This is a genomic window from Actinomadura fulvescens (genome assembly GCF_039533225.1).
Lineage (GTDB): Bacteria > Actinomycetota > Actinomycetes > Streptosporangiales > Streptosporangiaceae > Spirillospora > Spirillospora fulvescens.
The window spans coordinates 57,672-112,099 of sequence record NZ_BAAATD010000021.1 but is presented as its reverse complement, the minus strand read 5'-3'; the positions used below and the strand labels follow the sequence as shown (position 1 = coordinate 112,099).

46 protein-coding genes and 1 pseudogene (1 of these 47 only partly in view) are annotated in these 54,428 nt (G+C 69.4%); 19 read left to right on the top strand and 28 right to left on the bottom strand.

The genetic code is table 11. The features are described 5' to 3' along the window. Positions 1–376: pseudogene (locus ABD333_RS44570) on the bottom strand (DNA-directed RNA polymerase subunit beta); the annotation flags it as partial. Between the two features lie 368 nt (positions 377–744). Here ABD333_RS44570 and ABD333_RS44565 point away from each other — a divergent pair. From ABD333_RS44565 to ABD333_RS44545, 5 genes are all read left to right on the top strand, one after another. Beyond that, complete coding sequence (locus ABD333_RS44565; RefSeq protein WP_344548971.1) at positions 745–1,776, top strand: polyprenyl synthetase family protein; 1,032 nt, start codon at positions 745–747, stop codon at positions 1,774–1,776. A gap of 268 nt (positions 1,777–2,044) precedes the next feature. Further along, positions 2,045–2,887 (top strand): phosphatase PAP2 family protein, encoded by an 843-nt coding sequence (locus tag ABD333_RS44560; RefSeq protein WP_344548969.1) that lies wholly within the window; start codon positions 2,045–2,047, stop codon positions 2,885–2,887. A 26-nt stretch (positions 2,888–2,913) separates the two neighbouring features. Next, positions 2,914–3,810 (top strand): SDR family NAD(P)-dependent oxidoreductase, encoded by an 897-nt coding sequence (locus ABD333_RS44555; protein WP_344548967.1) that lies wholly within the window; start codon positions 2,914–2,916, stop codon positions 3,808–3,810. Positions 3,811–3,831: 21 nt separating this feature from the next. Beyond that, positions 3,832–4,320: a nitroreductase/quinone reductase family protein gene (locus ABD333_RS44550; RefSeq protein WP_344548965.1), complete on the top strand. Its 489-nt coding sequence runs from the start codon at positions 3,832–3,834 to the stop codon at positions 4,318–4,320. Next, positions 4,310–5,605 carry a wax ester/triacylglycerol synthase domain-containing protein gene (locus ABD333_RS44545; RefSeq protein ID WP_344548963.1) on the top strand — a complete coding sequence of 432 codons (1,296 nt, stop codon included), beginning with the start codon at positions 4,310–4,312 and terminating at the stop codon, positions 5,603–5,605. The genes ABD333_RS44550 and ABD333_RS44545 overlap by 11 nt, the downstream gene beginning before the upstream one ends. Here ABD333_RS44545 and ABD333_RS44540 read toward each other — a convergent pair. Then, positions 5,594–6,907 (bottom strand): NAD(P)/FAD-dependent oxidoreductase, encoded by a 1,314-nt coding sequence (locus ABD333_RS44540; RefSeq protein WP_344548961.1) that lies wholly within the window; start codon positions 6,905–6,907, stop codon positions 5,594–5,596. The genes ABD333_RS44545 and ABD333_RS44540 overlap by 12 nt on opposite strands. Before the next feature lie 429 nt (positions 6,908–7,336). Between ABD333_RS44540 and fxsT the strand changes: the two genes are divergently transcribed. Further along, positions 7,337–9,793 carry an FxSxx-COOH system tetratricopeptide repeat protein gene (fxsT, locus tag ABD333_RS44535; RefSeq protein WP_344548959.1) on the top strand — a complete coding sequence of 819 codons (2,457 nt, stop codon included), beginning with the start codon at positions 7,337–7,339 and terminating at the stop codon, positions 9,791–9,793. A gap of 8 nt (positions 9,794–9,801) precedes the next feature. On the opposite strand, the gene ABD333_RS44530 is transcribed toward fxsT, so the two are convergent. Beyond that, a complete protein-coding gene (locus ABD333_RS44530; RefSeq protein WP_344548957.1) occupies positions 9,802–12,393 on the bottom strand; it encodes a tetratricopeptide repeat protein in 2,592 nt (863 codons plus the stop codon). Continuing rightward, positions 12,390–12,743, bottom strand: a complete 354-nt coding sequence (locus ABD333_RS44525; protein ID WP_344548955.1) for a hypothetical protein — start codon at positions 12,741–12,743, stop codon at positions 12,390–12,392. The genes ABD333_RS44530 and ABD333_RS44525 overlap by 4 nt, the downstream gene beginning before the upstream one ends. 376 nt (positions 12,744–13,119) lie before the next feature. Here ABD333_RS44525 and ABD333_RS44520 point away from each other — a divergent pair, with 376 nt between their 5' ends. Further along, positions 13,120–13,533: an STAS domain-containing protein gene (locus ABD333_RS44520; protein WP_344548953.1), complete on the top strand. Its 414-nt coding sequence runs from the start codon at positions 13,120–13,122 to the stop codon at positions 13,531–13,533. A gap of 13 nt (positions 13,534–13,546) precedes the next feature. Here the strand turns inward: ABD333_RS44520 and ABD333_RS44515 are convergent, their stop codons facing one another. The 4 genes from ABD333_RS44515 to ABD333_RS44500 form a co-directional block, all read right to left on the bottom strand. Next, positions 13,547–13,942 carry a hypothetical protein gene (locus tag ABD333_RS44515; protein WP_344548951.1) on the bottom strand — a complete coding sequence of 132 codons (396 nt, stop codon included), beginning with the start codon at positions 13,940–13,942 and terminating at the stop codon, positions 13,547–13,549. Positions 13,943–14,031: 89 nt separating this feature from the next. Then, entirely contained in the window at positions 14,032–14,421 is a 390-nt protein-coding gene (locus ABD333_RS44510; protein ID WP_344548949.1) for an STAS domain-containing protein, read from the bottom strand. 52 nt (positions 14,422–14,473) lie between these two features. After that, positions 14,474–15,022, bottom strand: a complete 549-nt coding sequence (locus tag ABD333_RS44505; RefSeq protein WP_344548947.1) for a DUF5994 family protein — start codon at positions 15,020–15,022, stop codon at positions 14,474–14,476. Positions 15,023–15,101: 79 nt separating this feature from the next. Next, entirely contained in the window at positions 15,102–15,374 is a 273-nt protein-coding gene (locus ABD333_RS44500) for a hypothetical protein (protein ID WP_344548945.1), read from the bottom strand. A gap of 132 nt (positions 15,375–15,506) precedes the next feature. On the opposite strand from ABD333_RS44500, the gene ABD333_RS44495 reads away from it, so the two are divergent. Both ABD333_RS44495 and ABD333_RS44490 read left to right on the top strand, forming a co-directional pair. After that, positions 15,507–16,511, top strand: coding sequence for a tyrosine-type recombinase/integrase (locus ABD333_RS44495; RefSeq protein WP_344548943.1), 1,005 nt, complete (start codon positions 15,507–15,509; stop codon positions 16,509–16,511). 197 nt (positions 16,512–16,708) lie between these two features. After that, the gene (locus ABD333_RS44490; RefSeq protein ID WP_344548941.1) at positions 16,709–17,149 is read left to right on the top strand and encodes a nuclear transport factor 2 family protein; all 441 of its coding nucleotides are present in this window, start codon (positions 16,709–16,711) and stop codon (positions 17,147–17,149) included. A 171-nt stretch (positions 17,150–17,320) separates the two neighbouring features. On the opposite strand, the gene ABD333_RS44485 is transcribed toward ABD333_RS44490, so the two are convergent. After that, the gene (locus ABD333_RS44485; protein ID WP_344548939.1) at positions 17,321–17,794 is read right to left on the bottom strand and encodes an NUDIX hydrolase; all 474 of its coding nucleotides are present in this window, start codon (positions 17,792–17,794) and stop codon (positions 17,321–17,323) included. A gap of 146 nt (positions 17,795–17,940) precedes the next feature. Between ABD333_RS44485 and ABD333_RS44480 the strand changes: the two genes are divergently transcribed. The 4 genes from ABD333_RS44480 (at position 17,941) to ABD333_RS44465 (ending at position 20,420) form a co-directional block, all read left to right on the top strand. Next, on the top strand, positions 17,941–19,167 hold the full coding sequence (locus tag ABD333_RS44480; RefSeq protein ID WP_344548937.1) for a helix-turn-helix domain-containing protein: 1,227 nt from the start codon (positions 17,941–17,943) through the stop codon (positions 19,165–19,167). A gap of 79 nt (positions 19,168–19,246) precedes the next feature. Next, complete coding sequence (locus ABD333_RS44475) at positions 19,247–19,462, top strand: hypothetical protein (protein WP_344548935.1); 216 nt, start codon at positions 19,247–19,249, stop codon at positions 19,460–19,462. A gap of 55 nt (positions 19,463–19,517) precedes the next feature. Then, positions 19,518–19,808 carry a hypothetical protein gene (locus tag ABD333_RS44470; RefSeq protein WP_344548933.1) on the top strand — a complete coding sequence of 97 codons (291 nt, stop codon included), beginning with the start codon at positions 19,518–19,520 and terminating at the stop codon, positions 19,806–19,808. 234 nt (positions 19,809–20,042) lie between these two features. Further along, the gene (locus ABD333_RS44465; RefSeq protein WP_344548931.1) at positions 20,043–20,420 is read left to right on the top strand and encodes a hypothetical protein; all 378 of its coding nucleotides are present in this window, start codon (positions 20,043–20,045) and stop codon (positions 20,418–20,420) included. A 111-nt stretch (positions 20,421–20,531) separates the two neighbouring features. Here the strand turns inward: ABD333_RS44465 and ABD333_RS44460 are convergent, their stop codons facing one another. From ABD333_RS44460 to ABD333_RS44435, 6 genes are all read right to left on the bottom strand, one after another. After that, positions 20,532–20,963, bottom strand: coding sequence for a hypothetical protein (locus tag ABD333_RS44460; protein ID WP_344548929.1), 432 nt, complete (start codon positions 20,961–20,963; stop codon positions 20,532–20,534). Between the two features lie 247 nt (positions 20,964–21,210). Continuing rightward, positions 21,211–28,845: an SDR family NAD(P)-dependent oxidoreductase gene (locus ABD333_RS44455; protein WP_344548927.1), complete on the bottom strand. Its 7,635-nt coding sequence runs from the start codon at positions 28,843–28,845 to the stop codon at positions 21,211–21,213. Between the two features lie 238 nt (positions 28,846–29,083). Next, positions 29,084–30,010 carry an endonuclease/exonuclease/phosphatase family protein gene (locus ABD333_RS44450; protein ID WP_344548925.1) on the bottom strand — a complete coding sequence of 309 codons (927 nt, stop codon included), beginning with the start codon at positions 30,008–30,010 and terminating at the stop codon, positions 29,084–29,086. A gap of 63 nt (positions 30,011–30,073) precedes the next feature. After that, the gene (locus tag ABD333_RS44445) at positions 30,074–30,304 is read right to left on the bottom strand and encodes a nitroreductase/quinone reductase family protein (protein WP_344548923.1); all 231 of its coding nucleotides are present in this window, start codon (positions 30,302–30,304) and stop codon (positions 30,074–30,076) included. A gap of 201 nt (positions 30,305–30,505) precedes the next feature. Continuing rightward, positions 30,506–31,855 (bottom strand): alpha-lytic protease prodomain-containing protein, encoded by a 1,350-nt coding sequence (locus tag ABD333_RS44440; protein WP_344548921.1) that lies wholly within the window; start codon positions 31,853–31,855, stop codon positions 30,506–30,508. A 174-nt stretch (positions 31,856–32,029) separates the two neighbouring features. Further along, positions 32,030–35,047: a glycosyl hydrolase family 18 protein gene (locus tag ABD333_RS44435; protein WP_344548919.1), complete on the bottom strand. Its 3,018-nt coding sequence runs from the start codon at positions 35,045–35,047 to the stop codon at positions 32,030–32,032. Between the two features lie 310 nt (positions 35,048–35,357). Between ABD333_RS44435 and ABD333_RS44430 the strand changes: the two genes are divergently transcribed. Further along, positions 35,358–36,287: a hypothetical protein gene (locus ABD333_RS44430; protein ID WP_344548916.1), complete on the top strand. Its 930-nt coding sequence runs from the start codon at positions 35,358–35,360 to the stop codon at positions 36,285–36,287. 7 nt (positions 36,288–36,294) lie between these two features. On the opposite strand, the gene ABD333_RS44425 is transcribed toward ABD333_RS44430, so the two are convergent. The 3 genes from ABD333_RS44425 to ABD333_RS44415 are packed head-to-tail and all read right to left on the bottom strand — an operon-like array spanning position 36,295 to position 38,233. Beyond that, the gene (locus ABD333_RS44425) at positions 36,295–37,542 is read right to left on the bottom strand and encodes an RNA polymerase sigma factor (protein ID WP_344548915.1); all 1,248 of its coding nucleotides are present in this window, start codon (positions 37,540–37,542) and stop codon (positions 36,295–36,297) included. After that, positions 37,539–37,859, bottom strand: coding sequence for a YciI family protein (locus ABD333_RS44420; protein ID WP_344548913.1), 321 nt, complete (start codon positions 37,857–37,859; stop codon positions 37,539–37,541). The genes ABD333_RS44425 and ABD333_RS44420 overlap by 4 nt, the downstream gene beginning before the upstream one ends. Positions 37,860–37,864: 5 nt before the next feature. Next, positions 37,865–38,233, bottom strand: coding sequence for a YciI family protein (locus ABD333_RS44415; protein WP_344548911.1), 369 nt, complete (start codon positions 38,231–38,233; stop codon positions 37,865–37,867). 194 nt (positions 38,234–38,427) lie between these two features. Here ABD333_RS44415 and ABD333_RS44410 point away from each other — a divergent pair, with 194 nt between their 5' ends. After that, a complete protein-coding gene (locus ABD333_RS44410) occupies positions 38,428–38,682 on the top strand; it encodes a hypothetical protein (protein WP_344548909.1) in 255 nt (84 codons plus the stop codon). A 253-nt stretch (positions 38,683–38,935) separates the two neighbouring features. Then, a complete protein-coding gene (locus tag ABD333_RS44405) occupies positions 38,936–39,835 on the top strand; it encodes a DMT family transporter (protein ID WP_344548907.1) in 900 nt (299 codons plus the stop codon). Positions 39,836–39,920: 85 nt separating this feature from the next. Here the strand turns inward: ABD333_RS44405 and ABD333_RS44400 are convergent, their stop codons facing one another. The 8 genes from ABD333_RS44400 to ABD333_RS44365 form a co-directional block, all read right to left on the bottom strand. Further along, positions 39,921–41,045, bottom strand: a complete 1,125-nt coding sequence (locus tag ABD333_RS44400; RefSeq protein WP_344548905.1) for a hypothetical protein — start codon at positions 41,043–41,045, stop codon at positions 39,921–39,923. A 13-nt stretch (positions 41,046–41,058) separates the two neighbouring features. Further along, positions 41,059–42,015 carry a methyltransferase domain-containing protein gene (locus ABD333_RS44395; RefSeq protein WP_344548903.1) on the bottom strand — a complete coding sequence of 319 codons (957 nt, stop codon included), beginning with the start codon at positions 42,013–42,015 and terminating at the stop codon, positions 41,059–41,061. A 29-nt stretch (positions 42,016–42,044) separates the two neighbouring features. Beyond that, positions 42,045–43,001, bottom strand: a complete 957-nt coding sequence (locus ABD333_RS44390; RefSeq protein WP_344548901.1) for an ornithine carbamoyltransferase — start codon at positions 42,999–43,001, stop codon at positions 42,045–42,047. 49 nt (positions 43,002–43,050) lie between these two features. Then, on the bottom strand, positions 43,051–43,932 hold the full coding sequence (locus tag ABD333_RS44385; protein ID WP_344548899.1) for a diiron oxygenase: 882 nt from the start codon (positions 43,930–43,932) through the stop codon (positions 43,051–43,053). A gap of 41 nt (positions 43,933–43,973) precedes the next feature. Further along, the gene (locus ABD333_RS44380) at positions 43,974–45,068 is read right to left on the bottom strand and encodes a pyridoxal-phosphate dependent enzyme (RefSeq protein WP_344548897.1); all 1,095 of its coding nucleotides are present in this window, start codon (positions 45,066–45,068) and stop codon (positions 43,974–43,976) included. A 317-nt stretch (positions 45,069–45,385) separates the two neighbouring features. Next, on the bottom strand, positions 45,386–46,372 hold the full coding sequence (locus ABD333_RS44375; RefSeq protein ID WP_344548895.1) for an amidohydrolase family protein: 987 nt from the start codon (positions 46,370–46,372) through the stop codon (positions 45,386–45,388). Between the two features lie 134 nt (positions 46,373–46,506). Beyond that, positions 46,507–46,851: a hypothetical protein gene (locus ABD333_RS44370; RefSeq protein ID WP_344548893.1), complete on the bottom strand. Its 345-nt coding sequence runs from the start codon at positions 46,849–46,851 to the stop codon at positions 46,507–46,509. Continuing rightward, on the bottom strand, positions 46,851–47,201 hold the full coding sequence (locus ABD333_RS44365; RefSeq protein WP_344548891.1) for a hypothetical protein: 351 nt from the start codon (positions 47,199–47,201) through the stop codon (positions 46,851–46,853). Before ABD333_RS44365 ends, ABD333_RS44370 begins: the two co-directional genes overlap by 1 nt. A gap of 468 nt (positions 47,202–47,669) precedes the next feature. Here ABD333_RS44365 and ABD333_RS44360 point away from each other — a divergent pair, with 468 nt between their 5' ends. Beyond that, entirely contained in the window at positions 47,670–48,842 is a 1,173-nt protein-coding gene (locus ABD333_RS44360) for a helix-turn-helix domain-containing protein (RefSeq protein ID WP_344548889.1), read from the top strand. 63 nt (positions 48,843–48,905) lie between these two features. Then, positions 48,906–50,111: a helix-turn-helix domain-containing protein gene (locus ABD333_RS44355; RefSeq protein WP_344548887.1), complete on the top strand. Its 1,206-nt coding sequence runs from the start codon at positions 48,906–48,908 to the stop codon at positions 50,109–50,111. Positions 50,112–50,550: 439 nt separating this feature from the next. Here ABD333_RS44355 and ABD333_RS44350 read toward each other — a convergent pair whose 3' ends face one another. Beyond that, complete coding sequence (locus tag ABD333_RS44350; protein WP_344548885.1) at positions 50,551–52,632, bottom strand: multicopper oxidase family protein; 2,082 nt, start codon at positions 52,630–52,632, stop codon at positions 50,551–50,553. A 378-nt stretch (positions 52,633–53,010) separates the two neighbouring features. Next, positions 53,011–54,177, bottom strand: coding sequence for an FAD-dependent oxidoreductase (locus ABD333_RS44345; protein ID WP_344548883.1), 1,167 nt, complete (start codon positions 54,175–54,177; stop codon positions 53,011–53,013). Positions 54,178–54,229: 52 nt separating this feature from the next. Between ABD333_RS44345 and ABD333_RS44340 the strand changes: the two genes are divergently transcribed. Beyond that, a protein-coding gene (locus tag ABD333_RS44340) for a TetR-like C-terminal domain-containing protein (RefSeq protein WP_344548881.1) crosses the window boundary here: on the top strand, positions 54,230–54,428 show its 5' end (the start). It continues 362 nt past the right edge of the window; only the first 199 of its 561 coding nucleotides appear in the window; its start codon is at positions 54,230–54,232; its stop codon lies beyond the right edge, outside the window.

The window sequence follows — 54,428 nt, the reverse complement described above, 5'->3', positions numbered from 1 at the left end:
TGTTGTTGATGAACTCCGCCGTGACGAACATCGGGGCGGAGTAGGTCATGTCCTTGTCCTTGCACTCCTCCACGGAGTACTTGGGCGGCTCGAACCGGTGATCGCGGAACGACAGGGACATCGTCCCCGAGAAGTCCTCGATGGGACTGATCTCTTCAAAGATCTCTTCGAGACCCGACTGGACCGGGACGTCCCGGCGCCCGGCCTCACGGGCCGCCTCGACCCGGGCCTTGAATTTCTCGTTCCCGAGCAGCCAGTCGAAGGACTCGGTCTGCAGGGCGAGGAGGTCAGGAACCTCAAGGGGCTCCATGATGCGCGCGAAGGAGACGCGACGAGGACCAGCGGGTACGGCGGAGGCGTTGCGCAAGGCTGCCAAAAGTGGTCCTTCCGAGGGCTCGCGGGCGGACTGACGGCACACGCCAGACGACATCACAGCCGGTACGGAGGAGCGGGATGTCGAGGGCAGGCGTGGAAGGGCAGCATAAGTCAAAATGCAGACAGATGTCCACACCTATAAGAATCGTCAACCTCTATCCCGGCCTTAGGATTACATGCTCCCATGGAATTCGTCAAGTCACACCACCGACCCATTTATTGATGCAACTACTGTCTGTAACCGTCTTACTTCAGAGCGTATGGACTGCCGGTTCGAGGCCCTTGCACCCTGGAGGTGCCCATGGAACGCGATGGTTTGCCCGGCCGCATCCGCAGATCACCGCGGCGCTGGACAAGGAGAGCTGGTTCATGGTCACCCGGTCAGCGGTGTCACAGGCGAGACCATCGTCGCAGATCCTGTTCGGAGCTCGGGAGCGGGTCGAACCGCGGCGTCGGATGCTGGTGGGGACGCTGCCGGGACGTATCCGCCATGTCGTCGGCTACCACGCCGGCTGGTGGGATGCCGCCGGGCGTCCGACCGACGGGGCGGGCAAGGCGGTTCGGTCCGCGTTGACACTGGCGAGTGCCCGGGCGGTCATCGGTCGTGAGGATGCGCGAGGCGCGGTGAACGCCGCGGCGGCGGTCGAGCTGGCGCATGACGCCTCGTTGCTGCACGACGACGTGATGGACGGTGATCGTGTCCGTCGTCATCGCGCCGCCGCCTGGACGGTGTTCGGGGCGAGTGAGGCGATCCTCGCCGGTGACGTTCTGTTCGTGCTGGCCATGGAGGCCCTGGACAGCCGCGAGCTGGTCGACGTGTTGTCGGCGGCGGTGCTGGGAGTTTGCGCGGGCCAGTCCGCGGATCTGACGTTCGAGGCCCGGTCCGAGGTGTCCATGGACGACTGTCTGGCGATGGCCGAACGCAAGACCGCGGCACTGTTCGGGGCCGCCTGCCGGCTGGGTGCGCTGGCCGCCGGCGCCGGCACCGAGACGGCCGAACGGTACGGCACGTTCGGGCGGGAGGTGGGAATGGCGTTCCAGCTGACCGATGACGTGCTGGGCATCTGGGGCGATCGCGGGACCACGGGCAAGCCGGTCGGAGCCGACCTGGCCCGCCGGAAGAAGTCGTTGCCGGTCGTGGCCGCCCTGACCTCCGGCACGGAGGCGGGTGAGCGGCTCGCCCGGATCTACGGCGGCGGCGGCGAGCGGAAGCTGGACGCTCCGACCATCGCGCGCGCCGTACGTCTGATCGAGACGGCCGGTGGCCGCGACTGGGCGTTCGCGGAGACCCGCCGCCGCGTTCAGGCCGCGAGCGCCGCGCTCGACGAGGCGTCAGGACATCCCCAAGGGGTCGCTGACCTGCACGCCCTCGCGGCGCTGATCACTCGCAGAGACCACTGAACAGCCATGGCCGCCATCGATGATCAGACTGTGCCGCCTGCCGTGCACACCTGTGCGGGGCCGGAGCCGAACGTGCTCCGGCCACCGGCTCGGGCCCGCTCCACGTACGGAAACAGGCGGCACGCGAGCCCCGCGATCGCCGGGCCTTGCCGGGCGGAGCGCGACCGGCGTCGACAGGCTCGACCCGATCGCCGGAGGGCGACCGAGGTGCCGGCCGAGGACGAGCTCTCTCCAGGCGGCAGTCTGAGCCTGCCTGAGTGGAGCGGCAGTGATCGACGCCTGCCTGAGTGGAGCGGCGGTGATCGACGCGGCCCGTCGGCTGGTCACCGAGGTCTCTGCCGAGGCGCGGCCGACCGTCGCCCAGGACAGGATGGTGAGCTCGCGTGGTGAGGCCGGGCCTGAGGAGGCCGAACGGGGCCGCGGCGAGGCGGCGTACGACCGGCGGGTGGAGGCGCCTAACTGCGTCCCGAGTCTCCACCGCCGTTGGGTCGTCGCAGGTGAGGTCGACGACGTGAGCATCCGCTCCCGTCCATCGAGCCGGCGTGTCGCCGCGTGCGTCACCGAAGTGACGGCGCCGACCGTCCTGGCGGTGGCCCTCCTGCTGGTCATCGGTGCGCGCAGCACCCGGCCCGCATGGGAGGGCATGGCCTGGGCCGCGGCGGCGGCGCTGTTCTGCGCCGGGCTGCCCCGCCTGATCCTGGCATGGGGTGTGCGACGGCGGCTCTGGAACGACCGGCACGTACGGGTGCGCCGGCAACGCCTGAAGCCCCTCGCCGCCACCGCGCTCTGCGTGTTCACCGGACTGGCCCTGCTGGCGGGGGCCGAGGGGGCGCCGCGGCGCCTGGTCGCTCTGGTCGTCACCATGCAGCTCAGCGTCGTGGCGTTCCTGCTGCTCTCGCTGATCTGGAAGGTGTCCCTGCACACCAGCGTGGCCGCCGGCTCGACCGTCGTCCTCACCGCGTCCGTGGGCCCGGCCGGTCTGTGGTTCGCCGCCGTGGTCCCCCTGACCGCCTGGTCCCGCGTACGGCTGGGCGATCACACCCTCGCCCAGGCCATCGCCGGCACCGCGATCGGCGTCGTCCTCGCCACGCCCTACCTGCTCCTCACCTGACTCCTCCGACCACGAGGGAGCCGAACATGGCCGACCCTGCTCACACCGCCGCGATCACCGGCGGAGCCCGCGGCCTCGGGCGGGCCATCGCTCAGTCGTTCATCGCCCGCGGCCATACCGTCGTGATCGGCGACCTCGATCTGGCCGCGGCCGAAGAGACCGCCGGCAGACTCGGCCGCCGCTGCCATGCCGTCCCCCTCGACGTCACCGACCCTGCCTCGACCGACGCCTTCCTGCACGCGGCCCGCGCCCACATGGGCGACCTCGACGTTCTGGTCAACAACGCCGGGATCCTGCCGACCGGCCGGCTGACCGACCAGCGCGCGGACATGCTGCAGCGCGCCACCGCCGTCAATCTCACCGGCCCGATCTACGCCAGTCGCGCCGTCCTGCCCGGCCTGCTCCAGCGCGGCGGCGGGCACCTGATCACGGTGGCCAGCGCCACCGCCGTCAAGCCACTGGCCGGGCTCGCCGCCTACAGCGCTGCCAAGGCGGGGCTGCTGGCCTTCAACGAGGCGCTCCGCCGGGAACTGCGCCGCCATCACCGCGGTCACCCCACGCTCGGTGGCACGGTGCACGTCAGCACCGTCCTGCCGTACCTGTGCGCCACCCGCGCGGGCAGCGGTCTGCGCGCCCAGCCTGGCTTCTCACCGGTCGCCCCCGCCACGGTCGGCAACGCCGTCGCCGCCCTCGCCGATCGGCCCCGCGCCACCCTCTACCTACCGCGGCGGCTGCGCCTGCTCCCCTGGCTCGCCCACGTGCCGACCACGCTGCGTGACCTCCTGGACGACTGGATGCGCACCGACGAGATAACCCTGAACGCCGACCTTGACCAGCGGGCCGCCTACCTCGACGAACTCCACAGTCACCTGCCGGCGCCCGCGCGGCGGCAGGTCCCCTCACGGCACGATCGGGCCGGGTGAAGCGCCGTGGAGAAGTGCCGCATGCGACACCCGATGACCTCGATGCTGCGCGTCGTCGGCCACTACCAGTGGGCCAGCGCGATCAGCCGCAGCCTCGTCGGCCTCGACCGGCGCCTTCAGCGGGCCACCTCAGGACGCCTGGCGCTCTGGGGCCACACCCTCCAGCCACTGCTCCTGACGTCGACCGGGCACCGCACCGGACAGGCCCGCGTGACTCCGCTCGTCTATGTCGACGACGGCCAGGACCTCATCATCGTCGGCTCCAACTACGGCCGACCTCACCACCCCCACTGGAGCAGCAACCTGCTCGCCGCTCCCCTGGCCCGCGTCCAGATCCGCGGGCGGTCCATGCCCGTCCATGCCGAACTGGTCACCGACCCGGTCGAACGAGCCCGCCTGTGGAAGCTCATGGTCGGGCTATGGCCGGCCTATGACAGCTACGCACACCGCACCGAACGTACGATCCGCGTCTTCCGCCTTCGCCCGTTGCTGGAGAGTCATGCCTCGTAGCGGCCACAAGCACGAAGAACGTCGCCACGGTGCCGAGCGCATCCGGGTGAGCAGCCTCGAACGTGTCCTCCTGGAGGCGTCGTCGAAGGAGGCCGACCAGTCGGCGGTCAACATCGGCGGCCTCTTCCTGTTCGACGGCACCCCGCCCGTCCTGGAGGATCTGCGACGTCTCCTCACAGGCCAGGCGGGCCAGGCCCCGGTGCTCGGCTACAAGCTCTCGTCCGGCGCGACGCACTGGGAACGTGATCCGGCCTTCCAGGCCGGCCGGCATGTCCAAGAGCTCCAGGCGCGGCCGGGCACCGACGTGCTCGCGGCGGCCCAGCAGGCGGTGGCGCAACCGTTCGACCGCGGGCGGCCGATGTGGCGCCTGGTCCTCATTCACGGCTACAGCGCCACCGAGTACGCCCTGTGCTACTGCGCGCACCACGCCTACCAGGACGGCTTGGCGATAGAAGGCACGATCCAAGCGCTGTTCGGGGCCGGGACGCTGCCGGAACCGGCCGGGAACGAGCTGTCGGCAAAGGTCAGGCCCTGGAACTGGCCCGCGCCACGGAAGCTGGGGTTCCCCCTGGCTCCCACGTTCGACTGGTCGGTCACCAGGAGACCGCTCACCGGGCAGCGCAAGGTGCTGAGCTTCGATCTGGACCAGGCCGCGCTCCAGGACATCACCCGGGCCACCGGAGCCTCACGCAACCAGGTATGCCTGGCGACGCTCGCTGGAGCACTCAGCGACTGGACACCCGGCGATTGGGCCACACCGACCCGACGGGCTCGCCGAGGCCCGCACATCGGGATGCCCCTCAACCTCAGATCAGCCGAGAGCAGCGCCTGCCTCGGCAACCAGTTCGGGATGATGCGCCTGCCCCTGCCCTGTCACCGCCCCTGCCCAGTGGACCAGCTGACCGATGTCATGAGGCGCACCGGCGCAAGGCAGCTCCAGCGGCAGCGCGAGATCCATGCTTCGTTCCAGCGGCTGCCCGGGTTCGTGGTACGGCCCATGGCACGCCGTTCCACCCATCCCCGCTATCTCACGATGGGCGTCTCCACCGTGCGGACGGACCGGATCACGGTCGCGGGCACCGAGGTCCGCGCCATCTTCGCACTCCCGCCACTCCTCCCGGGACACCACATGATGATCGTTTTGTTCCAGTACGGAGATCAGGTGACACCGACCCTGATCTTCGACGGCGCGATCGGGGACGCTGATCGTCTTGAACGGCTGTGGCAGCGCTCTCTCATCCGTCTGCGTGACGCACTCGACACCAAGGGATCACTAGGCCGGTGACCGGACGTGGGAGGCGGTCGGGCGGGACGGGCCGGGGAAGAGCGCCCGACGAAGAAGCGCGGGCTTCAGCAGCGCATACGGGTGGTCGATGGCGTGGAGGACCCGGAGGTACGCCGTGGCGCATTCGGGGTGTTGGGCCGCCGCTGTGGCAAGGCGTCGCAGATAGGTGGTGGTGGCGTAGGTGAGTGGCGTCTGACGTCCGGGGAGGAAGATGAGGTCGTTGGTCGTCTGGAGCTTCCATCGGGTGTTGCAGGTCTGAGCGGCGGCGGCGAAGTACCGGCGTTCAAGGCACTCGGTCCCGGCATCGGCCCGCAGGCACCGGCGCAGCGCGTGCGCGTGCAAGGCGGCGGTGGTCATGCCTTGGGCGTAGAGGGGGTTGCTCACGCACACGGCGTCGCCGATAGCGATCATTCCGCGTGGCAAGGTGCGCAGACATTCGTAGCGGCGGCGAACCGTGTGAGGGAACCTGTGCCGCCTGATCTGGCCCACCCGCTGCGCGGTTCGGACGACCTGCATGTGCTCGGGTGCGAGCCGCTCGGCGTAGTCCAGGAACTCACCCAGGTCGGTGGGAGGGGCCGCTCCGTAGCTGGCCAAGGTGAGGATCCACTCGTCCCTGTCGATCCGAGCCAGCACCAGTCCGCATGGACGTGCGGAAGTCGGGGCGATGAGGACCATTTCGTCTCCGGCGAACGGGTCGGCCGGTAGGCGGAAGTGGCAGCTGGCGTAGACGACACTGAGCGCGAGCTTGTCCGTCCGCGGTGGCCGGTAGCCGTTGTCGGCCAGCCAGGTCGTGGCCCGGCCGGCCCGTCCCAGCGCATCGACCACCAGGTCTGCGGAGAGCCGTTGGTCGCGGCCCACCCTCGCGGCGATCACCCGGCCGTTGCTGATCACCGGTGCCACCGCGTCGGTCCCATCGAGCAGGCGCACGCCGGGAAGATCCAGCACGCGCCGCCGGAGCTGGTCCTCCAGCAGCGGTCGGCTGGCTGCCAGGTTGTCGTGCGGCATCGGCACCCTGTGCCAGGGCTGATCTTCAATGACCAGGTGCCCTTGCAACGACGGCTGGAAGGGCACCGCACCGGCGGTGATCAATTCTTCGATGATGCCCGGAAACAGGTCGGCGAGCAGCTGCTGCCCCCTGGTGAACAGCTGATGCGGATGCCGTCCCTGGGGCACGCCTTTGCGGGGTCCGCCGGACAGCACGTCGCGTTCGACCAAAGTGACCTGGTCGTATCGTTCGGTGAGAACACGAGCCGCCAGCAGGCCGGCCATGCCGGCACCGAACACCACAGCGCGCGACGTCATCGCGACTCCTGAGCTTGTGAACGGACGAGGACCCCGCGACCATCCGAGAATAGGTAGAGGCGAACCAGCACCACGCTGGACCAGCCCGACGCAGTTGGGTCACTCCCCGGCGCTCGCGCACTCACCTCGCCGAACGAGAGCACGAACCCACCAAGCCGCGTCCGTCATCGACGATCAGCGGTGGGACGGCCCGCAGGCATCCTCCGACGAGATCGCCGTGGCGCGCTGCGGCCTGCACCGCGGGCAAGGCTCGGCGCAGCTGAGTCCGACTCGGGCGGCTGCCGGGTGTGCTCGTTCATGCCGGCAGCAGGGTTTTGATGGAGATCTTCACTGGCCGCCTCTAGATTGGCGCGTATTGACGTGGGGGTGGCGTGTGTGACGAATTCTGCGCATCAACCACATTCGCCTGGACGGGCGCCCAGAATCTGGTTGAACGTTCCGCCGCGCAACCGCAACTTCACTGGTCGCGAGGAGCTGCTCGCCGCGCTGCGTGCCAGCCTCACAGGCGATGTCACCGCGGTCGTCTCCCAGCCCGAGCCGCATGCCCTGTACGGATTGGCCGGTGTCGGCAAGACGATGCTGGCCGTGGAGTACGTCTGGCGGTTCCGCGGCGACTACGACCTGGTCTGCTGGATCCCCTCGGACCAGCCTGCCCTGGCCCGTTCGACGCTGGCCGTCCTGGCGGGCGATCTCGGCCTGCCACCGGCGATCGTCACCGGCATCGAGGACGCCGCGGGAGCGGCCCTGAACGCACTGCGGCTGGGTGAGCCGTTCCACAAGTGGCTTCTGATCTTCGACAACGCCGACCAGCCCGAGGAGATCAACGACCTCATCCCGGCGGGCGGTCCCGGACATGTTCTGATCACCTCCCGCAACCCCCGATGGGACGTCGCGGCGAACGCGATCTCGATCGACGTCTTCACGCGGGCCGAATCGGTCGAGTTCCTCGGCAAGCGGCTACGACATGCGATCAGCGACAAGGAGGCCGACAAGCTCGCCCAGGAACTGGGTGACCTTCCGCTCGCCCTGGAGCAGGCAGGCGCGCTCCAGGCCGAGACCGGAATGCAGGTCGCGGAGTACCTCAGGCTCCTCAAGGAGCACACAGCGGCGCTGTTGAACGAGGGCAAGCCGACTGAATACCCCGCGTCGATGACCGCCGCCTGGGCCCTGTCGGTCGCCAATCTCAGAGACAGACTGCCCGAGGCCGAGGTGCTGTTGCGCTGCTGCGCCTTCTTCGGGCCGGAGGCCATCCCGCGGGCCGTGTTCAACCGGCCCCCCGAGCACGTCGGAGAGCACCTGGCGTCGCTGCTGCGCGATCCCATCCAGTTCAGCCGCGCCATGGGCGAGCTGGGCCGCCTCGCACTGGCCCGCGTCGACACCGCCAACCGAACCATCCAGGTGCACCGGCTGATCCAGGCGCTCGTCCGCGACGAGCTGCCTGATCACGAAAGCTACCGCGACGACGTGCGCCGTCTCCTGGCCGCCGCCACTCCCGAAGATCCCGACGACACTGCCAATTGGGATCACTACGCCGGCCTTCTGCCGCACATCATCTCCTCCGGGGTAGCCCGTGATCCGCAGATGCGGGCGCTCGCCCTCGACTACGTGCGTTACCTGTACGTCTCCGGTGATTACCGATCTGCCGGTCGCCTCGTGGAATCCTTCGAGAGTCTCTGGGAGGACTCCGCCGGCCCGAACGACATCGACGTACTGAACGCCCGCCGCCATCGCGCCACCATCGCGCGCGAGCTGGGGCGCTACAGCGAGGCGTACGAGCTCAACCAGGAGACGCTGGCGCGCATGGACAGCGTCGCCGGAGAACCCGGCTTCCAGGAGTCACGGCTCCTCCTCGTCAACGGCATCGGAGCCGACCTCCGCGCGCAGGGCAGGTTCATCGACGCGCAGCTCTACGACGAGGAATCCTTGCGTCTCCACAGGGAGGCTTACGGCCCCGACCACCCGCACACCCTGCGAGTCACCTGCAGCCTGGCGCTCGACCTCGGCCTCATCAGCAGGTACGAGGCGGCAAGGCAAAGTCACCAGCAAGCCCACCTCGGAATGCGAACGAGCGGCAGCCGTTACGACATCCTGCACTCCTGGAACGGGCTGGTCCGTGCGGTCCGCCTGTGCGGTGACTACCAGGCCGCCAGCGAAGCCACCGAAGACGCCCTCGCCTTCGGCGTCGCTGAGTTCGGTCCCGACCATCCCTTGACCCTGCGCACCATGAAAGACCTGGCCATCGCCCAACGCCTCGCCGGAGACCTCGACGAGGCCCTCGAACTGGCCGTCGACTGCCACAACCGGTACAACCGCCTCCTGGGACTCGACCACCCGGACTCGCTGTCTTCCGCCATGTGCCTGACCAACACTCTGCGGAGCCTCGGCCAACTGAACGAGGCGTACGAACTCGCCGTCGAGACGTTGAATCGCTACCCGGCGGTGTACGGGCCGGACCATCCGTACCACCACGCGTGCGCCGGAAACCTGGCGGTCCTCCTCCGCGTACGCGACGAGGTGGCCGGGGCCCGTCTGCTCAACGAGACCGCGCTCGCCGGCCTCGAAGCCAAACTCGGCCGCGACCATCACTTCTCCCTGACCGTGGCCACCAACCTCGCCAGCGACCTTGCCGCCCTCGGCGACCTGGAATCCGCCCGCCGCCTCGGCATGGGCACCCACCGACGCCTGACCGCGCTGCTCGGCGAAACCCACCCGACGACCCTGGCCTGCGCCGCCAACCTGTCCATCGACCTGCAGGCCGACGGCACCGAACTGCTCAACCAGACCATCGACCACTACACGAGAACACTCGGCCCAGACCACCCCGACGCCATAGCCGCCCACGAACAACAACGCCTGAACTGCGACTTCGACCCAGCCCCGATCTAGCCACCCACTCAACCCAGCTCGCCGCGTGCGACCTCCAGGTTCGCCCGCACGAGTTTGGTCGTTGGATGGTCGCCGCCCAGTACCCGCTCACAGTCGGCGAGGGCGGCTTCATACAGCGATATCGCTCGCCCTAGGTCGCCTGCCGCCCGGTAGGCGGCGGCGAGGTTGTTGCGGGAGCCCAAGGTGGCGGGATGGTTGGCGCCCAGCACCCGTTCGCGATCGGTGAGGGTGGTTTCGTACAGCGGTATCGCTCGTGCTAGGTCACCTGCCGTCTGGTAGGCGCCAGCGAGGTTGTTGCGGGAGCCCAAGGTGGCGGGATGGTCGGCGCCCAGCACCCGTTCGCGATCGGTGAGCGTGGCTTGGTACAGCGGTATCGCTCGTGCTAGGTCGCCTGCCGTCTGGTAGGCGTAGGCGAGGTTGTTGCGGGAGTTCAGGGTGTTGGGGTGGTCGGGGCCCAGGATTCGTTCGCGATCGGTGAGGTTGGCTTGGTACAGCGGGATCGCCCGCTCCAGGTCGCCTGCCGCCCGGTAGGCGGCGGCGAGATTGTTGCGGGAGTTCAGGGTGTCGGGGTGGTCGGGGCCCAGGATTCGTTCGCGATCGGTGAGGCTGGCTTGGTACAGCGATATCGCTCGCCCTAGGTCGCCTGCCGCCCGGTAGGCGGCGGCGAGGTTGTTGCGGGAAGTCAGGGTGTCGGGGTGGTCGTCGCCCAGGACCCGCTCGCGATCGGTGAGGTTGGCTTGGTACAGCGGCGTCGCCCGTTCCAGGTCGTCTGCCGCCCGGTAGGCGGCGGCGAGGTTGTTGCGGGAAGTCAGCGTGGACGGGTGGTCGTCGCCCAGGACCCGCTCACGGTCGGCGAGGTTGGCTTGGTACAGCGGTATCGCGCGCGTCAGGTCGCCTGCCGAATGGTAGGCGGCGGCGAGGTTGTTGCGGGAGGTCAGCGTGGACGGGTGGTCGGCGCCCAGCACTCGCTGGCAGGCGGTGAGGGTGGTTTCGTGGAGCGGGATCGCTTGCGCCAGGTCGCCTGCCAACTCGTAGGCGTAGGCCAGGTTGTTGCGGGAGGCCAGGGTGTTGGGATGGTCGGGGCCGTGGAGACGTTCTTTGGTGGTGAGGGCGCGTTCGAAGTAGGCGATGGCGCGCGTGATGGCGCCCTGGTTTTGCAGGAACGTGGCGGTGCGGTCTAGCAACTGGCCGGTGATGACGCTGTCGTTGGCGGGGTCGGTGTGGTCGGCCAAGGCGTCGATGTGAGGCAGTAGGGCGCGCCAGGTCGGCCATCCTGCCGGGTCATCGACATCGGCGGGACCGGCCTGATTGAGCAGGACGGTGGCCTGTTCGCGGGCGTGGTCGATGGCGGTGGGATGGCGGTGGGGATCGTGGGGGTCGGGGATGCGGGCGACGGCTTGGACCAGGCGGTGCACGGTGATGGTGTCGGCGTCCAGGGTGATCATGTTGTAGGCGGCGAGCAGGCCCAGCGCGTCGGTCAGGGTGGTGGCGTCGGTGATCGCGGGTGACTGGGCGGGCGTAGTGGGTGTGCGGGAGCGGAAAAGTCGCCAGCGCCGACGCCGGGTGGGGGTGCTGGTGGCCGCAGGTAGGGCGCGGTTCAAGGCGGCCAGGTGGGTGCGGGGAATGGCTTCGGGGGCGTACCAGGCCAGGATGCGCAGCAGATCCCCGGTCAACGGGGTGCGGTCGGCCAGGTGGTCCAGGGTGATTCGCCAGATCCGTGCGATGGTGCGTTCGGAGTCCGAGCCTTCGGCCGCACGGTCGTACATCACCTCCGGTTGGTCGGTGAGCAGCTCCAGGTACGCGGCGGGGGTGAGACCGGCCTGCGCCAGGTAGGCGCCCGCCTGCTCGATGGCCAGCGGCAGACAACCCAGCGCATCGGCCAGCTCCGCCGCTCCCTCCAGCCCGGAAGCCGCATTGGAGCCGGTTGCCACGCGGGTAAGCAGGTCGATCGCTTCGTCTGCCGGGAGCACGTCCAACTGCACGGTCAGAGCGTGGAGCTTCTGCCAGCCTTGGCCGAGCCGGGAGGTCACCAGCACCCGTCCGGTCAGCAGGCGGCGCAGCATCGGCTCGACATCGGCGGGCGTTGTGACGTTGTCCAGCACCAGGAGCCAGCCGTGGTGGCAGGTCAGCCAAGCGATCGCGCGTTCGGCCAGCGCTTCCAGCGGCAACGCCTCGGCCAGTTCCGGTTGCAGCGCCGTCGCTAGCGCGGCCAATCCGGCCTGCAGCGACGCTGGGGTGTCGGCGGTGATCCACCACACCGGACTCGCCTCGCCTGAACGAGCCGCGGCCCGGGCGTGGTGAGCGGCCAGCGTCGACTTGCCGACGCCGCCCAGCCCATGCACCGCCGCGACCACGACTGTTCCCGGGCTCGACAAGTACGCGGCCAGCCGCGCCAGCTCGTCGCTGCGACCGATGAACAGAGGGTGGTCGGGCACGTTGAGCAACCCGGGCGGCGCCGCGACCTGATCGACCGGCCGCAACGCCTCGGCTGGCAGGTGCACTTCGCGGATGCTCTGATCGCCACCTGCCTGGTAGACGCGGCCTTGTCCGGACGCGGCACCCCACTGGCCCACATCCGGCCGCTCAAAGGCCGAGGTCATTGGTCGTTGATGGTCTGATCCCCGCCGGCCTGATACACCCGGCCATGCCCCGACGCTTCGGCCCGCTGCGAAACCGTTCCTGGCGAACGGTCTGTCTCCGAGCCGTCGTCGTCGCCCGAGCGGCGGGAGCTGACCAGCCCGTACACCGCCACGCCGAGCCCGGCCACGGCGACGAACACACCGATCACACTGCCCCACTTATCGGCCTTATCCAGGCCCACCACGGCGAAATACACGCCCAACGCAATTAGCGCGACCACCGCTACGCCAGCACCGACCCAAATCCGAACATGACCCGCCATACCAGCCATCATCGACCCGACAAAGATCACACACTGTGAAACGGCCATAACTTGTCAGGCACCGCGATACGTCCAGCAATGCAAACGTTTCCGGCGCGTCTCTACGTGTGACACCTCGGAAGATGCGGGGTTTCCCGGATGTCGCTTCGCCTATGCGGCTGTCACTATCTGTGCGTTCACGGGAGCAGAAGGTGAGGATGTCGCTTGAAGATCAGTGGTTTGCGACGGCGGCCGAGTGGGTCGGTGCATGCCGAGGTTGCCCCTCATGGCGTTAGTCCAGGTCAGATTGGGTATCGACTGGGCCTATGGCGGTGAATCCGGGGTTTGCTACGGTGCCCGGACCCGGCCGTGAGACCATGACGCAGAACGCACAGTAGCGCCCCAGGCTCGGTGCGTAACCTGAGAAACAGAAGAGATCCACGCCATGACCACACCTTCCGGCGCCGCGCCTTTGAACCCGCCGCCCGCCGGGGGCCGAGCACGCCGGCCCTGGCAACCGCAACCTCTCCTGACCATCACCTCCGGCCGCCACGGCCAGTGGTACACCCTCATTTTGAACGGCGAACTCGACGTCGCCAGCGCTCCCGACCTTCAGTCCGCACTCGACCATCCCCTGGCCACCATGGCGCCGCCGTACGTCGCTCTCGACTTGGCCGCCCTGAGCTTCTGCGACTCCTCAGGTCTGAACACCATCCTGCGCGGCTGGAGAGGCGCCGCCCGCGAGGGTGGCGAACTGATTCTGCTGCGTCCTCACGCCCGCGTCACCGCCCTGCTGCGCCTGACCGGGCTCGACCAGCGCCTTACCGTCGCGCCCCATCTGAACGAGCCCTCCGGCTGACCTACCGGGGGGTTCAGTGGGCGCCTGCTGTCTCCTCGGGCGGGGACCAGCTGAAGGCATGGGTGTACCACCTGGCGCCGTCGCGGGTGGTGCGCTTGCCGTAGGTGACGGCGACGATGCCGTGGCCGCTCTCGCCACCGGAGTCGGGCGGCGCGGGGCTCCTGCGGCGGATCTCGCCCAGCAGCAGCCGCGCGGATTGGCGCAGTTCCAGCCGCAGGTCGAAGGGGCCGCGGCTGGTGGCGTTGAGTTGGTTCATCAGTTGTGTCAGATGGTCGGCGACCTCGCCGGCGGTGTGGCCCAGGCCCCATTCCTGCAGGGCGTTGTGGACCGCCTTCCGGGCTTGGGAGATCGCCGCGCGGCCGTTGGGCAGTTGCCAGTCGCGGCTGCGGTGGGTGGGCACGGTTGTCATGAGGTTCTCCGATCGCGGTCCGTGAGCGAGTAGGGCCGCTCTGTTCAAGACCGGTGGATCGCGCGGATGTCTACCCGTTGTTCAGGCGTTCATGCCGCCCGTCGCGAGCCTGTTACGGGGACCGGTCCGTGGTGGACGGTGAGGACGCGGTCCAGCCCCGTGACGCGCAGAAGCTTGGTCACCTGCGGGTTGGGTGCGGCCAGGTGCAGGGTGATGCCGAGCGCGGTGGCGCGGCGTTGCGTGCCGATCAGCACGGCCAGCCCGGCGGCGTCGCAGAACGACACCTCACTCAGGTCGAGGGTCAGCAGCCTGGGGCTGTGGCCGAGGGCGCCGACCAGGTGCTCGCGCAGGGCCGGGGCGGCGGCGATATCGAGCTCGCCGTGCAGAGCGACGATGGTGTGGCCGGGGCGGCGGCGGGTGGGCATGGCGACTTCGGCGGGGGCCCCGAGGCGAGTTGACGCGACTGTGCCGGTGGTCATGGTGGTCTCCGTTCGCGGGTGAGTGTGGGCCTGGCGGTACGGGGCGCGCCTGTCACAGTGCGGGTTCTCGCAGTCGCCCGCCCTCGGTTTCCCAGGTGTTCTCTGATACGGCCTGGTCCGGCGGCGTGAGTGCGGCCAGCAGTGCGGGGGCGCGGAGGTGATTGGCGGGGTGGGCGGCCAGGTCCAGGCCCGCGGCGGCGGCGTCCGGGTCGGTGCCGGGCGGGATGGTGAGCAGATCGACCCGCCGGCCGTCGGCCCAGATCGCGGTGACCAGTCCGACAGGCAGGGTGTCGAACCAGCTGAGGCGTACCACCCGGGTGTCGGCGGGGCCGTCGACGCGCAGCCGGCGTGGGCGGCTGGTCCAGCCGGCCACGCGCAGCATGATGTGGGCGATGGGGCCGTGCACGGCGTGGTGGGTGCCGGCCTGCAGGGCCAGGATCAGTCCGGGCAGTTCGGCGGCCGGGTCGGTCGAACGCGGCCACCAGGCGCCGTCCAGGGGTGTTCGCGGTCGGCCGGGCGGGGGACGAGGCTGCAGCCGCAGCCGGGGAGTCGAGGGCGGCGACAGGCTGATCGTTGTCGCCCGTTCGGTGGTGGTCCACATGGCAGTGGCCTCTTTTCTCCCCAGGCCGCCGATTCAGGCGGTTTGGGGATGGTGCCGGAATCGAGCTGGACGCCCGGGATCAGTGGCGTCGGCGCAGATCCGCGAGGAGTTCGCCGAGCCGGCTGATCCAGGCGGTCCCTGACACCAGGGTGAGCAGGATCGCGCCGGCCAGCAGGGTCGCCATCGCCATGAGCAGCGCCAGCGCGAACGTGGCCTGGACCAGGAAGATGACGAACACGATGACCGCGCCGAGCGTGAGCGCGATGGGCCAGGCCTGGCCGGTCAGGGAGGACCGTGCGGCCGGGGCGGCGCCGGGCCGGGCGGGTCGTTGACCACGATGAAGGATCGGCATGACATCCCCCTTCTGGGGGTGAGCCGGAGCGGCGGGTCAGCCTCGGGACGGGGATGTCGTCGTTACCGGATACCTCTGACTTTACGCGATCCAACTTCCGATATCTAGAAATATCTGAACTAACCTGGGGGTGTGGATTCCGATACCCGCACTCCGGCCGGCTCCGAGCCCCCGCGGGGTCGGCCGGGCGCCCGGCCGACCCCGCTCCCCCGCGAGCTGCAGACGGTGTTCGCCGCGTACGAACGGGACATCACCTCGCCGGGCGGGCAGTTGGACACCGGCACCGTCCGCGTCTATGTCTCGCGGGTCCGCCAGTACCTTGCCTGGCTCGCCGCCCTCCTCGCGGACGGGACGGTCGAGGGCGACCCGCTGACCGACCCCGGCGCCCGCGACCGGGCGGCCCGCGACTACCGCACCCACCTGCAGACCGTCGCCAAACGCAAGCCCGCCACCATCAACGCGCATCTGACCGCGGTCGACGACCTCTACCGCCGTCGCGGACTGGGCCCCGCCGCAACCGAACGCGCCGACAACCCCCCGGCCGCCCTTCGCGCCCTGGACCGGCGCGACCAGCTGCGGTTGCTGCGCCAAGCCGACCGCGCTCCACTGCGTGACAAGGCGATCGCCTTCACAGCCTTCTACGCCGGCACCCGCATCAGCGAGATCACCACCCTGGACACCGCCGACATCCGCATGTCAGCCCGCAAGGGCCAGCTGGTCGTGCGACACGGCAAGAACGGCAAGTACCGCGAAATCCCCCTGCACCCCAAGCTCCGCACCGTGCTGGAGGAATGGCTGCGCGAACGCTCCGGCTGGAAGAACGCCGACAGCAACCCCGCGCTGTTCCTCAACCGCCGCGGCGGCCGCCTATCGACCCGCTCGGCCTATACCGCGCTTCGCACCATCGCCGACGCCGCGGGCCTGCCCCTGGGCCGCGACGGCGTCTTCACCCCGCACGTCCTGCGGCACACCGCCGGAACCACCATGACCCGCCAGGGCACCGACATCGTCATCGTCGCCGAACTCCTCGGCCAGTCCGTCGAAACCGCCCGCCGCTACAGCCTGCCCACCCCACAAGACCGCCAGGAGGCCATCGAACGCCTCACCACCGACCAGGAACCCCGCGAGCCGACCTAAGCGCCTGTGTCTGAAGCCCAGTTGATCTGATGACAGCTGCCAGTTCCGGATTCACGGACGGTAGTGACCGGTGGAACCCAGATGGGGACGGCACTCCGGACCGTCTGTGTCACGCAAGTGGAGGCGTTGCTCCCGCAGCCGGGGGTGATGGCGGAAAGCCGCCAGTCTCTACGCCCGCACCCAGTTAGGGTCGCGGCATGTCGCAGCAGAGTCGCACCATCGTTCAGGACGCCTGGAAGGCGTTTGCCAGTCACGACGCTGACCGAATCGCGGCGGTCTTCACCGAGGACGCCGAGTGGCTCGCGCCACCGGAGAACGCGACTGCCGTCGCGCTGGGAGGCTCCAGCCATCTGGTCGGCAAGAAGGCGATCGTGCGCTTCCTCGCCGAGGATTTCCCCCGTTTCTTCGTGCGCGACGTCACCGTCACCTTCCATGGGTTCTACGCCGACGGTGAGCGGGTGATCGTGGAGGAGACGATGACGGCGACTCTGGCCAACGGCAACCACTACGCCAACGACTACTGCTTCGTCTTCGAGCTCCAGGAAGGCATGATCCACCGGGTCCGCGAATACATGGACACAGCCCGAGGGCACCGCATGGTCTCCGGCGAGGTTCCGCAGCAGTCATCGTCAATCTGACCGCGGCCTAGACGGTCCGAACGACACGTCCGGTCGGCGGACCGACGCCCACCACGCTGCCGTACTGTGACCAGCCCGCTCAGCTATTACCACATCGTCGACAAGGTCAACATTGCCTGACGCGGCACTAGCTCCGCGACCTCACCCAACATCGCTCTTAGCGATCGCTGTCTAATGCTGGATCAGACCGCCGACCTGGATCGAGGCGACGTGGCCCGTGGCTGGAACGGTTTGTGCCAAGGCCAGGCCGATGTCGACTAGCGATGACCGGCGAAGCCCGGTGACCTCGCAGATCGGTGTCCAGACCGACTCGGTGACGTCACCGTTCTCCTCTGGTCGCAGACTGCCGCCAGTGATCTTGACCCGGTAGAAGATGCCAACGTTCTGGTGCGTTAGTCGGCCAGGCACGCGGCGTTCAGCCGCGGGAATGACCCTCGAATCCACACCCAGCAGTCGTTCGACCACCACCTCGTAGCCCGTCTCCTCCATCACCTCGCGGACCACCGCGTCGAACGGATCTTCCCCATGCTCGACCCTCCCGCCCGGGAGAGTCCAGCTAGGCCGCCCCTCCGGCGGTACGTAATGCGCGAGCAGCACCCGCTCACCCTCAATACACACCCCGTAGGCCGCCAGCCGGAAACTCATCCCCGCACTTTATTCAACCATCGCGGATTCACGGGACACGGCCTAAGACGGTGCAGGGCGCTTCCGCTCTGGCGGCCGCCCTGACGTAAAAGGCCCTGCGCCGTAACCTGGATCTGTCGAGAAAACCAGGAAGAGGTGCAGGGCCTATGCCCGACACTAACCGGTCGCTCGCCCCCGACGCACCGTTCTCCGAGCGACTGAACTATTACCGCGCCCGCGCCGGTAAGACCCGCGCCGTGGTCGGCGGGCTGGTCGGCAGGTCGGCCGAATGGGTCAAGTCCCTGGAGACCGGAAAGATCGGCATGCCTCGCCTGCCGATGCTGATCCGTCTGGCCGAGGTCCTCGACGTCGAGGACCTGGGCGACTTGACCGGCGACCATCGCATGTCGCGCGCGAACTACACCAAGCACGCCCATGAGGATCTGGCCTCGATCCGCGACGCTCTGGCGTCCTACCCGCTCGCCGCCCCGGCTCGGCCGGTGCCGGCCGACGTGCTCACCGGCCGGGTGCGACAGGCGTGGCGGGCCTGGCACACCTCGCGGTGGGAGCGCAGCGCCGTTGCGGACAAGCTGCCCGCGCTGATCGCCGACGCCCGCGTCTCCGCACGGATGCTCACGGGAGACGACCGGCGGCGGGCCTCGTGCCAGCTCGCGCAGGCGTACCACATCGCGCAGTTGTACGCCTCGCATCAGCCCGCCCCAGAGCTGGTGTACATGACCGGGGATCGCGCGATGCTCGCCGCCCAGGACGCCGATGACCCCGCGGCGATGGCCGGGGCAGCGTGGTATCTCAACCACGTGTGGCGAGACGCGGGTGAGGCCGCGGAGGCGCGCGTGGAGCTGGCCCGTGACGTGGCGGGCATGCTGCGTCCGGCCGACTCCGAGCGAGACCGGGCGCTGTACGCCTTGATGCACCTGGCGATCGCTCTGTCGCACGCCAAGCTCGGCCGCGACGGGGACGCCTGGCGCCATCACGACCAGGCCGACGAGGCGGCGCGGTCGCTCGGCGCCGGGTACGCGCATCCGTGGCTGATGATCGGTCCCGGCATGGTCGCGCACTACGCCGTAACCATCTACCTGGACTTGCAGAAACCGGGCTTGGCGTTGCAGGCCGCCAACAGGATCGACCCGGCCGCCATCCCGTCCCGTACCCGGCAGTCGCGGTATCTGGTCGAGGTCGCTCGCGCCCATCACCGGCAAGGCGATCACGTAGCCGCGATCCACCTGATGCAGAAAGCCGACAAGGTGTCGGGTGACACCTTCGCGTTCAGCCTCTTCGCACGGTCGATCGTGGCGGACCTGCTGCCCGATCCTCCCGCCGCAGTGGCCGAGGACGTCCGCGAGCTTGCCCGGACGCTCAGTTTGATCGCCTGAGGGGTAGGACCACTACCCCTCGACATGCGGGGGGCATCCCTACCGGTCCCTACCGTCCGCAAGCGCGTGAATGTGTCCCGTGACTCAGACGTCGATTGTCGATGAGGTGAAGGCGCGGCTGCGCGCCGAGTTCCCAGGCTGGTCGATCATCACGACGAATCGTGGTCGCTGGTGGGCGACCCGCAACCCCGTGCGCGACCCGCGGACCAGGCGGCTGGTCGACCATCACGTGACCGCGCTGGAAGCCGACACGGCCGAGGAACTGCGCGCCAAGCTCGGCGAGGTGGACCGGTGAAGGCCACCGACCGCCTGGACGCACTCGGCCAGGAGCTCGCGCTGCGCGGGATCTCGTGCGTCCGCAGTACGGCCAGCTGCCCGCACGGCTACGGGTGTTCCTGCCGACCACGCCCCGGTTCGGTGACAGCGTAAGAGTCGGCGCCGGTCCCGATGGCGAGCCGTGGTTCATCTCCTCCACCGGCGCCGCGCTGGCGCCGGTCTGGGATCTGCCGTGCGCGGCCGAACGCATCATGGGACAGCTGACCGCGTACCTGCCCCTCGCGCAGCGTTTCGCGATGGACAAGCCCATCCCGCGAGGCAGACTGCGCCGGCTTCTGAAAGCGTTCGTCGGACGAGCGGTGTGATCTCGCGTGATTCAGAGGCATACAACCAGTGCCGTACGGCCAGTACTGCACTGGGTTGAGCCGCCAGGCACAAATCCCGCTGTCATGGCTATCCCGAGAAGAATGATGCTCTTATACCGCTCCGGTACAGGTGAAGACTCACCGGGTATTTCCATGCGGCCTCTGTCTGAACCCACACTCGAAATTGTGCATCCAAGAGCCCACATGGGGCCTGGGACCTTCGTGGAGGAAGACATGATTCGTCACCGCGGCAAGCGCTGGACGCTGGGCACCAGCGTGGCGATCGCGGCCGGCGCGGTGAGCCTGGTCGCCGCCTCGGCGGCACCGGCGAACGCGCACGCCACCTGGACCAACCTGCCCCCCTACGGTGCGGGAACCCTCAACTCGGCTCACAACCGGCTCAGCGCCTGCGACTCCAGGAACGACGGCCGCACCGTCTACCTCGAATACACCTGGACCAACGGGCGACTGTTCGGCGGGGGAAGGCACTCAGACCCGGATCCAGGCGCCAGCTGCCGCCCGCTGTCACCGGCCACCGGATTCTGGTTCACCTCCTACCGGGTCTGCGTCACCCCGATCGGATCGCTGTGCACCGGCTGGGTGCGCCACTAGCCGAATGCCCAGCAGACTTGTGCCTATGAGCTGTCGGTCGCTCTAACGGTCGTGGTCATGACACGGCGGTGGCCCGCATCCCGAGATGCGGGCCACCGCGTGGGCTTAGGGTCACTTGTTGAGGCACGCGGTCTCGTAACGCCTGCCGTTGGTGTAGATGGCGCCCTTGTAGCAGCCGGCCCTCACCTTTGTCGAGAACGGCTTGGAATAGCTCTTGCCTTTGTTGAGCACGTACCCGCCTGAGCACTTCCACTTGGCGCGAGGGACCTTCCAGCAGAGCGATGCGGCACGGCGGGGGCCTTTCTCCTTCTTGTAGGTCACACCTGCGATGACCCACTTGCCCCTGTTGCCGTTGACGGTGATGCAGAGGAAGCCCTCGATCCAGTCGCACCGTGACACCACGGGAGCGGCCTTGGCGACCGCCGCCGTCCGCACGCCGGCGGTCGAGGCCGTCGAACCTGCCGAGGCGGCCGAGGCCGGTGGGGACAGCGTGGTGACGGCGGCGACGGCGGCCAGCCCGACGGCCGCTAGCTTGTTGTTCATGGCGGAACTCCTTGAGGTGGGGGCTCGGTCGATTCGGTGCCCGGCGCTGCGAACGACCAGGCTGCCGCCCATGGCGGGGAAGACGACTCGAAGGTAGAAGAGGCGCGCTACCAGGTCGTCAACCCCACGGTTGAACTCGCCTACCGCGCGAGGTTGAGTCTGGACATCGACCGGTTGAGGTGGCTTTGGGCGGTGCCCGCGCGTGCCCAGGTAGCCGAAGGTCGTGGAGTTTGGTGAGGCGGGGTGCTCAGGCCGGTGATTGGTCGGTGTGGATGCCCAGGCGGGCCTGGACCATCTGGGCCAGGGCCGTCAACGTGCCGCCGCCCTTGAGGAGTTCGAGGGGCGGGATCTCGACGTCAAATTGCTGACGCAGGCGGCCCAGCAGTTCCGTGCCCATCAGGGAGTCGATGCCGAGTTCTTGCAGGGGCTGGTGGGGTTCGATCCGGTCGGCCTCCAACTGCATGATGTCGGCGAGCATCCGGGCGAGGGTGTCGGCGATGATGCCGGTCGCCTCGGAGGGGGTGGCCGCGGCCAGGTCGCGCAGCAGGTCGCCGCGTGTGCGGCCGTTGTGCTCCTCGTCATGTGGGACCAGTGCGCTGAAGCGGGGTGCGTTCAGGGTCGCCAGGACATTGCGCGCCAGGCCCCAGTCGTAACGGCCGATCCCGGCGGCGTCGGCGCCTTCGGTGAGCAGTACGTTCATGGCCGCGAGAGCCGAGTCGGCGCTGATGGGGAGGATGCCGTACGTGATGAGCGACTGCGTCATCCCGGAACGGGCGACATAGCCTTCGTCGGCGATGTGGCCCAAGGCAACCGTGAGGCCCGGTCGGCCCGCGCGCCGACGGCGGCGGCTCAGGGCCTCCAGGTAGAGGTTGCCGGCCGCGTAGGAGGCCTGGCTGATGTTGCCGCCATGTGCCGCGTAGGAGGAGTACAGCACGAAGTGCTTCAGGTCTCGGTGGCTGGTGAGGGTGTCCAGGATGGCGGCGCCGGCGAGCTTCGGGGCCAGGACGGCGCGGATACGGTCATCGGAGAGTTCGATGAGCGATTCGTCGTCCAGGACCATGGCCGCGTGGACGACTCCGGTCAGGGGGTGCCCGGTGGCGTCGATCTGGTCGAGCACGGCGGACATGGCCGTGGGGTCGCTGACGTCGGCGGCGTAGGCGGTGGCGGTCACGCCCTGCCGGTTCAGCTCGTCCAGGAGCGCGGGCGCTTCGGGGGCCTCGATGCCGCGGCGGGAGAGCAGGGCCAGGTGGCGGGCGCCGTGGTCGGCGAGCCAGCGGGCCGTGGCCGCGCCGAAGCCGCCTAGCCCGCCGGTCACAAGGTAGGTGCCGCCCGAGTCGAAACGCTGCGGTGCGGGCGTGACGTGCACCGGTACGGGATCGTCTGGCTCCAGCGACACCACGACCTTGCCGATGTGACCTGAGTGCTGCATGAGGCTGAACGCTTCGGCGACCCGGGCGGCCGGGTACACGCTGTGCGGCAGCGGACGGTAGTGCCCTGCGTTCAGACTCCGGGTGAAGTCCGCCGCCAGCCGGCGTCTTTGCACACGGTCGGAGATCAGGGTGGTCAGGTCGACGCCGAAGAAGGCGATGTTGTGACGGAACGGCCGTAGCAGCAGCGGCTGGTTGCCGAAGATGTCTCGCTTGCCCAGCTCCAGGAATCGGCCGCCGGGTGCCAGCAGGCCCAGGCTGCGGTCGAGGGCCGCTCCGGCGAGCGAGTTGAGCACCACGTCGACGCCTCGTCCCCCGGTGAGTTCCAGGACCTGGGGAACGAAGTCCAGGGTGCGCGAGTCCAGGACGTGCGTCACTCCCAGCGCACGCAGGTATTCGCGTTTGGTGTCGTTGCCCGCGGTGGCGATGACGGTCGCGCCGCATCGCTTGGCGTACTGGATGGCGGCGAGCCCTACGCCGCCGGCGGCGCCGTGCACCAGCACCGTCTCCCCTGCCGACAACCGGGCCAGCTCGCCCAGGGCGTGGTGCACGGTCAGGAACGCCACCGGAATTGTCGCGGCTTCGGCGAAACCCATCCGGTCGGCGATCGCGTACACCATCTCGGCGCGGGTGACCGTGTGAGAGGCCAGGCTGGCGGGCGCCACCGCCGCCACTCGGTCGCCGACCGCCAACCCGCTGACGCCATCGCCTACGGCGGTGACGGTTCCGGCGCACTCCAGGCCCACGCCGTGCTGGCTGGGTGTTCCCTCGATCGCCTCGACGGGGAGCAGCCCGGTCACCTGCATGACGTCGCGATAGTTGAGCGCGGCCGCCCGTACCCGGATCGCCACCTCGCCTGGCCCCGGCTCGTTCGGCTGCGTGCTCGCCCATCGCAGCCGGTAGAAGAGGCCAGGCTCGTCCACGCGCAGGACGAAGGGTGAGTCGTCCGCATCGTGGGCCGTTTGATCGGCTTGCTCGACGCGCGCGTAGTCGGACGCCGGCACCTCGGTCTCGCGAGGGACGAAACGGCCGGCCGGCGTCAGAACGATCTCGTCCTCTTCGCGCTTGGAGCCGGAGGTCGGCGAGTCTTCCCGCTGCTCGTCGGTGCGGTCGCGCTCGGAGGCCGACAGTGTGAGCAGTTCGCGGGCCAGGCGTTCGGCGTCGTGTGCCGGATCTTCTACCCGGTGAAGTGAAAGCCGTATCACCGCCATGTCCGGGTGTTCGCTGGCAATGGTCCGGGCCATTCCCCAGACGGCGGCGTCCTCGGGGCACAGCGGCTGCTCAGGCGCGGGAAGTGCCCCGGTGGGGCGGGTCACCACCCACAGCGTCGGCCAGTTGTCGGTCGGCCGCGCTTCCAGGGGGATGCTCTGGCGTGCCGTCAGCAGGGCGCGCAGGATGGCCGCACGTGCGGTGGCACGGTCCACCATCGCGCTGGGCCCGTCTCGCATGGCGCTGGCGTCGGCCATCAGCAGGACGATGGTCACTCCACCGGGATGGTGAACGTGGGCGTTCAGTAGCTCGGTCCACGTCTGGGGATCGGCAGTGGCCGTGACGGTGTGAACCGCGTCGGCGCCACGGGCCGTCAGGAGCGCGGCAGTGCGTTCGGCCAAAGTTGTCTCGGCCGGGGTCTCGGTGACCAGGAGCCACCCGGGTCCGTCTACGGCGGGTGGGAGGGCGGGTGCTGTGACGGGCGCGTCAGGTGTCGCGGCGAGCAGTACCGAATAGGCGTCGCGAGCCGGGGCCTGGTCGTCGCCGGTCTGCACGATGTCGGTGAATCCGCAGTCGGCCAGGAGGCCCGGCCACTGGTCACGTGCCAGCAACGGAGAGGACGGGCGCAGGTCGTGGTCGTCGTGGGCCCAGAAGCCGTCGAGGGTACCGAAGATCGTCTGCAGCGCGACCACGTCGTGAGATTCGATCGCCAGCAGACGGCCGCCGGGGGCCAGGAGCCGGCGGACGTGGCCCAGCGCCGCGGCCAGGTCGCCGGCGGTGTGCAGGGCGTTGGCGGCGACGACGATGTCGTAGCCTCCCTCGACGAAGCCCTGCCGGACGGGGTCGACGTTGAGGTCCAGGGTCTGGTAGTCGACCATGTCGTGGGCGGCGAACCGGTTTCGGGCACGGGTGAAGAACGCCGGCGACAGGTCGCTGAAGGTGTAGCGGGTGCGTTCGGGCGGCAGCAGCGGCAACAGCGCGGCGGTGGTGCCGCCGGTGCCGGCGCCGACCTCCAGGATCCGCAGTGGCCGGTCTGCCGGCCACGCGGCCACCAGTTGCCGCATCAGTGCGGCGGCCACCTGGTTGTGGAACCGGCACACCGGCGATACGTCGTAGAGCTGTTCGAAGAACGGCAACGACCCGTCCTCCAGGAGCAGGTGCAGCGGATCGTCCTGGCCGCGCAGCAGCTGCGGCAGGTGGTTCAGCTGCCGGGTCATCAGTGCCGTGACCGCGATGAACGCCGGATACTCCAGCGTCAGTCGTGCATCCAGGGCGTCGCGTTCGGTCTCTCTGGCCAGGCGCCACCGCTCGTGCCCGGCAGGCTCCAGCAAGCCGTGACGGCATGCGATGGCGACGGCGGATCGGACCAGCGGGACGGCGGCGGTCCGCAGTCCATGCCGTCGCAGATCCGGAATGCCGAACGCCGCTGACGCATCGGGCAGGAAACCAGTGATCACTGACGTGACGCCGTGTGCGTACGCCGCCTCGGCCGGCTCCGTGTACGAGGCGTACGGCAGCCGGTGCCAGGCTTCACGCAACCGCTCGATCCGGCCGCCGGCCGCCGCGGCGAGCTGATGGTCGTCCGGAAGGGGAGACCGGTCGGCGGGCAGGTCGCGATGGGGAGCCGGGCGCAGCACCGTGTGCTGCCGTACGGGTCCGGTGCCGGCCTGGCCCGCCAGGCGCCGCATGCGAACGCCGTGCAACTCGGCGGTGACGGCTCCGTCGGGATCGGTGACGGTGATGTCCCAGCACACCTCGGAGGCGACCTGCGTGCGGTCGCGTACGTGCACCATGCCCTCGGCGGCCGGAGGCCGCCAGAGACGGACCGCCGCGATGGCGGCGGGCAGGAAGGTCTCGCCCGTGGCGAGGCGCTCGGCCAGCAGTGGCGCGCCCGCCTGGAGTACGCCGTCCAGCAGGGCCGGATGTACCGCGTACCGGTCGAGATCGGCGGTGTCGCCGGGATACCGGTAGGCGGCCAGTGCTTCGCCTTCGCCCGTCCATGCGCCCATGAGCTGCCGGAACATCGGCCCGAAGGTCAAACCGGCGTCGGCCATGGTCGTGTACAGCGCCTGGACGTCCACCTCGCCGGGGCAGCGGGCGCGGAGCTCCTCCAGGTCGACGTCGCCGGGCGGCCGGCCGAGCAGGTCGCGGACGCGGCCGTGGGCCAGGGCTTGCGGCCGGCCGGTCGCGGTCTCGGTGCTGGAGATGGACATCAGCCCGTCATGGGGTGACACGGCGAGCTGAACGCTGATCTCCTGCGCCCGATCCCAGGGGATCACCAGGGGGCGGTCGATCTCCAGCCAGGTGAGCTCGGCCGGTCCGCCCAGTACGCGTCGCCCGGCCGACAGCGCCATCTCGACGTGGCAGGCCGCCGGCCACACCACCGTGCCGGTCAGCTTGTGGTCGGCCAGCCAGGGCACCAGCGCCGGCTCGATCCGGCCGTGCCAAGACGGCTCGGCGGTGGGAAGTCGCTCACCCAGCAGCGGATGGTCCAGCTGTCCTTCGCCCACCCGCGGTGTCCAGGCCTGCGGCGTACCGCTCCAGTGCCGTTCCCGCTGCCACGGGTAGGCGGGCAGCTCCACCACCCGGCCGGGCCGCGGGAACAGGCGATCCCAGTCCGCCTCGGCACCGGCCGCGATCAGCTCGGCCGCCGCCGCGTCGACCGCCTGCGCACCGGCGTTCGTTTCACGCATCGTGGCCACGCTGACGAACCGGTCGCCGTGGCCCGCTTCTGCGTCGGTGCCGGCGGTGCCGGCGGTGCGGGTGGTGCGGGCGGTGGCGATGCGGCGCAGGTACGGCCGGAGGATCGGCTGCGGGCCGATCTCGACGAACATCCGGTGCCCACGCTCCAGGAGGTGGTCGATGGCAGGAGCGAACAGCACCGGCTCCCGGACGATCCGTGTCCAGTACTCCGCCTCCAGCGCGGTGCCGTCCATGGGTCCGCCGGTCAGGGTCGAGATGAACGGCACCGTGCCGGAGTCGGGCGCCAGCCCGTCCAGTGCGGCGGTCAGCTGGTCGCACACCGGCTCCATCGCCGCCGAGTGGAAGGCGTAGTCGAGCTTCAGCAGGCGGAAGAAGACCTTTCGTGCGGCCATTTCGGCGGCAAGCAGCTTGAGCTGCTCGGCCGGGCCTGACACCGTCAGCTGGTCGGCGGCGTTGACCCCGGCCACCTCTACTTCCGGGAACGGCGCGAGCAGCTCCTCGGCACGATCGCGGGTCAGGCCGAGGGCCGCCATCCGGCCGCATCCGGCGGTGAGCGCCTGGGCGCGGCTGCGTTCGGCCAGAACCCGCGCCGCGTCGTCCAAGGTCAGGATCCCGGCCGCGTAGGCGGCGGCGGTCTCACCGACGCTGTGCCCGACCACCGCCGCAGGCTCGATGCCACGGGCACGCAGCTGGTGCACCAGCCCGACCTGGACGGCGAACAGCATCGGCTGGGCCACCTCGGTAGCCGACAGCCGCCACTCGTCGGGTGGCAGGCTCATCTCCGCCGACACCGACCACCCCAGGTAGGGCCCCAGTGCGTCATCCACCTGGTGGACCGCCTGGCGGAACACCGTGTCGTCGGCCAGCAGCTCCGCGCCCATCCCGGCCCACTGCGACCCGTTGCCCGAGAACATCAACACCACTCCCAGGGCGGACTCCTGGGACGGGAGCATCCGGGTGGGCGTGGCCGTCCGCAGCCGTTCAGCCGCCTGATCGGCTCCGGTCGCGAGCACCGCCATGCGATAGGGATGCAGGGCGCGGCGTCGTACAGCGGTGTAGGCGATGTCGTAGAGCTCGTGCGGCGACGCGGCGGCGACCCGATCGGCCAGCATCTCGGCCGCGCTCGTCGCGGCTTCGGGCGTGCGCCCCGAAGCCACCAGCGGCAGGACTCGCTGCTGTTCTTCCTCTGCGGCGCCGGTCTGGGCGGGCGGCGGCGGCTCGACCGTCTCGGCGACGGGAGGGGGCGGGCTCAGGACCAGATGGGCGTTGGCCCCGCCGAACCCGAACGAATTCACCCCGACGAACCGCCGTCCCGGCCCATCGGGAAGCGGACGGGGCGCAGCGACCGGCTCCAGCCCCAGGCCGGTGAAGTCGATGTCGGGGTTGAGCGGGTCCAGGTGCAGCGACGCGGGGATCGTCTCGTGCCGCAGCACCAGGAGGGCCTTGAACAAGCCCGCCATGCCCGAGGCCGGTTCCAGGTGGCCGACGTTCGACTTCACCGATCCGATCGGCAAGGCCCCGCGGGAGCGGCGCATCCCCAGCACCCGGCCCAGCGAGGTGGCCTCGGCCGGGTCGCCCACCAGCGTGCCGGTGCCGTGCGCCTCCACGTACACCATCTCGTCCGGCGACACCCCCGCCCGCGCGTACACCTGCCGGAGCAGCTGCTCCTGCGCCTCCGCGCTGGGCAGTGCCAGCCCCATCGTGCGGCCATCGCAGTTGCTGCCCGCTCCGGCGATGACCGCGTGGATCCGGTCGCCGTCGGCGATCGCGTCCGCCAACGGTTTGAGCACGATCATCCCGGCGCCCTCGGCCCGTACGAACCCATCGGCCTCGGCGGAGAACGCCGCGCACCGCCCCTTGCGCGAGAGCATCGACGCCTGGCAGAACCCCACGTAAGCCGTCGGGTTCAACAGCACGTTGGCTCCCCCGGCCAGCGCCACCCGGCTATTGCCCGACCACAGCTCCTGGCAGGCACGTTCCACGGCGACCAGCGACGACGAGCACGCGGTGTCGATCGCCATGCTCGGCCCGCGCAGGTCGAGGAAGTGAGACACCCGGTTGGCGGCGATCGAGGAGGCCGCCCCCGCCATGGTGTAGGCGTTCATCTCCGCCGGCCGGCTCAGCTGCAGAGCCCCGTAGGCCATATCGGAGATCCCCACGAACACGCCGGTGTCGGTCCCCGCCAGCACGGCCGGATCGATCGCCGCGTCGTCCAGCGCCTCGACCGCGGTCTCCAGCAGCAACCTGTGCTGCGGGTCCATCTGCGCCGCCTCCCGCGGCGAGATCCCGAAGAACTCGGCGTCGAAGCAGGCGATGTCGTCCAGGAACCCGCCCGCGGCGGTGTAGGACTTGCCCGTCCTCGCCATCGAACCGTCCACGAACCGCTCGGCCTCGAACCGCTCGGCCGGCACCGTTCCCACCAGGTCCCGGCCCTGCGCCAGCGCGCTCCACAACCCCGTCAGGTCAGCGATGCCACCGGGCAGCCGGCACCCGACCCCGACGATCGCCACCGCACCTGTGCCGGTCTGTCCCGTCGCAGCCATCCCCGCCCCTTCTCTCATCACGCAGAGACACACCCAGGGGCGCGGAGACAGCCACGTTCACGGCGCGATCAGCGCAGCAGTCACGAATTCGACCTCGCCCGGTCACAAACCGTAATGAAGGGTGGCGGCGTTGGCCCTCGCTGATCGGGTCATGGTTGTGTGGCAATTGGTGCAGACGTTGTCTCTGACACATATGTCAAAGGACGTACTACCTGGTCGAACGAGTCTTCGTCGTGCTTTAAAGGTCCCAGTGGCCTTTGGTGTAGCAGTGGTCGCTGGCCTCGATGTGCTCGTTCGGGTGGTCGGGGTGGCGGCAGTACGGAGGGAACGGGCGCGGTGTGCCTACTCCCCTCTCGACGAAGATGTAGTCGATGTGGCGGGTGGGCTTGGCCGTGACGCCTCTGCCCGTCCAGGTCGGATAGGTGCCGGTGAGGCTCCAGTCGGTGTCCTCGGCCTGGACCAGGTCGGTCAGGTCGCGGTAGTCCGGCGGGAGTTGGCCGGGTGTGATGTTGAAGTCGCCTGCCAGGACCAGTCCGCGCCGGAGGCCGCCCTCGGCGTTGAAGAGCCGAGCCTCCTTGTAGTAGGCGGTGGCCTGCTTGGGCGCTAGCTCCCCGTCCGGTTCGAGATGCGCCGTGCAGACGGTCATGGGACCGGCGTACGTGGCGGCCCTGAGACACAACGCCCTACGGCACTCCTGCTCATCGCAGTTCCGGCCGGGGTTAGGCAGTTCGATGCGCTTGGCCTTCTCCACGATGCCGCCCGGCGCGAGCATCGCGCTCCCGTACGCGCCGTTTCCCTCGCCCCAGACATCGACGCAACGGGGATGGTCGGGATGGGTCTGCACGAAGTCGCCGTTGACGTTCAGGTCGGTGCGCAGTTGCTTGTAGTCCCTTAGGCAGACCTCGTTGACGGAGATGAACCAGGGTCCCTCGGCCGCCGCGAACCAGCGCAGGTGGTTCAGCGCACCTTGCCTGTACTGGCGACCGGCTGCCGAGCCGCAGAAGTCGTTGCCCTGGCAGAGGTTGTAGTGATGGATCTTCGCGGTCACCGTGCTCGCCGACACCGAGCGGTCTGGAACGTCCCGTCCGGACCCGGGGCCGCTCAGCAGTGCGATCGCCGTGCCCACCACGCCCAGGAGTACGGCCGCACGTGACATCCCACGCATCGACGCTCTCCCCTCCCGCGTTTGGAGGTGTTACTGGGACGCTAGGTGCGGTCCGGGAGGCTGTCAGCGACACCGGCCGCTACCGGCCATCGCCTCGCCGGGATTCACCGGCCATCGGTTCGAGTACGAAGACCGGGATCTCGCGGTCGGTGATGCGCTGGTAGTCGGCATAGGCCGGGTACGGTCCACCGCTCGGCGCCACCAGAGGGCCTTCTCGTCTCCGAACACCTGACGCGCCCGGTACTCGCGGGTCACGGTGCCGTCCTGGAGTTCGATGAACGGCTCGGCGACCACGCTGGCGTACCACTGCGGGTTGGTCGGCGCGCCGCGGGATGCAGGCCGAGCGGCGCCAGCAGCGTGGCGGCCCGTGCCCGGTGGCGCAGGCTGGGCATAACTAAACTTCGGCAACCGGGGAGCCGCGTCGATTCGTGGCGTATGGACCACGCGAGCCGGGCTCGGTGGCCATACGCCACGAATCAGTGACGAGCGACTGGATCAGCAGGCACCGAGGTCCTTCCAGGCCGCCCAGGAGCCGGGATCGCCGGGCTCGGCGCCGGTCGACCACCAGGTGGCCTCCCAGCCGTTGCCGTTGTGGCCCACGCGGTCACCCGGTGCGTATCCGGTCGAGGCGCTCCAGGCCGACAGTTCCCCGCAGTCACCCGGGGGTGGCGTCGTCGGCGGCGTGGTGCCGCCGTTTCCGGTGAGCAGCGTCAAGCTGTACACCTGGAGGATTTCCGGCACAGGCTGGAAGAACGTCGTCCCGCCCGACGAGCAGTTGCCGGAGCCGCCGGAAGTGACGCCCTGGGCGTGGTTGTTGCTCGTCGACAGCAGCGAGCCGCCCGAGTCGCCGGGCTCCGCGCACACGTTGGTGCGGATCAGCCCGCTGACCGTGCCCTGCGGGTACGTGACCGACGCCTGCCGCGCGTTGATCGTGCCGCAGTGCCACCGGGTGGTGGAGCCGGACCGGCAGACGGCCGCGCCCACGGGAGCTTCCTGGGATCCGGCGACAGTGACGGTGCCGGGGTAGCGGTTCACCAGGGGACGGGGAGTGTTGCCCGCGTCGACCTGAACCCACGCGTAGTCGTTGCCGGGGAAGCTGGAACCCCGGAACGTCCCGCTCGGCTGCGTGGTGCGCGCGCCGGTGTTGCCGCAGTGCCCGGCCGTGACGAAACCGCCGTTGACGGAGAACCCGATGGAGCATCGGGTGCCGCCACCGATGTAGTACGCGTTTCCGCCGATGACGTCGATCAACGGGCGGGGCTTCTCCTGCGACCGGACGATCTGCACGGCGCCGGCGTCGACGCCGCTCGCCGCCACGAACCGCTTGGCCGCGCGCTCGGCACCCGCGTGGGCGAGCACGACGAGCCTGTTGGCGGCGACATCGACGTACCAGCCGGGCACGGTCTTGGGAGCCGAGCCAGAGCGGTTGTCAAGCGTTCTCTTGGCGACGGTGAGGTCGGTTTCGCTGCGCTGGACGAGCTTCACCTCGGCGCCGGACGCCCGGATCTTGGCGGCCTTCGACGCGTCGGTGGTCGCGACGACGACCCGCGAGCCGTCGTTCGCGACCCAGGCGCCGCCGAACGCGCGGGAGCCGAGGTCCCAGCGCATCGCCCGTTCGATACGGCCGGCGCGGTCGTCGGTCTCCAGGCGAGCGCGTGCCTGGTCGGCGGTCAGGCCCAGGTCGCGCTGGAGAGCCGAGATCATCTCGGCGTCCTGCCCGGAAGCGGCCATCGGCGTGGCGCCGTCGGGCGCCGGTGAGGCCAGGGCGGGGATCGCGAGAGCGGCGACGAGGCCGCCCGCTGCGACGATCAGCCCTGTCACGGCGAACTGGTGTTTGTGCTCCATGCCTCCTCCTTCGTGGGGGTGGGGGGTTGGGAACAGGGAGCGAGAGGACGCGGAATGTCGTGTGCGTGCGGGTGTGGTGCACGCCTTCCGTGGGTCCCGGTAGCGGCGCTTGGTGTGCGCCTGACGGCGGGTTATGGATCGGTGGCGGGGGGCGGGGTCAATGGCGGGGCGTGGTCAGCGGCGGGTGCCGCCTACTGAGGCGGTTGTCGGATGGTCCTGCGTCAGGGCGTAGGACTTGCCTCCGAAGGTGAGGGTGAAGTTGGACGGGGTGGAGATGGGGAGCCGATAGCTCAGGGCGACGTTGGCGGTGCCGCCGTTGGGGATGCTCGTGGAGGCGGGGACGGTGAGGGTCGCCCGGTGGAAGTCGCCCTTGAGGCCGCCGACGTTGTTGCCGGTGTGGCCGGCCTGGACGGACAGGGTCCAGCCGGATTGCTGGGTCATCGAGGAGGGGGCGGAGGTGCCGAAGTCGAACTTGAAGACGGCTCCGCCCGGAATGGCCTGGCCCGAGTTGTTGGTGATCCGCATCGTCGGGGTGATGGGGTAGTTGGCGTCGCCCACCGGGAAGTTGACCAGGTCGACCTTCACGTTGAGGAGGTCGGGGGGCATGGCGTGGTCGGACTTGCGGTTCTGGTACGGGCCCGCGGTCCTGAGCTTCTCGTCGATCAGCGTGGTCAACGTCGTGCCCATGAAGTGTTCGCCTTGGCCGCCGTTGCGGGACTGGTCCCAGGCGTAGTCACCGGCGAGCTCCCAGAACATGACGCCGCCGATGCCCTTGTCGACCACGTACTGGGTCTTGGCGGCCACCGACTGGTCGTCCTCGGTCGACAGGAACACCTTCTTGGTGCTGTTCCACAGCCACGGCGCCCTCATGGTGCTGTCGTACTGGCGGCTGTAGGTTCCGGTTAGCCGGTCCTGGGGGTCGTTGTCCGGGTCAAGCCCGTAGTCCCGGATGTAGCTGCCCTGGATTCCCTGCTGGAGATTCTTGGCGTGCCACATCGGATTGCTGCCCGAGCCCATTTCCTTGCCGTTGTTGTCGAGGTCATGCCAGAGGTTGTCGATACCAACGGCTCCGTTGCCGCACGGGGTCGTGGAGCCCACTGTGCTGCCGGTGCCTGGGGGGCATTTCGTCTGGTCGGGTAGCGCGGCCTTGCCCCACAGCCCGTTCGTGCCGCCGGTGACGTTCTGCCATCCGCGGGTGTAGAAGGGCAGGCCGATATTGATGCGGCCGGGCTGCATCGCGCCACGGAAGTAGTGGTAAGCCCAGTCGGTATTCAGGTATCCCATGCCGTAGGTGCTGTAGACCGCGCCTTCGACCTGCTCGTTGTCCTTACCGTCGTCGTACAACGCGGCGTTGGGGCCGACGAAGTGGTTCCACGATCCGTGCAGGTCGTAGGTCATGATGTTGGCGTAGTCCAGGTAAGGCACGACCTGGTAGCTGTCATGCCCTCGCAGGATCCAGCCGGAGGCCGAGACGGCGGCGGTCAGCATGTAGTACTTGCCGTCGGCCGCGCTCGCCGCGTCCAGCTTCTCGCGGAGCGTCTTCATCAGCGCCACGTAACCGGCCATCAGCTTGGCGCGTCTCGGGTTGGAGAAGGTGAAGTCGTCGGGGTGACCCGCGTACTTCATGGAGGTGGCGTACTCGTAGTCGATGTCCGCGCCGTCGAATCCGTACTGGCGCAGGAACGCGACGACCGAATCGGCGAAGGTGTTGATGCTCGCCTGGCTGTCGGTCATCGTGTAGAAGCCGCCGGAGGCGACGCGTTTGCCGCTGTCATCGATGTAGCCGCCGCTTTCGGCCCAGCCGCCGATCGAGACCAGCGTCTTGACGTTCGAATGCTGCTTCTTGAACTTGTTGAGCAAGTTGAAATGGCCCTTGTACGGGTACGCCGGGTCCATCTCCGCGCCCTGCACGCCCGGCCACTGCATCCCGATCGCCGGGTTGGCGGGCAGGTCGCCGCCGACCGAGACCTTGTTCTGGCCGTCGATGTGCGCGAACGCGTAGTTGATGTGCGTCAGCTTGTTCCACGGGATATCGCTGGCGAGGTAGCGCGGCGCGTTGTTCTTCCCGTCCCGCCATCCGGTGAAGTAGCCGATCGAACGGCGCGGGTGGCCGGAGCCCATCTTCTCCCGGCCGTCGTTGTCATAGATCTGGCAGTACGGAGGCGTGACGCCTGGCGTCTGGTAGAGCCCGTCGGGGCGGCAACCGCCGGTGCCCGGCCCTACGGTGGCGGTCACCTCGTCGCTGGGCGCGGAGTTCTGGCCGATGGTGTCCTTGGCGCGCACGGCGAACCGGTAGCTTCCCGTCGCCAGCCCGGCGACGGTGGCGGTCGTGCCGGTCACCGACTGCACCACCGAGCCGTTCTGCAGCACGTCGTATCCGGTCACACCGTGGTCATCAGTGGCGGCGGTCCAGGCCAGCGAGACCGAGTTGCCGCTGGTCCCGGTGATGCGCAGCCCACCGGGCTTGGTCGGCGGTGTGTCCTCGCCGCTGCCGGGCGTGGTGACGGTGACGGCATTGCCGGCCGGGGACAGCTGATCGGCGGTGTCGCGGGCGCGTGCGGCGAAGGTGTAGCGGGTGCCCGCCGTCAGCCCGCTGATCGTCGCGGTGGTGCCGGTGACGGTGGCCGCGACGGCGGTGCCGTTCAGCACGTCGTAGTTCTTGATGCCCCGGTCGTCGGTCGCGGCGTCCCAGGCCAGCGAGACCGACGTGGCGGTGACCTCGGTGGTGCGCAGGTTGCCAGGAGCACTCGGCGGGACGTCCTGGGGGCCGCCCGCGCACGGCTGGCCGTTGAGCTTGCAGTTCTGTGGCCCGCTCAAGGTGCCGGTGAACGACACCAGGAACCCGAACGAGGCAGAGCCGCCCGGCGCGATCGTGCCGTTGTAGGTGCGATTGGCAAACGAGTGGTGGTCGCCGGAACTGGTGAGCACGGCGTCCCAATACGAGCCCACCCGCGTGGTGGAGGCCAGGTCGAACTCCAGCTTCCAGCTCGACATGGCGGTGCCGCCGCCGTTGGTGACGGTGCAGGTGTACTGGGCGCCGTTCCCCCATTCCTGGACGGTCCGGCAGGCGGCGGTCGGGTCCGCGGCACGCGTGAGCGCGGTGGCGGTGGCGGCGGGGGCGAGGGCGAGAGTCAGGAGGAACGCGGCACATCCGGCGATGATCGTCCGGAGCGGGGAGCGACGTGCGGCCATCCCAGTCCCCTTCAATAATTAGGAAACTGTACTAATTATTGGGAACGTAACCGCACTTCAGACGGTGAGCAAGGACCAAATTTCGCCCGGATCGGGGCGCAACCAACCGGTCCAGCCAGGGAACCGGACCAGCCAAAAGGGCACAGCGGAAACGCTGATTTCGGGCGGGAACCAGCCGGGGTCCTCCGATGCGCTCGAATCAGCCCGCCCCATACGCCGCCCCATACCTCCGCCCCTGAGCCCGTTCGACGGTCCGAGTTGAGTACGCGTACTCAGGCCGCGTTCGGCATGGCCTGCCACAGTCGGTGATGTGAATCTTCGTCGGGAACCACCTGCCGCGCTCCGGCCACTGCTGGCGGGGATCGTCGGTACCGGGCTCGCCCTGGTCGGGGCGCTGGCGGCCGTGGCGGTGTCGGCGGCGTTCCCCTGCCGGGAGGGTGGCTTGGGCTGCATGGCGGAGGTCATGCTGATCGTGCTCGCATGCCTGACCGGGGCCGCGGTCGCGTCCTGGCCCGCGCTGTGGCTGGTGGGCGTTCGCCCGGCCCTGCCGGCGGCGGCGCTCGGCACCGTCGCGTCCATCCTCACCGGCTGGTTGGCGACGCAGGCACGTCCCAACATCACCACGCCCAGCTTGCTGATGCTGTCCCCCTTCGTCGGCTTCGCGGCGGCCGCCCTGGTGTGCGGGCGCGGGATGGCGCTGCCGTGGCGGATCGCCGGGGTCGTCGCCATCGTGGCGCTGCTGCCCGCCTCCCGGCTCGCCGCCGCCTACCAGGACGACAGGGCGCAGGGCGCGCGCGACGACTATCTGGGCGACGCCGGTGTCCCGCTGCTGGGCCCCGACCTGCCCGGATACGTGGTCAAGGACGCCTCTCGCTCCGGCCCCACGTTCCGCTACACGCTGCTGCCCGCCCGCCTGGCCTCGCCGTCTCCGGGAACCGACGACTACACCGTCGCCACGTCCTCCATCAGCGTGGGCGTCTACCACCTTCCGGCCCGCTTCGCGCCGCCCAAGCGCTGCAACTGGGACGACGCCTACGCCCCCGACCAGTCCTGCGTGGCCGCCGGACCGGACCTGTGGCGGCGCTCAGACGACCCCAGGAACGTCGTCTACATCGCTCGCAAGGACCATGCGCTCGTTACCGTGACGCAGGGCGGCGACACCATCGACGAGGAACGACTACGCCGGGTCACCCAGACGTTGGCGCCGCGTCACCCCTCCTACTTCCGCGCGTCCGGCTGACGAGATCTCAGCGCCGGTCCGCCGTGGTGAGGCGGGACGCCTGATCCCGCAGGTAGCGCTGCTCGGGGAGGCTGGTGGTGAGCCGGGCCGCGCGTTCGTAGTTCTCGCGCGCGGCGTCGTGGTCGTCTGCCATCTCAAGGAGATGGGCACGGACGGCGTACAGGCGATGGTGGCGCGCCATCCGCGGGTCGTCGTCCAGGTCGGCGAGCAGGTCGAGCCCGGCCTTGGGCCCGCGCGTCATCGCGACCGCGACGGCGTGGTTGAGCGTGACCATCGGATTGGGCGCGATGCGCGACAGGATGCGGTACAGGACGCGGATCTGCTCCCAGTCGGTGTCCTCGACGCGCGGGGCCTGGACGTGCAGCGCGGCGATCGCCGCCTGGAGCTGGTACGGGCCGAGCGGCGAGGACGCCATCGCCTCGCTGACCAGCGCCACACCCTCGTCGATCATGGCGCGGTCCCAGCGGGCGCGGTCCTGCTCGGCCAGCGGCACCAGGCGGCCGTCGGTATCGGTGCGGGCGGCGCGGCGGGCGTCGGTCAGCAGCATCAGCGCCAGCAGCCCGGCCACCTCGCCGTCACCCGGCAGCGACCGGTGCACCATCCGGGTGAGCCGGATCGCCTCGCCGGTCAGCTCGCCGCGCCGCAGGTCGGGACCCGAACTGGCGGCGTACCCCTCGTTGAAGATCAGGTAGAGGACCTGCAGCACGGCGTCCAGCCGCTCCTGGTCGGCCGGCGGGGTGAACGTCGCGCCCGCCGCCTTGATCTTCTGCTTGGCGCGGCTGATCCGCGGGGCCATCGTCGCCTCGGGGACCAGGAACGCCTGCGCCACCTCGGCGGTGGTGAGACCGCCGACGGCGCGCAGCGTGAGCGCGACCTGGGAGGCGGGCGTCAGCGTGGGATGGCAGCACAGGAACAGGAGCGTGAGCGTGTCGTCCCGGTCGGCCGGCGCGTCCTCGCCGGGCGCGGCCACGATGCCGGCGTCGGACGCGTCCCGGACGGCGGCCTCGATCTCGCGGCGCCGCCGCGCGGTCTCGCTGCGCACCTGGTCGACCACGCGGCGGGACGCGACCGTGACCAGCCACGAGCGGGGACTGTCCGGGACGCCCTGTTCGGGCCACTGCGTGGCGGCGGCCAGGAGCGCGTCCTGGACGGCCTCCTCGCACTCCTCGAACCCGCCGTACCGGCGCAGGAGCACGCCGAGGACCTGCGGCGCGAGCGTGCGCAGCAGGTCCCCGATCCGGTCGGGCGTGCTCACATCTCCATCCCCGCGGCGCCCATCAGCGGCCGTACCTCGACCGCGCGCGCGGGCAGCAGTCCGGCCAGTTCCACGGCGCGGTCACGGTCGTCGCAGTCCAGCAGGTAGTGCGCGCCGGCCTGGTCGCCGGTGTCCAGGTACGGCCCGTCCGTCACGGTGGTCACGCCGCCCCGGACCCGTACGACGGCGCTGGTGGACGGGTCGGCCGGCACCAGGACGCCGACCAGCTCTCCGGCCTCCCGGGCCGCCGTCAGGAATTCCTCGTGGTCGCGATCGTCCCAGGGAGGGTCCCGGTAGAGGGTCAGGACGAACTTCACCGCGGTCAGCCCCGTGGCGCGTCCCGGAACATCACCGGGCGCACCTCGATCCCCATGCCGTCGACGCCCGCGTCCGGAATCATCGCGGCCAGCTCGTAGGCGCGCTCCTTGCTCTCGCACTCGACCAGGTAGTAGCCGCCGAGGAACTCCTTGGCCTCCAGGTACGGGCCGTCGGTCACCGCCGGGGCGCCGTCGCGGACCCGGACCACGGCGCTCTGCGACGGGTCGGCCAGCGCGACGGTGTCGATCATCTCGCCGCTCTTCTTGATCGTCTCGATGAACGCGCCGTGGCCGGACATCACCTCCTGCCGCTCCTCCTCGGTGAGGGCCTCGAAGATCTGGGGGTTCATGTGCATGATCAACAGGAACTGCACGTCGTCTCCTTCGCGGATCGTGCGGTGTGCCGGGTGGCCCCGCTCGCCGATGAGTCGGAGCCGACGACGCGGTTTTGACGTCCAGACCGAAAATATCTCCGGCGCACGACCGCAAAATCCTCCAGGGCGCTCCGACCCACCTCCGGACTCCCTCATCGGACTCCCTCACCGGGGACGGCTTCATCACCACCGCCGTGAACTGGGACGACACGCGTACCCAGATCAACTGGTACCGGGACGCGGGCGGGACCGGCACCGTGGTGGTGAACACGATCCCGCTCCTGCCCGGAGCCGAGATCTCCGAGACGGCCTTCGTCGAAGCCGCCCTCGACGGCCTGGAACGGTCTCGCGCTCTGGGCGCCGACGAGACCCATATCGTCCTCAACCTCCGCCCCCTCACCGCGGACGAACAGGTCGAGCTACTGGAGGCCCTGGCCGCACGACTCTGACCCAAGCCCGCGCACTTCCGCACACTTTTACCGCGTCCGATGTAGGCCGCTTCACGAAGGTTGTCAAAAACGGTACGGTCAAGTGTGGCGGCTCCAGCATGGTGTCAGGCCGGGGAGTTTCGGTCATCGTTCATGGCCGTCGGCCGACCGGCCCATATTCCACGGGCGACGCGGAGTGCGGTCATCCCGCCTTCTCCGTGTCCATCGATCTGCTGCCGGTGCCCATAAGCCCGCCAGTGATTGAGGAGGACTCATGGCCACCGAAAAAGCGGGCACGCCACCCGTCCCGGACACCGAGGAACGCCTCGCACTGACGGCCGCGCTGGTCACAGTCGTGCTCTGGGGCTCGGCCTTCGTCGGGATCAGAGCGGCCGGCCGGGATATATCAGCGGGCCCGCTGACCCTCGGGCGGCTTTTCATCGGGGCCCTCATTCTGGGTGTAATCGTGCTCTACCGGAGGGGTTCCGTTCCATCGCGGGCGCAACTGCCGCGGCTCTTGGCGTACGGCATTATCTGGTTCGGCTTCTATAACATCGCGCTCAATGCCTCGGAGCAGCGCATCGACGCCGGAACCGCGTCCATGCTCATCAGTTTGGGCCCGATCTTCATCGCGGTGCTGGCCGGCCTGCTGCTGGGCGAGGGCTTTCCGCGACCGTTGCTGATCGGCGGCGGGATCGCCTTCAGCGGGGCGATTCTTATCGGCCTGGCCACTTTGGGCCACAGTTCCTCGGCGGCGATCGGCTCCTTGCTCTGCGTGCTGGCGGCCATGGCGTACGCGTGCGGCGTGATCCTGCAGAAGCCGCTCCTGAAGGACACCTCGGCGTTGACGGTGACGTGGCTCGGATGCGTCATCGGTAGCGTCGTCTGCCTGCCGTTCGCGCCGCAACTGATCGGCGAGCTCGGCGACGCAGACGGCGAAACGATCGCGTGGACGGTGTATCTCGGCGTGCTGCCGACCGCGCTCGCCTTCACGACGTGGGCGTACGCCCTCGCGCGCACCACCGCCGGACGCATGGGCGCGATGACCTACCTGGTCGCCCCGTTCGCCGTGCTGCTGAGCTGGCTGTTCCTCGGCGAGGTCCCGGAGTGGCTGGCCATCGCCGGGGGTGTGCTGTGCCTTGGCGGCGTGGTCTACGCCCAGCGCAAGAAGTGACAGGAGGCCTCCTGCCCCGATGGCGGGAGGCCTTCTGCTGCACCGGCGGGCGGCCTTCTGCGGCAATGGCGGGAGGCCTTCTGCTTCAGGAGCGGCTGCCGCCGGACGCGGTCGTCATGGTCGAGATGTCGCCCCGGCTGATGAGCCGGGCCACCTCGCGGGTGGTGTAACCGCGCTCGAAGTGCCGCGGGTCGGAGAGCATCAGCGAGACGAGCCCGACAAGGGTCTGCGCGTACCGCGGCACCGTGCCGTTCCACTTGGTGGCGTCGAGCATCCAGGGCTCGGTCTCGGCCGAAAGGTCGGCCGTACCGGCGTTGATGAGGGTCTTGGACAGCTTCGCGCCGGAGTCGGAGAGCACCACGGGAGTGAAGATCCGTGGCGGCGGCACCGAGCCCGACCACGTCATGAACGCCTCGTCCAGGAGCCGGCAGCCGGTGGCCCAGTCCGCGCCCTTGACGATCACCGGGAGCGCGGCGGCGTCCCGTGCCGCCACGCGTTCCTTGACCAGGTTGCGATGCAGGGTCGTGAGGCCGATGTAGGCGGGCGACTCCGGGGTGACGTCGACCTCGAACCTCCCGTGATCGACGCAGACGGCGGAGAAGGACGCTCGATGGAGATCGGCCGCCAGCAACTCGGTGTGGTCGCCGGACTTCTCCGACCAGCCGCACCGCGGACACGGATGGCTCGTCGGGGCGTTCCCGTGCGAGGGGGCCAGCACCCAGCGCAGGCGGTCCATCTTCGCCAGCGAGGCGAGGAACTCCTCCCGGAAGGCGCGTTGTGCCTGCTGAGCGGTATAGGTCTCGATCTCGTAGGGGACGCCGGTGACCGCCGACAGCGTTTCGAACAGGTCGCCGTAGAAGTGTCTCGTCAGCCGCTCCACCTCGGTGGCGCCCAGTGCATGGTGGAACGACCGCTGATAGACGGCTCCGGTCCGCGGGCTGGCGCGTGTCTCGAACGGGGCGTTGTCCAGAGCGCCGAACCGCAGGCCGACGTCGACGCCGAACCGGTCCCTGGCCGCCGCGGCGAGCAGGAAGGCGGAGGTCTGCATGACGTTCGTGCCGAGGTGCGGAGCGCCGTTGATCTGAACGCCGGCGTGCAGGACGATCCGCCGAAGGCCCGTGCTCCGAAGCTGCGGACGGATGAAGTCCACATCGTGCGTCACCGCGCCGTCGGTGACGCTGACCGGCGAGACGAGTGCGTGCGTGCTCACGGCATCCTCTCGATCACCAGTGGTGGCGTTCGTTGGGCACCGGCAGGTCGAGCACCCGGAGCGGCCCCGCCCACCCGTTCGGGAGCCGCTCGTCCAGGGCCTCCAGCCGCGGGACGTGCGAGCGGGCCGCCGTCCGCAACAGGTGCAGGAGCCCTTCGCCCGTCAGGCCGTTCTCCTTGGGGCGGCCGTCGGCGGAGCGGTCGTTGGCGCCTCCCGTCCAGTGGCAGGCCAGGCCAACGATGAAGTAGGCGAGCCCGTCTCTGGCGAACTCCTTGGGGGCGGTGCGCCAGAGTACGGCCTCACCTTGCTCCTCCAGGGCGAGCACCTGCTCCATGTTGTCCTGGGTGAAAGCGCCTAGGGGCAGCGGGCACAGGGTGACGGCATGGACGCGATAGCCGGCCGACTCAAGCAGCCGTACCGCCTCGCGGGGACTGGAGTAGCTGCCGATGGTGAACCCGAGGTCGGTCTGGAGCGAACGGGCATGGCCGATGATCGCTGACGCCCATCTCAGGCCGTCGGTCCCTCCGCTGATGGACGGTCGCAGCTCGGCGGCCCGTGCGGTGAGGGGGACGTACGGTGGGTTGCTGGTCACGACGAGCGGCCGGGGAAGCGTGCCGGGCACCGTCGCCAGCAGCTCCTCGCTGGACATCGCGGCGAAGTTCCCGCGCGCGAAGGTGACGCGCGGGTCGTCATCGCGGGACGCGTAATGCTGTGACGCCCAGGCGACCGTCTCGGCGCAGTCATCGATGCCGTGGACCCGCGCCGCACCGGCACGGGCGATCGCGGCCGCCGCGGCGCCGCTGCCCGACCCGAGATCCAGCACCGAGCAGCCGGGGGTCATGAGGTCCTGGGCCACCCAGACTCCGAGCTCGGTGTCGGGCGGCTCGAAGAAGACCTGTGCGGCCGCGGGCCGGATGAGATCGCTCGCCCGCAGGTGGCGGTGGCCGAACACGCGCGAGATGACCGGCATGGGAGCCCTCGATTCGTCAGACGTCGTGGTCATCGTGATCCGGCCGCCCATTCCAGAATCGCCATCGCGCTGAACAGCTTCATCGATGCCTGCGTCCAGGCGAGCGACCGGCGGCCGTCGAGGACGTCGCCGGTGACCTCGTCGCCCCGGTGGGCGGGCAGGTCATGCATGAACAGCGCGTCGGGCCAGCGGGCCATCAGGTTGTGGTCCACGTAGAAGGGCCGGAAGACCTCGCGCCAGGCGGGGTCGGGTTTCCGGGTGCCGGTGGTCTGCCATCGGGTCGTGTAGACGACATCGACCTCCCCGGGGGCCAGCGCGAGGTCGTGGATCTGTTCGACGCGCGCGCCGACCGCCTCGGCTCGCCGCTTCGCGGCGTTCAGCTCGCCGGCAGGCACGCCGTACCCGGTCGGCGTAGCGAAGGTGACCTGTGCGTTCGGCATTCCGGCGAGACCGTGGGCGAGGGCTACGGCCGTGTTGTTGCCCTCGCCGACATAGAGCAGCCGGATGCCCTCCAGGTCGCCGAAGACCAGGTGGAGCGTGGCGAGGTCACACACCCCCTGACTGGGGTGCTCCTGGTCGGCCATGGCGTTGATGACGGGGAACCGGCCCTGGCGTGACAGCTCGCGCAGGTCGTCGACCGGTCCTGCTGTACGGGCGACCAGGGCGTCGAGCATCGAGCCCAGCACCCGTCCGGTATCCCCGACCGCTTCGCCCGTGTTGAGCTGCAGGTCGCCCGGGCCGAAGGTGACCGGGACGGCGCCGAGGCGGATGGCGCCGACGGTGAACGCGGTGCGGGTCCGGGTGGAGGTCATGGCGAACAGCACTCCGACGACGCGGCCGTCGAGCGGCCGGTCGTGCGCGGTGCCGTCGCGGAACAACTCGACCGACCGGGCGGCGAGATTCTTGATCAGAGGGGGTTCCAGCTCGGCCAGCGAGAACAACCCCTGCTCGTCCTTGGGGCCTTGCCATGCGTGGGATTCGTCCATAGGGCATCGTCCGTGGGGTGGTGGGGGGCTTCGTCCGCCGCCGTGGCGGTCAGCTCAGCAGTTCGGCCGCCGCGAAGGCGTCCGAGGCGCCGGGAACGCCCAGGACGCCGGTCTCTTCGAAGAGCCGCATCGTGTGCCGGGAGGCGGCGCGGATACCGGTGTTGACCCGTTCATGGGAATAGGTGTCGCGCATGATCTCCTCCACCGCCTCGGCTCCGAGGCCCGCTCTGGTCAGCGAGGCCCGTACCGGCGCCTGTTCGGGCAGCAGGCTGGACCGGATCAGCCCAGGGAGACATCGGGAGATACGGCGACGCGATGCGCGGGACTGCTGTGCCCACAGTTCGCGAAAGAACTGCGAGAAGAAGACGTGGTGCCAGCCTTCGTCCTTGGCGTGTTCCCGCACCGTGTCACGAACGATCGTCAGGACTCTCGGGTTCTGTGGAATGTCCTTCAGAATCGCGGTGATCAACGTTTCGAACACCACGACCTGAAGCAGCTGGGCCAGCGCGGGAGCATCGGGCAGAGCTCGCTGCCCGACCTGGTCCAACCGGGTCAGGAACGGCTCGAAGTCATAGGGCACCACGGCGACCGCAGAGGCGGCGGAAACCTGTGCGATGACATCGAGACTGCAAAGGGAATGGTAGCCTTCATCGCAATAAATGCGATAAGCGTTCAGCCGGGTCTCGGGATCGACATCGATTCCGCAGCGCCCCCCGGCGATGCGATCGGTAGCCCGGTTGACCACGCGGGTCTCGAAATGCGTCGTGAATTCGAGGTAGTGGAAAAGGTGCCGGGCCAGGATCTCGCCGCGCGTACGCTCCGGGAGCTCGCGCACCCGCGGATGGTCCCAGTACGGCACCAGGTCCGGCGGGAAGAACAACCGCCCGGTGCCGAGCTCGTCACCCAGCAGGCGTCGCGGCCCCGTCCGCACCCCGGCACGCTCGTACCAGCTTCGCTTCCCGGACCCCCCGATCATGGCGCCGCCACCGCGCGCGCCGCCGACGGATGTGCCACCTCCGCGTCCGACGGCGGCCGGTCGACAGGTGCGATCTCGATGGGCGTCTCGGCGGGCGCGATCTCGGCGGGTACGATCTCGACCCCGCGGGCGACGTCGACCAGGTCGAGCCGCTGCACCTCCCGCCAGCGTGACGAGTAAACGGTGTCCAGATAGTGGCCGGGGCCGTCCGCGCAGACGCACACGACGGAGCGCCGCCGTGGGTCGGCCCGCAGGAGCCGCAGCGCGGCGGCCACCAGAGCCCCCGAACTCGCGCCCACGCCGATACCGGCGGATTCCATCAACCACAGACAGGCGCTCACGGCCTCCGTCGAGGTGACCCGCACGGTCGGCCGATATCCCTGAGCCAGGAACTCCGACCGCCTGCTGGACCCGATTCCGGGCAACGGGCGCTCGCCGCTCGCCCCGCCGAGGGCGACCGATCCGTTGACGTCCACGCCGATCAGTTCCCAGTCCGGATTTGCCTCTGCGACATAGTCGCGGAAACCCGCCAGTGTGCCCCCGGTCGACACCGCCACCAGGACGCAGGCCGGTTCCGGGATCTGCGCTCGGAGTTCGGGAGCCGTACCGAGGGCGTGGGCCCGGGGATTCGCCGGATTGGCGTACTGGTTCGTCCAGATCAGCCGAGGGCGAGCGCGGATCTGTGCCTTGATGTAGCGGAGCCGGTTGAGCAGATATCCGCCGGTGCCGTCCGGCCGGTCGATCACCTTGACGCGGCCTCCCAGGGCGCTGATGGTCTCCACCACCGACCCGCTGCTCCGGATGTCCACGACCGCGGTGAACGGTACGTCATGCTCGGCGGCGATGGCCGCCAGTGCCACACCGAGGTTTCCCGATGTGGACTCGATGATGCCGATATTCGGATCCACCTCATTCGCTACGTCCTGCCATAGCGAATATGCCGTGCGGCTCTTGATGGAATCGTACGGATTGTATGATTCCAGTTTCAGCCAGAGCCGATGCACGGAGCCATTGATTGAAACGTCGAAGCCGACAGCGGGGGTAACAGCTTCCGCGTTCAGGCTCAGGCGATCGCGAGACCTCCCATTCATGAGACCTCCCCCGGTTCGAATTGCGAGCGATGTTATCAACGTGAGTTGTGTCGAGCAAGGCACCAAGTGTAATTGGCTACTGTCGCGCCTCACCGGACGTTGCCACAGGCTCCTGACTTGATAGGTTGACCTGGAGCAATGGTGTTATACGTTGAGTTCGACGGAGTCGGCCGCCTGGATTCGCCCTGGCCGTACGTGGCCATGCGTCTCTTATTCCGCGCGCATTTGCAGTAAAATATAATTGGGAATTATGCGCCCATTTGTGGCGGGTGTGATTCGAGTGTTCCCGTGTTTCCAGACGGGACGGAGCGGACGCCTCAGGTCCCGTCGCCGAGCCCGAACAGGTCGGCCGCGTTGCCCCCGGCGACCCTGGCACGGTCGGAGTCGCCGATGGCCACCCCGTCGAGCTGCTCCAGGAGCGAGCCGCCGCTCATGCCGAACGGGAAGTCGGTGCCGTAGACCACCCGGTCCACCCCGACCTGCTGGATGAGGAACTCCAGGGGCCCGGCGCCGTGCACGATCGTGTCGTACCAGAAGCGGCGCAGGTAGGCGGACGGCGCGTGCCGGCACCCCTTGTTCTCGGCCCGGATCAGATGGCCGCGGTCCAGCCGGCCGATGTGGTACGGCAGGTAGCCGCCGCCATGGATGAGGAGGACCTTGAGCCGGTCGAGCTCGTCGAGCACCCCGCCGAAGATCAACCGAGCCGCCCCGACCGTCGACTCCAGCGGATTGCCGACGAGGTTGTACAGGTAGTAGTCGGTGAGCCCGGGGCGCGGGCCGACGTGGTACGGGTGCAGGATCACAGGCGCGCCGAGCTCGGCCGCCGTCGCCAGAACGGGTCGTACGGCGGGGTCGTCGATCGGCATATCCTCGACGCTCGGGCCGATCTGGGCGCCCTTCAGACCCAGTTCACCGATGGCCCGGCGCAGCTCCGTGACCGCCGCGTCCGGATCGCTCATCGGGAGCGTGGCGACCGCCTCGATCCGGCCGTCCGAGGCCGCAGCGAAGGCCGCGAGCTCGTCATTGGCCTGCCGGCAGAGGTCCACGAGCGCGCTCGTGTCCGCCACCCAGTACATGAACAGCGGCGGGGCCATAGAGATCAGCGCCAGATCGACGCCCAGCTTGTCCATGGCCTGCAGCCGGGCCTCCAGGTCGTAGAAGGTCGGTTGCAACTGCCAGCGGAACCGCTGGTGGACCATCCATTCCACGCCATCGTCCCGCTCGACGCGCAGGCCGTCGATGCCGTTCCCGCGCCGTGCATCGGCCACGATTTCTGGCGGAGTGAAGTGATTGTGAACGTCCACCCGGAGCACGAGGCATCACCCTGACCGGCTCAACGATCATCTGCACGATGCATGATCGTGTGTGCTTGAGCGTAAGGTAACGATCGCCTCGCTGCAAGACGCCGAGTTTCCGCCCTGACCCGCGTTTATGAACGTTAGTAATGGTGCCCGAGAAACCGCTGGGGAAGGTGATATTCGAGGGTAATTGAAAACGCCCTGGACTGATGCGGGCGGGCCTTCAGGCAGCTCAACTCTTTGTCAACCATGTCCGCGGCGTGCGGGATGTCATCGACCGGCGCGAACGACGGCCGGATGTAGCAGCCGCCCTTCTGCCACACGAATCCGTCGCGGATGACACCGATCTCACGACCGGGGCCCGACCGGACCCGCGCAACCCACATCCACGCCCCGGCCTGCGGCACATGCCAGCCACGCACCCGCAACTCATCCGCAAGCGTCTTGATCGCCCTCTCTCGCCGCGCGGCCTCCTCCGGCGACATCACATCGCCGGCCTGATGAGCGCCTCCACGAGCCGGCGCAGCCTGCTTCGCGGGATGGGCTTGCCCACCGCGAGGCGCTGCGCGAGGGGCAGGTAGGCGGTCAGCTGCCCGGCGATGCGTTCGGCCGCGCACGGCAGATCCCACACCGGCGCCATCGCCGCCCCGGTGGAGGAGATGAACCACGGTTCCCCGTCCGGGCCGGTACCCACGTTGACGCTGTCGCCGAACCGGGGCGTGTTCGGCAGGAACACACGTAGCCGCGCGGGCTCCTGGTCGTAGCGCGGACGACCGGAGATCCCGTGCAGCGCGAGGACCTGGCCGAGTGCGTCGAGATGATCGGTGGTCTTCATGGCTCGTCCCAGGTGATGCCGTCGCGCGCATGGTGGGCGACCGCAACGATGTTGAGGTCGATGTACGCGATGTCGCCGCGCGGAGAGAGCGCGACCGCGCGTATCTCGCAGGTCGTCCCACGGGCGCACGGCGTAGCGCGTCTTCGACGTGGTCCATCGCGGTGCGGCGGTCGTCGGTGACGCGGCCTGTGCGTACGGCGGGGACGTCCCAGGCGTACAGGGTTGTGACAGCGGGCGAGATCTTCATCGAGACCGCCGCGCGCTGCGTTCCGCTACCGTCGTCATAGCCGGACTCACCTCCGGTCAGGCCCTCGGACCACCGGCGTTCGCCCGCCGGCCGAGGGCCGTCTGTTCGCGTCACCCGTCACGCTTCCGGGCTGTGCGGTTACGGTGGAGATGTTGCGCCGTTGCCACTCGGCGACAGGCATTACGGCAACTAGGTCAACCCGGGGCGAAGCGGGTGAGGCGATGACCTTCGGTGAGAAGCTGCGGCAGCTCATGGCCGAGCGAGGCACCAGCCTGCGCAAGCTGGCGAAGGAGGTGCCGGTCGATCAGGGGCATCTCTCGCGGATCGCCAACGACCACCGCGCCCCCTCCGTCGACCTCGCGCAACGGCTCGACAAGCTGCTCCACGCGGGCGGCGAGCTGGCGGCCCTCAAACCGTCGTCGCCTCTCACTGCCACCGACCGCGACCTCATCGACATGATGCAGCGAGCCGAGGCATCCGACCTCGGCCCCGCCGCGCTGGAGATGATCGACGTTGCGGTGGACCGGCTGTGTCGCGACTATCCCAGTGTCTCGCCTGACCAGCTGTGCATGCGCGGCAAAACGCACATGGAGCGGCTGCTGCGCCTGCTGGACGGCCGGACCACGCTCGCCGAGCACCGCGAGTTGCTCGTACGTACGGGGTGGCTCGCCGCTCTGCTGGCGTGCGCGTTCTACGACGACGGCGAGCAGGCCGCCGCCGAGATGGCGCGGCGCATGGCGAGGCGCATGGGAGAACAGGCTGGGCACGGCGAGCTGATCGGCTGGTCCTGGGAGATCGCCGCATGGTTCGCCCTGGTTGAACGCCGCTATGACGACGTGGTGGCCTACAGCGAGGCTGGAGTTCGCCATGCGGGAGTGTCCAACGCCGCGGTGCAACTGACCCTGCAAGCGGGCCGTGGATACGCCCGTATGGGCGACCAACGGGCCGCCGAGGCGCTGCGTGTCGGCCGGAAGATCCTTGACCAGCTGCCGCGGCCCGACCATCCCGAACACCACTTCGTGTTCGATCACGACAAGTACGAGTTCTACTGCTCGACGATCTACACCATGCTCGGCCAGGACGACGCCGCGCGTGAGCACGCAAACGAGGTCATCACGCAGTGCCGGCAGTCGGACGGCTCGGTGCGCTGGCCGATGCGGTACGCCATGGCGAATCTGGACCTGGCCCTCGTCGCCGGGCGCCACGGGCAGCTTGACGGAGCGCTGACGTACGGGCGAGCGGCGTTGGCACCGGCCCGACGATCCGGGGATCTCTTGCCGCGGGCGGCGGAGCTACACGGGCTGCTGGCGGAGCGGTTCGCGGGCGAGGCGGCGGTGGCCGAGTTCGCCGAGCAGCTGCACCACGAGCGCCGCGCTTTGCCTCCAGGGGGATGATGCGGTCTTCCCGCATCGAATGCATCACCACAACTGTCAACCCGGGGCGAAGCGGGTGAGGCGATGACCTTCGGCGAGAAGCTGCGGCAGCTCATGACCGAGCGGGGCACCAGACTGCGCAAGCTGGCGAAGGAGGTGCCGGTCGATCAGGGGCATCTCTCGCGGATCGCCAACGACCACCGCGCCCCCTCCGTCGACCTCGCGCAGCGGCTCGACAAGCTGCTCCACGCGGGCGGCGCGCTCGCCGCTCTCAAGCCGATCCCGGTCCGTACTGCGGTTCATGATGACCTTGGCGAGGCGACAGAGGCCATCGAGCTCGCGCGCAGGGTCGCCACCTCCGATGTTGGTGACGAGACGCTCGTGGCGCTGGAGATGACCGTGGACGATCTCGCGTCCGCCTACCCGAGGTCGGCCCCTGGCGAGTTGCTCGCCCGCACCCGGCAACACCTGGCCTACGTCTCCCAGCTCATGGACTCGCGAATGACTCTGGCCGAGCGACGTCGCCTGGTCGTCGTTGGAGGCTGGTTGTCCTTGCTCGCCGCGACCTGCGACGTCGACCTCGGCCGCCGTCCGGCCGCCGCTGCGCGCTTGCGGACCGCCGCTCAGCTCGCGCGACACGTGGGGCACCCTGAGATCCTCGCTTGGACGCTGGAAACGCAGGCGTGGCAACACATCACCGATGGCGACTACCGGCAGGCCGTCGAGCTCGCGCGAGGCGCCCACGAGATGGCGCCCAAGAGCAGCTCGGCGTACATTCAGGCGACCGCGCAGGAGGGGCGGGCGTGGGCGCGCCTCGCGGCCGATGGGGTGACCGGCGCGGCCCGAGAAACCCGCGAGGCCCTGGCGCGCGTCGAGCGGCTCGTGGAGCCTCTGCCGATGCCCGACCGGCCGGAGCATCATTACCGGTACGACCCTGCCAAAAGCGACGCCTATATCGCCACGACCCTCTCGTGGCTCGGCGATCCGGCGGCTGAGCCGTACGCCCGCGGTGTGCTCGACCGACTTGAGCGGCCCACGGCCGGCCCGGCCCGGCCTCGGCGTGCGGCCTCGGCGCGGCTCGACCTGGCGCTCGCGCTCCTTGCATCCGATCAGCCAGACGAGGCCGCGCACGCGGCCATGGAGGCAGTGACAAGCGGGCGGCTCGTCCCCTCGAACTACTGGCGCGCGGCCGAGGTCATCACCGCAGTGGAGGCGCTGAGGGTGCCCGGAGCGGCCGAACTGCACGAGGCGTACCGCGAGCTGTGCCCGCCCAAAGGGGATGACGTCTGAACGTCGTGTCCACTGTTTGCGGGAGGCTGGGAGCATGACCGACCAGATCTGGAACCCGCTGCTCCGTGACCAGATCGACTGGCACTGGACCAACCAGCTGCGCAGCCGCCGTCACCGCCTGCAACAACAGCCACCAGCCGCCGCCCAACCGTCGCGCCGTCGTCGCCGTTCCGGCGGCGGTCCCGCGCCAAGGAGGAACGCAATGCCCCGGCACGTCACCCTGCGGCAGGTCGCCGCCGAGGCCGACGTCTCCGCTCGGCTGCTGCAGTACTACTTCGGCACACGCGACCAACTGGTGCTGGGCGCCCTGGAAATCCTGAATACCGACGCCGAGCAGCGAGCCCACGCACGCCTGACCCAACTGGGCCAAGACCCCGGCATGTGTACGTGGCGGTGGTCAGGCCGATGCGCGCGGGCCAGTTCGTCCGGGGTCATCGTGCTATTCGGGTTGGTTGGGGGTTGCGGCGCCGGATTCGTAGGGGGTTGTCACTCCGGCGTAGGTGAGATGGAGCATCATGCCGACTTTGGCGTGGAACAGGTTGTGGCAGTGGTCCATCCACAGGCCGGGGTTGTCGGCTTTGAAGGCGACTTCGTAGGTTTCGCCGGGTGCGACGTTCAGGGAGTCGGCCTGCCAGGGGCTGCCGGTGATCGGCCGTCCGTTGCGTGTCAGGACCTGGATGTGGTGTCCGTGCAAGTGCATGGGGTGATGGTCGTAGCTGCGGTTGACGAAGGTCATTTTGATGTTCTCGCCTTCGCGGACCAGCAGGGTGGGGATGTGGGGGAAGACGCGGCCGTTGATGCGGTACCGCATCGCCGGGCGTCCGTCGAAGAACCCGAAGGAGGAGTCCATGTTCAGGGTGAAGTGCCGGTCGTAGCGGGTTTGCGGGCCGAACGGGGTGGCGGTGGGCGTGCCGTAGGAGGCCGGGTCGAAGACGCCGGTGGCCGTCTCCGCTGGTGCGCGGCCCTGACCGTCCGGGCTGAGGACCAGGACCGGGCCGCCGGGGACGGCCGGCCGGAGTTCCACGGGGCGTGCGGGCATGGTGAAGGTCAGGTCGTAGCGGCCGCCGGCCGCCGTCGGCAAGGTCTTGCCGCGGATCTCGCCGGGGCCGTTCAGTTCGCCGCCGTCGATCGCGGCGACCCGGAACGGGCTACCGGCCAGCGTCAGGTCGACGGGGTCGTTGGCGGTGTTGACCAGCCGGAGCCGGACCGGGGTGCCGGGGGCGATCCGGTGCCGCCGGACGCCGTCCGACGCACCGAAGACCCGCGCTCCGCCGGCCACCGCTTCGGTGGCCCACTCGCGGTACAGCACCGCGATGTCGGCCCCTTTGACGGGCGCGGGCTCGACGATCAGGGCTCCGAACAGGCCGCGCTGTACCTGCTCGGCTGATTGCTGGTGTGAGTGGTACCAGTAGGTGCCGGCGTCCTTGGCCCGGAACCGGTAGGTCATGCGCCCTCCCGGCGCGACCGCGTTCTGGGTGACGCCGGCGGCTCCGTCGGCGGCGTTGGGCACGTCGTAGCCGTGCCAGTGCAGGGTCACCCCGGCCTTGATGTCGGAGTTGACGAGGGTGACCTCGACCAGCTCGTTCTGGCGGACGCGCAGTTCGGGCCCCGGTGAGGTTCCGTTGAAGGTCCAGGCGTCGATGGTGCGGCCCGAGTCCAACCGGATCCGGGCGGTGCGGGCGGTGAGGGTGAAGCGTCGCACGGGTCCTGACAGGTCCTTCTCGGTGAGGCTGTCGACGCTTGGACCCGAGGCGGTCGATGGTGCGCCATGCCGATGTCCGGTGGCCATGCCGGGCACGCCGGGTCCGCCACCAAGGTCGTAACCGCCGTGGCTGTTGGCCGAGTGGCGTGCGGGCAGTTTGCTGCTGTCGGCCGACCAGACCGAGCAGCCGGCGACCGCGACCGGTACCGCGATGAGGGCGGTGACGGCCCGCAACGCCGGCATCACGCGGCGCCCGGTCTGGGGCTCGGCGGCGAGAGTGTCGCGCCGTCGGCGTTGCCGGACGACCAGGGCCAGCACGGCGACGATCAGCACCGCCCACCACATCACCGTGGTCCTGGCCAGGGGTGGGGCGATCCACCACAGATAGAGGCTGATGGCCGTGACGACGGCGTTGATCTGCACCGGGACGACGAGCCAGGGGGCGGCCGCGGCGCGGCCGCGTTCGACCGTCACCCGTTCAGCCGAACCGCCGCCCGCTCTGGCGGTGCGCCATAGACCGGGCAGCCCCTTCACGACAACGGCTGCGAGCGCGGCCAGGATCATCGGGAACTGCACGTACAGCCGGTCGGCCATCACGACCGTCCCGTACGAGGCGAGCGCGCCGCCGACCAGCGCCGCCGTGGCGGCGGTCGGCAGGAGCGCCAGGAGCGCCATCGTCAGCGCGGCCCACGAGGTGCGCCGCAGCCGGCCCAGCGTCTGGGCCTTGCGAAGCCGGCCGGTCAGCTGACCGGCCAGCAGCCAGAGCGGCAAGGCCGCGGCGGTCAGCACGGCGCTGATCCAATACAGGGCGGCAAACATCAGAAGTGCTCCTCATCAGGCGGATGCCGGTTGGGGGTGCTTGGGGCCGTGTTCGGCCGGTCGGCTTCACCCACGAGCGGTCCGCGTCTGCGATCTGCTCGGCTTCGGTGCGTCGTCATGCGCAGTCATCGCGCAGTCGCTTCTTGGCAGGGTCGTCACGCTCTGTGCGGGCGGTCGCCGGTCGAGCGCCCGCACGGCGAGGGCAGGTGATCGTTCGTCCCCGTGACGAAAGGCAGGGGCCTGAATACGAACGCGTGCGTCAACGGCGGTGGGCGCGGCGGCTTTTGCCCTGGGCTTTCAGCTGCGACTCCATGACCGGGCGGGTCGTCCGTCCCGGTGAACAGGCCGATGGCATCGGCGCCGTCATGGGCACCGTGCTCATTGAGTCTCGGCCCACGCGGAGCCGTTCGCCGGCGAGGTGCTGCCAGGGCGGTGCTGGAGCGATGACGACCAGCCTTCCTGCTGGAGGTAGCCGCTGCTCTTGCGGAGCCAGGACATGTAATTGCGGGTCGTGAACGCGTCGGTGAACAGGGCCATCAGCGGTCCTTGCCGCGCGGGCATTTCGCTGCCCGCCGCCCTGGCGACCCGCCTCACGATCTTGGTCCGGGCGCGCTCGTAGCCGCGCAGGTCGTCAATGGAGCGGGTCAGCGCCCAGGCGTCTTCCAGCGCCTGCGTGGAACCCATCGCCATCGCCGGTGGCATCGTGTGCGCCGCGTCCCCCATGAGCGTGGTGGGCCCGCGTCCCCAGACGGCGGGCACGCGGTGGATCTGATGGGGGTAGAAGGTGAGCGTCTCGGCGTCCTGAAGCAGCGTCGGGAATGGCTCGGGCCAGTGACCGAACCGCTCACGCAGCCGATCCGCCAGGCCGGGGGCGCCTTCCCAGAACGGGCTGCCCGGCTTGGCGCGCAGGTCGAACCACCACAACATCCGTCCGTGCCCGGCCGAGGCCATGCTGCCGAGTGCCCGCCCGTTGGAGACCATCATCGAGCGGCCGCTGTCGGTGAACTCGGTGGGCCGCGTGGTGAACGCCTGCCAGGTGACCCATCCGTTGAGCTCGCTCGGGTTCTCACCCCGCAACGTCCGCCCCACGATCGACTTGCGTCCGTCGGCGCCGATGAGAACGTCACCGCGCACGGTGCTCCCGTCGGTGAAGGTGATCTCCGCGCGGTCGGGGTCGACCGCGCGGACTTCACGGCCGTAGTGGACGTGCACGCCATCGGCGATGCGCTCGACGAGCTCGCGCCGCGCGATGTGCAGGGAGGGATTGCCGCCGAATCGGCGCTCGGCGGCGGTGAGGTCGATGTTGGCGAGCCGGCGGCCGCGCACCGACCGGTTCTCCATGGCCTCCAGGCGGCGGCCCGCGCCGTCGAGATCGACTCCGAACCCGCGCAGGATGCCGGTCGACGACGGCCAGATCGAGATCGAGCCGCCCTCGGTGCGCAGCTGTGGCGCCGCCTCGTACACCTCGACCTGGTGCCCGGCCGCGGTCAGTCCACGCGCGGCGGTCAATCCGGCGACACCGGCGCCGACGATGAGTACTCTCATGTCACACTCATTTCTGAGACCAGCAGTTTCTGATACCTGGAGTATCACAATTATGGCGCGCGGACGCAAGCCCGATCCCGACGTGGATGCACGCATCAGGCAGGCCGCGGTGACCTTGCTGGCGAGCAAGGGGACGCGGTTCACCATGGACGAGGTGGCGGCGGCCGCCGGGGTGGGCAGGGCCAGCATCTTCCGCCGCTACTCCACCAAGCGCGACGTGCTGCTCGACGCGCTCGCCTTGGCCCTGGACG

What these genes read in the sequence shown, in the direction of transcription:
- ABD333_RS44565 (WP_344548971.1), top strand. Translation starts at nt 745, where the DNA reads ATGGTCACCCGGTCAGCGGTGTCACAGGCGAGACCATCGTCGCAGATC.
- ABD333_RS44555 (WP_344548967.1), top strand. Translation starts at nt 2,914, where the DNA reads ATGGCCGACCCTGCTCACACCGCCGCGATCACCGGCGGAGCCCGCGGC.
- ABD333_RS44550 (WP_344548965.1), top strand. Translation starts at nt 3,832, where the DNA reads ATGCGACACCCGATGACCTCGATGCTGCGCGTCGTCGGCCACTACCAG.
- ABD333_RS44545 (WP_344548963.1), top strand. Translation starts at nt 4,310, where the DNA reads ATGCCTCGTAGCGGCCACAAGCACGAAGAACGTCGCCACGGTGCCGAG.
- ABD333_RS44540 (WP_344548961.1), bottom strand. Translation starts at nt 6,907, where the DNA reads ATGACGTCGCGCGCTGTGGTGTTCGGTGCCGGCATGGCCGGCCTGCTG.
- ABD333_RS44530 (WP_344548957.1), bottom strand. Translation starts at nt 12,393, where the DNA reads ATGACCTCGGCCTTTGAGCGGCCGGATGTGGGCCAGTGGGGTGCCGCG.
- ABD333_RS44525 (WP_344548955.1), bottom strand. Translation starts at nt 12,743, where the DNA reads ATGGCCGTTTCACAGTGTGTGATCTTTGTCGGGTCGATGATGGCTGGT.
- ABD333_RS44520 (WP_344548953.1), top strand. Translation starts at nt 13,120, where the DNA reads ATGACCACACCTTCCGGCGCCGCGCCTTTGAACCCGCCGCCCGCCGGG.
- ABD333_RS44515 (WP_344548951.1), bottom strand. Translation starts at nt 13,942, where the DNA reads ATGACAACCGTGCCCACCCACCGCAGCCGCGACTGGCAACTGCCCAAC.
- ABD333_RS44510 (WP_344548949.1), bottom strand. Translation starts at nt 14,421, where the DNA reads ATGACCACCGGCACAGTCGCGTCAACTCGCCTCGGGGCCCCCGCCGAA.
- ABD333_RS44505 (WP_344548947.1), bottom strand. Translation starts at nt 15,022, where the DNA reads ATGTGGACCACCACCGAACGGGCGACAACGATCAGCCTGTCGCCGCCC.
- ABD333_RS44500 (WP_344548945.1), bottom strand. Translation starts at nt 15,374, where the DNA reads ATGCCGATCCTTCATCGTGGTCAACGACCCGCCCGGCCCGGCGCCGCC.
- ABD333_RS44490 (WP_344548941.1), top strand. Translation starts at nt 16,709, where the DNA reads ATGTCGCAGCAGAGTCGCACCATCGTTCAGGACGCCTGGAAGGCGTTT.
- ABD333_RS44485 (WP_344548939.1), bottom strand. Translation starts at nt 17,794, where the DNA reads ATGAGTTTCCGGCTGGCGGCCTACGGGGTGTGTATTGAGGGTGAGCGG.
- ABD333_RS44480 (WP_344548937.1), top strand. Translation starts at nt 17,941, where the DNA reads ATGCCCGACACTAACCGGTCGCTCGCCCCCGACGCACCGTTCTCCGAG.
- ABD333_RS44465 (WP_344548931.1), top strand. Translation starts at nt 20,043, where the DNA reads ATGATTCGTCACCGCGGCAAGCGCTGGACGCTGGGCACCAGCGTGGCG.
- ABD333_RS44460 (WP_344548929.1), bottom strand. Translation starts at nt 20,963, where the DNA reads ATGAACAACAAGCTAGCGGCCGTCGGGCTGGCCGCCGTCGCCGCCGTC.
- ABD333_RS44455 (WP_344548927.1), bottom strand. Translation starts at nt 28,845, where the DNA reads ATGGCTGCGACGGGACAGACCGGCACAGGTGCGGTGGCGATCGTCGGG.
- ABD333_RS44450 (WP_344548925.1), bottom strand. Translation starts at nt 30,010, where the DNA reads ATGCGTGGGATGTCACGTGCGGCCGTACTCCTGGGCGTGGTGGGCACG.
- ABD333_RS44440 (WP_344548921.1), bottom strand. Translation starts at nt 31,855, where the DNA reads ATGGAGCACAAACACCAGTTCGCCGTGACAGGGCTGATCGTCGCAGCG.
- ABD333_RS44435 (WP_344548919.1), bottom strand. Translation starts at nt 35,047, where the DNA reads ATGGCCGCACGTCGCTCCCCGCTCCGGACGATCATCGCCGGATGTGCC.
- ABD333_RS44405 (WP_344548907.1), top strand. Translation starts at nt 38,936, where the DNA reads ATGGCCACCGAAAAAGCGGGCACGCCACCCGTCCCGGACACCGAGGAA.
- ABD333_RS44395 (WP_344548903.1), bottom strand. Translation starts at nt 42,015, where the DNA reads ATGCCGGTCATCTCGCGCGTGTTCGGCCACCGCCACCTGCGGGCGAGC.
- ABD333_RS44390 (WP_344548901.1), bottom strand. Translation starts at nt 43,001, where the DNA reads ATGGACGAATCCCACGCATGGCAAGGCCCCAAGGACGAGCAGGGGTTG.
- ABD333_RS44380 (WP_344548897.1), bottom strand. Translation starts at nt 45,068, where the DNA reads ATGAATGGGAGGTCTCGCGATCGCCTGAGCCTGAACGCGGAAGCTGTT.
- ABD333_RS44370 (WP_344548893.1), bottom strand. Translation starts at nt 46,851, where the DNA reads ATGTCGCCGGAGGAGGCCGCGCGGCGAGAGAGGGCGATCAAGACGCTT.
- ABD333_RS44365 (WP_344548891.1), bottom strand. Translation starts at nt 47,201, where the DNA reads ATGAAGACCACCGATCATCTCGACGCACTCGGCCAGGTCCTCGCGCTG.
- ABD333_RS44360 (WP_344548889.1), top strand. Translation starts at nt 47,670, where the DNA reads ATGACCTTCGGTGAGAAGCTGCGGCAGCTCATGGCCGAGCGAGGCACC.
- ABD333_RS44355 (WP_344548887.1), top strand. Translation starts at nt 48,906, where the DNA reads ATGACCTTCGGCGAGAAGCTGCGGCAGCTCATGACCGAGCGGGGCACC.
- ABD333_RS44350 (WP_344548885.1), bottom strand. Translation starts at nt 52,632, where the DNA reads ATGTTTGCCGCCCTGTATTGGATCAGCGCCGTGCTGACCGCCGCGGCC.
- ABD333_RS44345 (WP_344548883.1), bottom strand. Translation starts at nt 54,177, where the DNA reads ATGAGAGTACTCATCGTCGGCGCCGGTGTCGCCGGATTGACCGCCGCG.